We start from the raw sequence: 47,854 nt of genomic DNA, 5'->3' as shown, positions 1-47,854 counted from the left end.
GCAGGGGGCAGGGCAGGGAGGGAGTCAGGTGGTGGCGAGGACCGCCTTGGCCGAGGTGGTGCGTCGCAGCGTCACGGCGAGCGTGGTGGCCACGAGTGACAGCACGCCCCAGACGACCAGCGCGGCGACGGCCGAACCACTGGCCGAGATGAGCCCTGCGAAGGCCGGGGCCGTCGGAAGTGCCGCACCGATGCCGGCGAGCCAGTCCGGCACGGTCGAGATCAGGCCCGTCGCTACGGCGAGCACTCCCACCAGGGCCGAGATCCAGCGACCGACGCCGCCGAACACCGCGACGAGAGCCTGGTTGACGGCGGCGAACACCACTCCGGCGAGGACCGCTGTGCCCGCGAAGGCCCACCAGGTGCCCGCGTCGTAGCTCGCCACGATCTGCACGATCAACGACACGAGCAGACCCTGACCGGCACCGATCAGCGCCGCCGGAGCGAACGCGCGCAGAGTCAGACCCGCCGAAGACCGTCGAGAGGTGAGCGTGCGAGCGGTGTGGGCGCGCATCACGACGAACGTCGCGAGTCCACCGAACCAGAGCACGACCGCGGCGAGCAGCGGGATCGCGGTGGGGCCGAAGATCGTGTCCACCGACGAGTTCGACGACACCGGGTCGGCGATCACCGAGGCGAGCGACTTCGACTCGGTGTCGCTGAACGAGGGGAGCGAGTCGGATGCCGTGCGCAGCCCGCCCGCGAGGTCGCCCGTGCCGGTCGCCAGCGTGTCGAGTCCGGTCGTGAGCTCGGTCGCGCCGTCGGCTAGAGCGGTCGCGCCGCCGGAGAGCTGGGTCGCACCGGATGCGAGGCTGCGCGCGCCAGAGGCGGATGCCCCGATACCCTGGTCGGCGAGCTGGGTGAGGCCGGAGGACAGCTGCGTGGCGCCAGCGCCGGCCTGGGACATGCTGGACGCCAGAGTGCTGAAGGTGCCAGGGAGGGCTGCGACACCACCGGCGACTTCGTCGTTGGTGAGGATGCCCGATGCCGTGCCGGCGTCTTTCGCGACAGCTCCGGCGTCTGTTGCAAGCGACGAGTACAGATCGCACTGCGCTTGGTCGGTGACCGGAGGTGTGCATGCCTGCTGAGCCAGGCCGCCCAGACGCTGCGCGAGCGCTACCGAGCCGGTCGCTGCCGATTGCGCCGATGCGGAAGCGCCTTGCACGGCCCCGACCAGCTTCTGAACCCCGCCGACGTTCTGCTGCAGCTCCGCACCACCAGCCGCCAGCCCGGACCCGATCTGTCCCGCACCCGCCGCAGCTTCACGGGTCTTGCCCGCGATCGTGTCGAGCCCCGAGGCGAGTGAGGACGCACCCGTGCTGAGCTCACCCGCGCCGGAGGCGAGTTTCGCCGCACCGTCCGGGATCGCCGCGGCTCCGGTGGCGGCGTCGCGTGCTCCGTTCGCGAGCTTGACGGCACCATCTGCGGCCTCGCCGATCTGGTCGCCGATCGTGGTGAAGCCGACCAGGATGTTCTCGGTCGTCGCCTCGGAGAGCATCGTGCCCATGGTCGAAGCGGCGACGTCGGCGATCTGGCCCGTGATGAGGTCGTCGGCGACGAGTCCGTCCTTCGGGGTCGTCACCTCGATGGTGGCCTTCTCCGCCTTCCCTCCGCCGTCGGAGATCGCGGTCCCGGCCGAGGTGGCGGCGGACGAGAAGTCCTCGGGAATCGTGATGACGGCCTGATAAGAGCCGTCGGCGAGTCCGTCAGCGGCGTCGTCCTTGTTCGAGATCACCCACGTGAGGTTCGAATCGAGGTCGTCCGATCCCTCGACGAGGCCCGAGGCGAGCTGACGTCCGAGCGGGGTCATCTGGCCGTCGATGGTCACGGGCTCGTCGAGATTGACGATCGCCGCGGTCATCGAGTCCAGCCGCTCGGTCGGGTTCTGCAGTGCCGCGACCAGGATGCCGCCGACCGCCGCCGGCAGCAGCAGCACGCCGAGGATGGTCAGCCACGTGATGGGCTTGCGGGAGCGCGCGCGCTCGATGGGGAGGGTCATGCGGTCACCTCGGTGGATTCTGCGGCGCTCCGGCGAGGGGCGCGCGTGTCGAGTGTCTGGGCGTCTGGCCATCCGGCCTCGGCGAGAGTCGTCCGTGCCGAGTCGGCATCGGATGCGGTGGTGAAGACCGCGATCGTGCGGGTCGCTGCAGCATCGCGGAGCATCGCCGTCGCCTGGTCGCGCTGCCCGCCGCTCAGCCGGTCGATCCCGTCGATCACGACGATGGATGACTTTCCGCGCAGGGCTTCTGCGAGATCGTCGAGCCCTGTGTCGGCATCGTCGATCAGCACGCAACCGACATGTGCGCGCACCCAGGCGGCGCGGCCGGGGAGGAGGTGCCCCGCAACCCTGAGTCGTCCCTCCGTCGGGGTCAGACGTCCCGCGATCGTCAGAGCCAGTGCGCGGCGGCTGCGGTGGTCGCCACCGGTCGCGAAGAGGGCACCGCCCTCCGGGATCCGCATCGACAGGTTCTCGATCAGCGGCGCATCCGCGCTGATCTCGAGGTCGTCGGCGGCGACGACCGATCCGTCGCCCGGCCACGCGGCCAAGTGGCGTTCCCGTTCGACGGCCTCGCCCTCGACGTCGATGCGGGGGAGGATCTTCTCCAGCCAGCGCGGGAGCTCCCAGGCGCGCTCGCCCAGGATGGCCATGAGGGCGGGGATCAGCGTCATCCGCACCAGGAAGGCATCGAACGCGATGCCGGCGGCGAGGCCGAGTGCGATGGGCTTGAGCGACGAGTCGCCCTCAGGGACGAAGGCCACGAACACCGCGAACATGATGAGTCCTGCCGCCGTGACGACCTTCGCCGAGCCGGTGAAGCCGCTGCGCACGGCGCGGAGGGCAGCGGCCCTGCGGGTGGCGCGGTCGGGACTCTTCGCGTCCTTGTCGTGCACGAAGTCCTCGCGCATGCGGGAGACGAGGAACACCTGGTAGTCCATGGCGAGGCCGAACAGCACGCCCATCAGGATGATCGGCATGAAGCTGATGATCGGTCCCACCTTGGCGACATGCAGCAGATCGGCGAACCAGCCCCACTCGAACACGGCGCCGACCACACCGAAAGCGGCCACGATCGACAACAGATAGCCGATGGCGGCGGTGATCGGCACCCAGAGGGATCGGAACACGATGGTCAGCAGGATGAGCGAGAGGCCGATCACGAAGATGCCGAAGGGCAGCAGCGCGTTGCCGAGCTGGTCGGAGATGTCGATGCCGACGGCCGTGAAGCCGGTGACTTTGAGGTCGATGCCGAACTCGTCGAGCCATTCATCGTGGTGGCTGCGCAGCTCGCGCACGAGGTCGGCGGTCGCGGGGTCGTCGGGCGCGGTCTCCGGCACGATCTGCACGATCCCGGTGTCTGCGGTCTCGTTCGGGGTCGCGAGGGCGACCTCCTTGACGCCGGGGACCTTCGCGACCGCGTCGCCGAGGTCCTCCATCAGCGTCAGCGGATCGGTGGAGGTGACGATCGTGCCCGTCAGGATCATCGGACCGTTGAAGCCGGGGCCGAACTCCTCGCCGACGAGGTCGTAGGTCTGCCGTGCCTCGTTGTCCTTGGGTAGCACGCCGGCGTTCGGCAGAGCGAGGTCGAGGCTGAGCGCGGGGACGGCGACGATCCCGAGTCCGAGCACCACTGCGATCGACACCAGCACGGGGTGCTTCATGACGCCGCCGACCCACCGGGCGCTGCCCTTCACCGGGACGACCGGCTTCGAGGGCACGGAATCGTCCGCCTGACCGGCGGCGGTCTTGTTCGTCTTCGGGGTCCTGACCTTCTTCGGGCGCCCGACGACCCTGCCCTTCATGAAGCCGAGCAGGGCGGGAGTGAGGGTGACGGCGATAGCGACGGCGACGGCCACGGCGGCGGAGGCGGCGATACCCATGGTCGTCAGGAACGGGATGCCGGCGAAGCCGAGGCCGATCAGGGCGATGAGCACGGTGACACCGGCGAACACGACGGCGGATCCGGCGGTGCCGACAGCGCGGGAGGCCGACTCCTCCGGGTCGACGCCGTCGCGCACCTGGTCCTGATGTCTCGCCATGATGAACAGTGCGTAGTCGATACCCACCGCGAGCCCGAGCATGAGAGCCAGCAGCGGGGTGGTGGACGATACGGTGGCGAACGCGGTCGCGGTGAAGATGCCGGCCATCGAGATGCCGACACCGAGGATCGCGGTGAGCAGGGGGAGGCCGGCCACGACGAATGAGCGGAACGTGACGATCAGCACCAGCAGGGCGATGAGCAGTCCGACGGCTTCGGTGAGCGTGACGCCAGGGATCGAGATCGCGAACAGATCTCCGCCGAGCGAGGTCTGGGACCCTGTCGGGAGTTCGGCTCCCAGGTCGCTCACGACCGTGCGCAGCGCATCCTTCGTCTCCTCGGAGACGTCAGTGGATTCGCCGTCGAACTGCACGCGCACGATGGCGGCGGTGTCGTCGTCGTTGATCATGCCCTTGACCATCTCGTCGTACGGCGAGGTGGCAGCGAGCACGCCGTCGAGGTCGCCGAGCTCATCGACCGCGCCCTCGATGTCGTCCTGGTACTCGGCGTCCGTGATCTTGTCGCCGTCGGCGGCGACCACGATGAACTGCGCATTGGTGCCGCTCACCTGCGGGAACGAGCGCGAGAGCTGCTCGAGCCCCGCCTGCGACTCGGTACCGGGGATGGAGAACGTGTTGTCGGTTCCCGCTCCCAGCACGAGTGCTCCGGCGCCGGCGATGCCGAGTGCAAGCAGCCAGGACACGAGGACTCGCCACGGGTGCCGGAACGACCAGCGTCCGAGCGAGGACAGGAGTGTGGACACGCGTTCCTCCGAGGGGTGCGGGGTGGATACACAGGTGTATCCAATACATAGATGTATCGTAAGGTGACCCGCCCGGCCAAGCCTGTGTGCGGGGTGTGAATCATGCGAGAGTGAAGGGCTAGGAGGTTTCGATGTCGACACCCGCAACCCGCAGCCGCGAGAACACGCGCGCTCGCCTGCTGGAAGCCGCGGCGCAGGTCTTCGCCGAGGTCGGGCTCGATGGAGCGTCGGTCGAGGCGGTGTGCGAACGCGCCGGATTCACGCGCGGCGCGTTCTACTCGAACTTCGAGTCCAAGGATGAGCTGTTCCTCATGCTCGCCGCCAGCGTCTCCGAGGTGCGCGTGAACGCCGTGCGCACCCGTGTGGAGGAGCTGACGGCCGCCGGTGCCCTGGTGGAAGGCTGCGATCCGATCGAGCTCGTGCAGCAGATCATGGAGCTCGGCGGCGACGACAGGCTCGGCGTCATGCTGCTCAGCGAGATCCGTATCCGTGCGCTGCGCGACGCGAAGTTCGGCGAGGCGTACCTCGCGCAGGAGCGGGAGATGGTCGCCAGCATCGCCCAGATCGTCGACGACATCGTCGCGGCCGGTCTGCTGCGTCTGCGACTGCCCCCGGTGGTCGCCGCCCGCATGCTCATGATCATCTGGGAGGGCATGACCGTGCGCGGGGCGATGGCCGGACAGGACGATGCCCAGCTCCGGCACTCCGGTGGCGAAGAACTCGGGCGCCTGGTGCAGCTGCTCATCGAGTCGTAGGCCGGGCTTTGGTTCCGCGGATTCAGCCCGGCGTGGACAGCTCGCCGTAACAGCGGGCGAGCCGGGCGAGCCACCATTCGCGACGCTCGTCGGGCGCCGCCAGCCGGCTGAGCGACTCCGCGTCCGGCGTCACGCGGCCGACGGGGATCGAGCCGTCGACCGGGCGAAGATCTGCCACGTCGTCCAGGAACAGGGAAGCCGTTCCGAGCCCGCAGTCGTAGTCGAGCGTCGGGAGCGCGGCGGCGAGGGCGGCACCCTGGGACAGGCCGATGGCCGTGTCCAGCGCGCTCGAGACCACGACGGGAAGGCCGGCGGCGGTGACGATCTGCAGGGCGTGCGTGATCCCGCCGAGGGGCTGCGCCTTGATCACGAGCAGGTCGGCGGCTCCGGCGCGGGCGACCGCGAGGGGGTCGGACGACTTGCGGACGCTCTCGTCGGCGGCGACGGGGATGCCCATGTACTTCACGCGTCTTCGGAGCTCCGCCAGTTCGGGAACCGTCGCGCACGGCTGCTCCACGTACTCGAGGTCGCACTCGCCGAGGGCGTGCACCGCGTGCTCGGCCTCGTCGACGTTCCAGGCGCCGTTCGCGTCGATGCGGATGCGGCCCTCCGGACCCATCGTCTCCCGCGCCGCCCGGACTCTCGCGACATCGTCGGCGAGCGTCTGCCCTGGTTCGGCGACCTTCACCTTGGCCGTGCGGCAGCCGGCGAAGCGCGCCAGCAGCTCGGGCACCAGTGACGCCTCGATGGCCGGAACCGTGGCGTTGACGCCGATGCGATCCCGCAGCGTGGTCGGCTGACGATTCCAGGCGAAGTCGATCGCGGCAGCCAGCCAGGTCGCCGCCTCCACGTCGTCGTACTCCACGAACGGGGAGAACTCCGCCCAGCCTTCCGGCCCCTCGAAGAGCAGTGCCTCCCGTGTGTCGACGCCACGGAAGCGGCTGTGCATGGGGAGGGCGACGACCCTGGCCGAGTCGAGCAGGTCTGCGAGCGGCGGGATCATGTGCCCATTCTGCTCCGAGTCGCCCTGCGGGCGTGGCCCGTGGAGGGGTGAGTCTCATTTCGGTGTGCGGTTGACGATAGTGTGCGACACACAGTAATGTGACGGGCATGAACGAAACGCTCGACATCCACCTGCAGGAACTGCGGCGCGGCACCGTGGTGCTCGCCTGCCTGCAGCTGCTGCGCTCGCCGGGATACGGCTACGCGCTGTTGGAGATGCTCGAGCAGCGCGGTTTCGCCACCGATGCGAACACCCTGTACCCGCTGCTGCGCCGTCTGGAGAAGCAGGAGTACCTCACGAGCGAGTGGAACACCGACGAGGCGCGTCCCCGCAAGTTCTACCGGACCTCGGAAGCCGGCGTCCGCCTCGCCGACGCCCTCACCGACGAATGGCGGTCGCTCACGGCGGCGATCGCGTCCCTCACCTCAGAGGAGAACTGACATGACCACCACTCTCACCGAACGCTACGTCAGCGCCACGATCCGCAGTCTGCCGCCGGAAGCGCAGGCGGATGTCCGTGCCGAGCTCGAAGCCTCCATCGCCGACGCGGTCGAGGCGCGCGTGGAGCAGGGAGAAGCGCCCGAGGATGCCGAACGCGCGGTACTCACCGAGCTCGGCGATCCCGGCGCTCTCGCGGCAGGCTATGCCGACCGCCCCCTGTACCTGATCGGGCCCCGTTACTACCTCACCTGGTGGCGTCTGCTGATCCTGCTGCTCAAGTTCGTCCCTGTCAGCGTTTTCGCCGCCGTCGCGCTGGGCCTGACGATCTCCGCGGCCCCGATCGGGGAGATCATGTCCACGTCGCTCCTCGCGACCGGCGGCACGATTCTCCACCTGTGCTTCTGGACCACCCTGGTCTTCGTGATCCTGGAGCGAGCCGGTACCGACACCGGGGTGAGATGGGATGTCGATCAGCTTCCCGAGCCGACCGACGACGGGGTGGGCCGCAGCGAGCTGATCGCCTCGCTGGTGTTCCTCGGCATCAGTGTCGGAGCGCTGTTCTGGGACCGCTTCCGCGGTTTCGTCCAGGTGGACGGTGAGGCGCTGCCGATCCTGAACCCCCAGCTGTGGCCGTGGGGGATCGGCGTTCTATTCGTGCTGATCGCGGCGGAGGTCGTGTTCGCCTTGGTGCTCCACCGGCGGCGGCGATGGAGCATCGGTCTCGCCGTGGCGAACACGGTGCTGGCCCTGGCCTTCCTCGCCTGGGTCGTGATCCTGCTGCTGACGGATCAGGTCGTGAACCCCGAGTTCCTCGCACAGATCGCGACGGCCGGTGGCGAGGGTTTCGCCGCCGGTCAGGCGGAATCGGCCGACGAAGGCGGGGTGTTCAGGATCCTCGCCGTGCTGCTCGGATTCGGCGTCGCGATCGGGGTCGGGTGGGACATCGTCGACGGCTGGCTCAAGACCGCCCGCGCGAACAGACGACCGGAGCAACAGGAATAGGGTGGATGCCGTGACCGATGCCTTCGTCTCCGACCTGTTCGACCCGGCCGAATGGGTGCTCGCGCCCGGCGCCGAGGACTACACCGACATCACCGCGCATGTCTCGCGGGACGGCGGAGTCGCGCGCATCGCCTTCAACCGGCCGGAGGTGCGCAACGCCTTCCGTCCGCACACGGTCGACGAGCTCTACCGTGCCCTCGACATCGCCCGACAGGATGCGCGCATCGGTGCGGTGCTGCTCACGGGAAACGGACCGAGCCCGAAGGACGGCGGCTGGGCGTTCTGCTCCGGTGGCGACCAGCGCATCCGCGGTCGCGATGGATACAAGTACTCCGACGCCGAGACGGCGATCGTCGACGGGGCGAGCCGCGCGGCGGTCGGTCGACTCCACATCCTCGAGGTGCAGCGGCTCATCCGCTTCATGCCGAAGGTCGTCATCGCGGTGGTGCCGGGGTGGGCGGCCGGCGGCGGCCACTCCCTGCATGTGGTGTGCGACCTCACGATCGCCTCGGCGGAAGAGGCGCGTTTCAAGCAGACGGATGCGGACGTCGGCAGCTTCGACGCCGGATACGGCTCTGCATACATGGCGCGTCAGACCGGACAGAAGTTCGCCAGAGAGGTGTTCTTCCTGGCGGAGGAGTACTCCGCACAGCGCGCGTACGAGGCCGGTGCGGTCAACCGCGTCGTGCCGCACGTCGACCTCGAACGCGAGGCGCTGAAGATGGCGCGCACCGTGTTGACCAAGTCCCCGACCGCCATCCGGATGCTGAAGTTCGCCTTCAACGCGGTCGATGACGGTCTCGTCGGCCAGCAGGTCTTCGCCGGCGAGGCCACTCGCCTCGCCTACGGCACCGACGAGGCCGTCGAGGGGCGCGACTCCTTCCTCGAGAAGCGCGACCCCGACTGGTCGTCCTTCCCCTGGCACTACTGAGTCCGCCGGTCCCACAGAGTCGGAGACACGCATGACCGCCCTGATCCCCACAGATGCCGAAGACCCGCTTCTGCTGCGGGAGGCCCTGCAGCGGGCGCTCGACGGCGGCCCCGCTCTGGGGCTGGGGATGGTGGCCGATGCCCCGGAGAACGTGGCGGACGGACTCGCGGCGGTGATCGCGACGTCGGGATCGAGCGGCATCCCGAAGCGCGTCGCCCTGAGCGGTGAGGCGCTGAGGGCGAGCGCAGAGGCGACGGCGGCACGGATCGGCAGCGGCCGCTGGCTGCTCGCACTGCCCGCCGGCTACGTCGCCGGGCTCCAGGTGCTCGTGCGGTCGATCCTCGCGGGTACGCAGCCCACACGGATCGAGGGGCGATTCTCGCCGCAGGTCTTCGCCGAGGCGACGTACGAGATGATGCGGCCGTCGTCGAGCACGGGGATGCCCGACCTGTACACCTCGCTCGTGCCCGCCCAGGTCTCGACGCTGCTCGACGCCGCGGACGAGACGTCGGTCCGTGCGGCCTTGACGGCGTATCGTGCGATCCTCGTGGGCGGCCAGTCTCTTCCCGAGCCGCTGCGCCAGCGAGCAGCCGACCTCGGGGTGCGACTGGTGCGCACGTACGGTTCGACCGAGACCAGCGGGGGATGCGTCTACGACGGCGTACCGCTCGACACGGTCGGCGTCCGCACGGTGGACGGAGAGCTGCGCATCGCCGGGCCCATGCTCGCCGAAGGATACCTGGGAGATGCGGCACTGACCGCGCGCACCTTCGTGCGTGATGAGCACGGCATCCGCTGGTACCGCACCGGCGACCTCGGCCTCGTCGAAGACGGCACCGTGCGCGTGCACGGCCGGGCCGACAACGTGATCGTCTCCGGCGGCATCAACATCTCCCTCGACCGTGTGGAGCGGGTCGTCCGCCGCGTCCCCGGTCTCCACGAGGCCGTGGTGGTCGGCGTGGAGGATGAGCGGTGGGGCGAGGCATCCGTGATCGTGGCGGCGCGGGGAGAGGTGCTCCGGCGCAGCGAGTCCGAGCAGCTCGCGCACGCCCGGGACGCGGTCGAGGAAGAGCTCGGCAAGCATGCCAGGCCCGCACGGTTGATCGTGGTCGACGAGATCGCCGTGCTGTCCTCGGGCAAGCCCGACCGCGAGTCCCTCCGACGGATGGTCGCCGAGCTGCGCTGAGGCGTGCCACGACCGGTCTCGAAGCGCTCTGCCAGACTGACCCCATGGCCTCGTACACGCATGGACACCACGAAACCGTCCTCCGCTCGCACAACGTCCGCGACATCGCGAACTCCGCCGAGTACCTCCGTCCGCACCTCGGGGCCAGCACACGACTTCTCGACGTGGGCGCAGGTCCTGGGAGCATCACGGTCGACTTCGCCGGCATCGTGGCGCACGTGACAGCGACGGAGATCGACGAGAACGCCCTGTCCCTCTCGGAGCGGCTCGCCGCCGATCGCGGCCTCACGAACCTGTCGTTCTCCGTCGAAGACGTGCACGCGCTGAGCTTTCCCGACGAATCCTTCGACGTCGTGCACGCGCACCAGGTGCTCCAGCACGTCGGCGACCCCGTGCAGGCTCTGCGCGAGATGCGCCGCGTCACGGTTCCGGGCGGTGTCGTCGCCGCACGCGATGCCGACTACGCGGGCTTCGTGTGGTTCCCCGTACTGCCGGAGCTCGACCGGTGGCTCGCGCTGTATCGCGCCGCGGCCAGGGCCAACGGCGGAGAGCCGGATGCGGGACGACGGCTGTTGGCCTGGGCACGCGCTGCGGGCTTCACCGACATCTCGGCGACGGCGTCGACCTGGTGCTACGCGTCTCCGGAAGAGCGGGCTTGGTGGGGCGGCATGTGGGCCGACCGCATCCTCGAATCCGCGCTCGCACGGCAGCTCGTCGACAGCGACATGGCGACGCCCGCTGATCTACAGGAGATCAGCGACGCCTGGAAGCGCTGGGCCGATGACGGCGACGGCTGGTACCTGGTGCCGCACGGCGAGATCGTCGCACGCGCCTGACCCGGCACGGATACATCCCTCGACGGATGCCCACGCGCAGACGCTCGCGTAGCGTGGGGGAGTGATCCGCCCGCTCTCCCGCACCGCGCTGATCCTCGACATCGTCGGGGCGGCGTTGCTCTTCCTCGTGCTCGCACCGATGTCGCTGGTGTTCTACGGGCCCGTCACGGACAACCCGGCCGTCGGCGGCGCGGCGATCGTGATCCTCGTCTTCGCGAGCGTGCTCATGTCCGGCGCCGTCGCCATCGGACGGCTCGCGCCCGGATGGGCGTTGGCCGCTGCCTGGGCCGGCGCCGTGCTGCAGATGATCGCCGGTTTCGGGCCGCTGCCGATCGACGTCGCGATCCTGCTGGTGCTGTACGCGACCTCCGCCTGGGGGACGCGCCGGGTGCTCTGGTGGGGATTCGGTTCAGCGCTCTTCGGCGGTCTCGTGGCCGCCGTGTTCATGGTGATCGTCAACGGTGTGGCGTTCGGAACCGGCGACGGATGGCAGAAGATCACCACGGGGACGCTGCTCCTCGTGCTCTCGGTCATGGCGCTCGGCTTCGCCTGGGTGTGCGGCCTGCTGTGGCGTGTCGTGCTGCGCGCGCGCCGAACGAGGTCGGCCCAGCTGCAGGCCGAGTCCCTCGCCGCCGAGGAGCAGGAACGGGTGCGCATCGCGCGCGACATGCATGACGTCGTCGCGCATTCGCTGGCCGTGGTGATCGCCCAGGCGGACGGTGCCAGGTACGCGGCCGCGGTGCAGCCCGAAGTGGCGACCGAGGCTCTCGGCACCATCGCCCAGACCGCGCGCGGAGCTCTGAGCGACGTACGGATGCTGCTCACGCAGTTGCGGCATCGACAGGGCGACGGTCCGCAGCCGACGCTCGCCGACCTCGAGGCGCTGTTCGCGCAGGTGCGGCAGGCCGGGATCGAGCCGCGCGTCACCGTGGATCCGATGCCGCCGGGGGAGCCGCCCGCCGCGATCCAGCTCGCCGTGTACCGCATCCTCCAGGAGGCGCTCACGAACGCGATCCGCCACGGAGACGGCGCGGTCGACGTGCACATCGCCTGGCTTCCCGACCGCGTCGACGTCGATGTGCGGAACACGGTCGCGAGCGAGGCGACCTCCGTCCCCGGCGGACACGGGCTCATCGGCATGCGTGAGCGTGCGCAGCTCGTCGGCGGTAGTCTGCAAGCCGAGCGCAGAGGGGCACAGTTCGTCGTCCACGCCACGCTCCCGATCGGAGTCTCCGAATGATCAGAGTCGTGCTCGTCGACGACCAGGCGCTCTTCCGTGCCGGAATTCGGATGCTCATCGCGTCACAGCCCGACCTCGAGGTGGTCGGCGAAGCCGGCAACGGCCAGGAGGCGATCGACGTCGTCCGCACGACCCGCCCCGACGTGGTGATGATGGACATCCGGATGCCGGTGATGGACGGGCTCACGGCGACTGCGGAGATCCTGGCCCGCCCTGATGCCCCGCGCGTCGTCATGCTCACCACGTTCGATCTGGATGAGGCAGCGGCGAGGGCGATCCGGCAGGGCGCGAGCGGATTCCTCCTCAAGGACGCCGACCCCGAGTTCCTGCTCGCGGCGATCCGCACGGTGCACTCCGGGTCGAGCGTGATCGCTGCTTCGGCGACCCGCGATCTCTTCGAGCACTTCGCCGAGGCTCCCAAACCCGTTCCGCCGCAGTATGCCGACCTGACGGACCGGGAGAGGGAGATCTTCGCGCTCGCGGCCCGAGGGCTGTCGAATGCCGAGATCGCGAGCCGGGAGTACCTGAGCGAGGCGACGGTGAAGACGCACATCAGCAGGATCCTCAGCAAGCTGGCGCTGCGCGACCGGGTGCAGCTCGTGGTGTTCGCCTTCGAGCACGGCCTCGCCTGACGCAGACATCCCCTGACGCACGTCTCGCCTGACGCACGTCTGGCCTGACGCACGCCTGGGTGTGACGGGATCATCCTTGCGATGTATGCCGATGCGCCCCGCGGGCGATGACCAGCCACGGGCGGCGGAAATAGCGTCGGAGACATGGAGATCACGACCACCGACCTGGGGCTCGCCGCCCGCGTCCAGCACCTGAAGAAGACCTACGGCTCCGGCGAGGGCACCGTCCACGCACTGGACGACGTCAGCGTGGGCATCCGCCGCGGGCAGTTCACCGCCATCATGGGGCCTTCGGGTTCCGGCAAGTCGACCCTGATGCACATCATGGCGGGACTCGACAGCCCGACCGAGGGACGCGCGTGGATCGGCGACACCGAGATCACCGGCCTGGGCGACATCGACCTCACCATCCTGCGGCGTCGCCGGGTCGGCTTCATCTTCCAGGCCTTCAACCTCGTCCCGACGCTCGACACCCTCGGCAACATCATGCTCCCGTTCGAGCTCGACGGTCGCCGTCCGAGTGCGATCGAGCGCGCGCGCATCGACGGGCTCGTCGAGACGCTCGGCCTGGGCTCGCGGCTCTCCCACCGTCCGCACCAGTTGTCCGGCGGTCAGCAGCAGCGTGTCGCCATCGCCCGCGCCCTCGCCACGGCACCCGACCTCGTGTTCGCCGATGAGCCCACCGGCAACCTCGACTCGAAGACCGGCCGTGAGGTGCTGCGCCTGCTCGCCACCGCGAGCCGCGAGCACGGGCAGTCGATCGCGATGGTCACGCACGACGCGATCGCCGCCAGCCACGCCGACCGCGTGCTCTACCTCGGCGACGGACGCATCGTCGCCGACCACCCCCGTCAGACCGCTGAGGAGATCTCGGCCTACATGCTCGCCGCGGAGGTGGCCGCATGAGCGCCGTCGCCACGGTCGTCCCCGAGACTCGGGCGACCGGACCCCGACTCGCGTGGTTGCGCGACCGCGGGATGGGGGCCAGCATCCTGGTCGCGGCACTGTCCGCGGCGTTCGGCGTGCTCCTCGTGGAGATCACCGCCTACATCGGCGCCGTGCTGCAGAACGATCCGTTCATCGGCGACAGCGAGACTCTCGCCTTCGTCGTCGCCCTGCTCTCCGTCCTGTTGACCGTCGTCGCGATGTACGTCGCGGCCATCGTCACCGCCAACACCTTCTCGACGATCATCGCCGGTCGTACGCGGCAGATCGCGCTCATGCGCCTGATCGGTGCGACCGCGCGCTCCCAGCGCGCCGAGGTCGGCAGGCAGGGACTCGTCGTCGGACTCCTCGGAGCGGCGATCGGTCTGCTGGTCGGGATCGGGCTCGCGGCCGTCGGAGTGCAGATCGGCGGGCAGCTGATCACCAATGCCCCGTCCGATTTCTCCCTCGCTCAGCCCTTCGTGGCGCTTCCGGCGATCGGCGTGGCCCTCACGACATGGGCGGCGGCCTGGGCCGGTTCCCGACGCGTGCTCGCGGTGACCCCGCTGCAGTCGCTGGGCGGTTCGGTCGAGCGCACCCTCGACGAGGTCTCCGGCAAGCCGGGCCGGCACATCGGCGCCTGGGTGCTGCTCATCGCCGGTGCGCTGCTCCTGGTCGGCGGGATTCTGGTGGGGCTCATGACGCCGCTCGGCGTCGTCGTGGCGTTCGTCGGCGGTGTGCTCTCGTTCACCGGCCTCGCTCTCGGATCCGTGCTGTTCATGCCGCCCGTGCTGCGTCTGGTCGGCCGGATGTTCGGGTCGAGCGCCACCGCTCGCCTCGCCGCCGAGAACGCGCTGCGCTACCCCGAGCGTTCGTCGCGGATGGCGATCGGCGTGGTGATGGGTGTGACCCTGGTGACGATGTTCGCCGTGGCCCTGGAATCGGCCAAGGCGCTGATGATGAGCCAGTCGACGGGAGAGGTCCCTCCGGAGTTCTTCGCCCCGATGGACGCTTTCGCGGCGGTGATGATGGTGCTGGTCGCCGTCTCCGCGGTGATCGCCGCTGTCGGCCTCGTGAACCTCCTCACGATCGGAGTGGTGCAGCGACGCAGGGAGCTCGGACTGCTGCGATCGATCGGTCTGTCGAATCGCCAGGTGCGACGGATGGTGCTGCTCGAAGCCACGCACATCACGGTCGCGGCGACTCTGACGGGCCTCGTGCTCGGGGTCGTGTACGGCTGGATCGCCGCGCAGTCGCTGCTCGGTTCGGTGCCGACGTTGCCGGACTTCACGCCGGCGGGGCTCGTCGCGCCCCAGATCCCGTGGGTTCCCGTGGTCATCATCGTCGTCGCGACGGCGGTGCTCACGCTGGTGGCGGCCGCGACGCCGACGCGACTGGCGACCAGGGTGGCCCCGGTCGAGGCTCTCGCAGCCGACTGACGCCTCTAGGCTGGTCGGGTGCCGTCGCCGTTCGATCAGTCCACGTATCAGGTCCGCCTCGACTGGGGGACAGCAGGTCTCGACCGGCTCGCCGGCGCCGACGTCGTCGTGGTCGTCGATGTGCTGAGGTTCTCCTCGATCGTCGTCGACGCCGTCGCGTCCGGCGCCGAGGTCGGTGTGGCCGAGGCGGAGACCTGGTCGCGCAACGGCGCGGCGGTCGCGGTCGCGGCCTCCCGCGGATCGACGGTGCTCGTGGGAAGCATCCGCAACGCCGGCGCCGTCGCTCGCGCGGTGCAGACCATCCAGGAGCGTCGGCAGGCACGCACCTCCGTCGCCGTCATCGCGGCCGGCGAGCTCGACGAGAACGATCTTCTCCGGTTCGCCGTGGAAGACCAGCTCGGTGCGGGCGCGGTCATCGCCGCGCTCTCGGCTCGGGGCATCGATCACACGGCCCCGGACGCCGCGGTCGCCGCCGAGGGGTTCCACGCACTCCGCGCCGCCGTGCGGCATATGGTCGGGGCGAGCGGTTCCGGGCGGGAGATCGCGGGCGGCGTCGCGGCGACGGCCCGCATCGAAGCAGCAGGACTGACACCCACCACGGTCGCCGACGCGGCGGTGCTCGACGCGGTCGACGTCGTCCCCGTGCTGCGTGATGGGGTGTTCACCCGCTTCGAGTGATGTCGCCTGGCCCGTCCGGCGCGATCCTGCCGGCACGCAGATGTGTGCCGGATGCCGCGGGGCAGGCGCCGGTGTGGGCGAGGACACGTAGGGTCGTGTCATGAGGTACCTTCCCGCTGTCGTCGTCGACGTCGTGCTCGTGCTGATCTTCGCGGCGATCGGTCGCGCCTCCCATGACGAGAACCCCGCAGGGTTCCTCCTCACGGCATGGCCGTTCCTGATCGCCCTCCTGGTGGGGCACGCCCTCGCGGCCCTGTTGCCTGGTCGACCCCGCCGCCCCTGGTCATTGCTGTGGGGCGCGGTGGTCTGGATCGTGACGGTCGCCGGTGGCATGCTCATCCGCGTGCTGAGCGGTGATACGGCGGAGGTGCCCTTCATCATCGTCGCGACGCTCGTGCTGGGGGTGTTCCTGGTCGGCTGGCGCGCGATCGCGGCGCTGGTGCGTCGTCGGCGCAGCTCGGCGGAGAGCATCGACGGATCCGCACCGGTCGAGACGGAGGGCGTCGACGACTCCGACAGGTGAGTCGCGGTCAGCGCGGGAGCTGCGCGGCGAGCCGCACGTCGCTCGTGATCTCACGTCGGGTCCAGGCGAACAGGTGCCGGGAGTCGAATGTGCGCGAGCAGCGTGCACACGACGTCGGCCTCGTGGGCCGGCGGTGCCGGTACGTGACGTGCCCGGCGGGGCAGCTGCCCACCCAGGGCGCGAGCTCCACCGCCGTCTCGCCGTGATGGGTGGTGCCGCCGACGTAGCCGAGGTCGCGGGCGACGCGCTTCCAGATCGGTCCGTGGGCGGCTTCGTGGCCGGCGAGGGCGTGCGCGACCTCATGCAGCAGCACCTGGTGGATGTCGTCATCGTCGAAGCGCGCGGCGAGGTAGCGAGACACGGTGATCCGCTTCTTCGTGTAGTCGCACTGACCGGCCCGACGCTTGGCATTGTCGAAGCCGAACGACCAGCTGTCGTCGAGATGCAGCGTGATCAGTGCCTCGCCCCAGACGCGCACACGGTCAAGTTCCGCCATGCGATCAGGCTAAGCCATGCCGGTGACATCGCGGCCGCGCCGGGCCTCAGCCGGGGATGAGCTGCGGCGGGCGCCGACGCTCGACCGCTTCGATCGCCAGGAGCGCGGTCTCGAGCTCGCTGTCTTCGGCCCCGGACTCGCGACGCAGGAACAGCGACTGCTTGAAGCTCTCGCGCGCGGTCTCGTAGTCGCCGGCGTCGTAGGCGTTCTTGCCATGGTGCTGGTACGCGAAGGCCGCGATCGACAGCCACCGCTGGCCCTCGGCCTCGGCGGCGCAGGTCGCGAGCTCCTGTTCCGCTGCGGCGTGCGCACCCCGATACTGCAGGATCGTCGCATGCAGCACTCGTGCGCGAAGCACGTCCTTGCGAGTCCCCGCCATGCGCGCCTGGCGCACCGTCTCGTCCGCCAGCGCGAGCGCCTCATCGAGGCGGTCGAGCACCTTCAGCAGCCACACGCGCTCCAGCAGAGCGGGCAGGCTGCGCTGCGAATCGATCTCCGCGAGACGGGCCTCGCACTCATCGAGATCGACCTTTTCGCGGAGGGTCTCCTGGTCGTATCCCCGGATGAAACTCATTGCTCTCCTTCCGCAGCGTCCCCACCCAGTCTGCCTTCCGTGCGCGGGGTCCACTCGACGGCGCGCCCTGGTCTGCCGCATCCTGATTTCGACACGCCGCCATCGCTTTCCGGGGGCGCCGTCCGAGCCGCTCGCGCGCGGGGAGCGGGCGGTGCGTCAGCGCAGGAACAGCGAGGCGTCCGGCCGCGGTGAGGCGACGGCGTCGGCATCTGTCACGATCCGCGCCCCCTGGATGAAGGCGTCGACTTCGGCGCCCTGAGCGATCTTGGCGGGATGGGGGCCCGCGGCCAGGATGCGCGGCAGCCACTCCGTCGGCAGGGGAGCGGCGGAGGCGGCGATGACGAGATTCCCGAAGCGCCGGCCCTTGAGCACCTGGGTGTCGGCCAGGATGCCGACCTCCGGAAGCACGTCCGCGATCGTCGCGGCCTGGCGGCGGGCGAAAGCGAGTCCCGGCCCGTCGGCGACGTTGACGAGGAGCACCCCGCCCGGGGCCAACAGCTCTGCGAGTTCCCGGTAGAACTCGACGCTGGTGAGATGCGCGGGTGTCTGCGCACCCGAGTAGACATCGGAGACGACGAGGTCGCAGCTCGCGCGGAGCGCGCTCGGCAGCTTGGCGACTCCTTCGCGGGCATCGCCGATCCTGATCCGGATCGGCGCTCCCTTCGGCAACGGGAGGTGTTCGCGCACCAGCTGCGCGAGCGGAGCCTCGAGCTCGATCACCTGTTGACGTGAGCCGGGCCGCGTCGCGTCGATGTAGCGCGGTACGGTCAGCGCGCCGGCCCCGAGGTGCACGGCGGTCAGGGGGCCGGGGGCGAGCTGATCGATGACCGCGCCCATGCGGACGATGTACTCGAAGTGCAGGTGCGTCGGGTCGTCGAGGTCGACATGGGACTGCGGGGTGCCGTCGACGATGAGCTCGAAGCCGCTCGTGAACTCCGAGGGCACGATGCCGGCGATGCCGCCGTGGTCCAGCCGGACCTGGGGATGCTCGATGTCGCGCGATCTCGTCCGGCCCATGGGCACGAGCCTACGCGCTGCTCAGCGTCTCAGCGGCTCAGCGCTGCTTGCCGTTCGCACACGTCTCCTGATCGACCGTCTGACCGGAGATCGCCGAGTCGAGCGTCGCACGGGGAGACGGCGCGTCCGTGGCAGGAGCATCCGTCGCCGGCGGATCCGTCACCGGAGCCTCGCCTTCCGTGCCCGGCGCAGGTTCGACGAGTTCGACGCCCCCGTTGTTGCTGACGTCGCCGGTGAGCTGCACGGGCTGACCCGCTTTCAGAGCGTCCCAGATGGTCGCGGCGGCCTGCTCGTTCGGGATCACGCGGTCGGAGTCGTCGGGGTCGGCGAAGACCGGGTACTGGAGGAACACGAACTCGGAGAACGGCACGTCCTTGATCGACAGGGCCAGCTGGGCGAGCCGGATGGGGTTTCCCAGCTCGACGCTCGGATCGATGTTGTCCACGATGGTGTCGGCGAGCCCCAGCACCTTGCCGGGGTCGGACAGCACCTCGTCGCTCATGATCTTCTTCACGAGGCGGGACATGTACTGCTGCTGGTTCGACACGCGCGCCATGTCGCTCTCATCGCCGACGCCGTGCCGCGTGCGGATGAATTGCAGGGCCTCGTAGCCCGACACGGTGCGCAGACCCGGCTCCCAGTCGAGCGCGGTGTGCCGGTCGCGGATGCCGTCGCCGCCGATGCACACCTCGACGCCGCCGATCGCGTCGGTCACCTCCATCACGCCGTCGAAGTCGATCTTGGCGGCGAAGGGGATCTCGATCCCGGTGAGCTCGGTGACGGTCTTCGCGACGCAAGACATCCCGGCGTTCTGATAGATCGAGTTGATCTGCGTCTTGCGGGTCTCCGAGGCGATCGATCCGTCTTCTCTGGTGCACTCCGGCGTCGGGATCATGAGGTCGCGGGGAAGCGAGACGACGGTGACGTTGCGCGGCTCCGCCGAGACGTGGACCAGGAGGTTCACGTCGTTGAGGATCCTACCGTCGGCCTTCGAGCAGCGCTCGCCCAGCAGACCCGTCGACACGGCACCGCATTCGTCGGTGCCGAGGACGAGGATGCTGAACTCCCCGGGGTAGGCGCTGATGGACGGCGGCTCCACCTCGGGGGCATCCTCCAACGCGACGGCGCCCTCGTTGAAGCGGTTGAAGTAGTCGGTGACGACGAACGCGGCGACCGCGATCGCGGCGACGAGGATGACACCGACGGAGATCCCGGCGATCTTCAGGAATCCTCTGGCGGGCTTCTGAGCGGGGCGTGTCGCGTGGCGAGCGACCGTCGAGCGGTCGTTGTCAGGAGTGCGGCGAGCCATCCGGGGAGCCTACCGGGGGAACCTGATGTTACGGCCACATGACGATTGTGAGAGGAACTTGCAGGTAATTAGTTAGTCGTGGATACTTTTTCCTAACCCCCGGTGAGTACCCGATGCTTGCCAGGACTTTTCAAAGAGGAGATCCCCGCAATGCACAAGCGCATTCTCTCGGCTGTGGCGCTCGGCGCCGTGGCCACGCTCGCCCTCGCCGGTTGCGCCGGCGGCAGCGACACCGGCTCCACCGACGGCAAGGGCCAGGAGCTCACCGTCTGGATCATGAAGGGCACCAACCCCGACGCCTCCGCCTTCTACGACAAGGTGTCCGACGCCTTCGAGAAGGAGACCGGCGCGACGGTCAAGATCGAGGAGATCCAGTGGGCCGACGCCCACGACCGCTTCGTGACCTCCATCGCCGGTGGCACGACCCCCGACATCGCCGAGACCGGCACCACCTGGACCGCGGAGTTCGCCGACGCCGGCGCGCTCGAGCCGCTCGATGAGTACGTCGACGCCGAGAAGGGCCTCCGCGACGACCTCGTCGAGGGCCTCGAAGTCGCCGGCACCTACGACGGCGAGCTGTACGGCATGCCGTGGTACGCGGGCGTCCGCTCGCTGGTCTACCGCGCCGACGTGTTCGAGGAGCTCGGTCTCGAGGCTCCGAAGACGTGGGACGACATCGTCGCCGCGGGTGACGCCATCAAGGCGGCCAAGCCCGACATGCTCCCCTTCCCGGTTCCCGGTGACGCCGAGTTCCAGGTCTACCCCTGGGTCTGGGGCGCCGGCGGCGAGATCGCCACGAAGGACGGCAAGACCTGGACCAGCGAGCTCGACAGCAAGGAGTCGCAGGCGGGCATCGAGTTCTACACGGGCCTCGCCACCGAGCACGGCTTCTCCTCCGCAGGTGCCACCACCTGGAAGGAGACCGACCTCCGTGACGCGTTCACGCAGGGCAACGTCGCCATGATGCTCTCGGGCTCGTGGACGCCGAAGTCGCTCATCGAGGCGAACCCCGACCTCGAGGGCAAGATCGGCGCAGCCGTCATCCCGGGTGAGGACGGCGGTATCGCTCCGTCCGTGCTCGGCGGATCACACCTCTCCGTGTTCAACACGACCAAGAACGCCGACCTCGCGTGGGAGTTCGTCAAGCTCATGACCACCGGCGAGTTCGCCGAGCAGTGGTCGAACGAGACCGGCTACTTCCCGGGCGTCCAGTCCGCGATGGAAGAGGCGCTGGCCTCGACCGACCCGCTGGTCGCACCGTTCGCCGAGCAGATGGTCGACGGTGGCGCATCCGTCCCGGTCACCCCGAACTTCGGCGCCGTGCAGGCGAAGAAGACGACCAACTCCATGATCCAGGCCATCCTCAGCGGGCAGAAGGACGTCGCGACCGCGACGAAGGACGCCGCCGCCGAGATGACCGAACTCCTCAACCAGAAGTAAGGAAGCATTCCTTCCATGTCGATGGTGCAAGCGCCACTGCCGGCCACGGAAGCGGAGTCCCCCTCCGCTCCCGTGGCCGGCGGCCGGAAGCGACGCGGTCTCTCGATCGTCGCGGCCCGCCCCTGGCTCCTTCTCGCGCCCGGGCTGGCCATCCTCGCGGTGCTCATGCTCTGGCCGCTCATCCAGGTGTTCATCTACTCGCTGCAGGACTACGGTCTGCGCGAGATCAACACCGGGGAGAACAACTGGATCGGTCTCGACAACTACGTCGAGGCGCTCACCAACCCGACTCTCTGGACGGTGGTGCTGCCGAACACCGTCGGGTTCGCCGCCGTGGCCGTGTTCGTCACGGTCGCCGTCGGCACGCTCGTGGCGCTGCTGCTCGCGCGGCTGGGCACCACCTGGCGCGTCATCGTCTCCAGCTGCATCATGGTCGCGTGGGCGATGCCCGCGGTGACCGGCACGTATGTCTGGACCTTCATCTTCGATGCCGACCGCGGCATCTTCAACACCGTCCTGCGCGACCTCGGCCTGATGGACGATCCCGTGAACTGGTTCACGAACCAGTGGTCGTTCTACGCCATCGTGCTCCTCAACGTCGTGCACCACGGCTTCCCGTTCGTCGCCATCACGGTGCTCGCCGGCCTGCTGGGCGTCTCGAAGGAGATGCTCGAAGCCGCAGCGCTCGACGGCGCGGGCGCCTGGCGCCGGTTCTGGAAGATCATCTTCCCCACGCTCAAGCCCGTGTTCTCGGTCGTGATCATCCTCTCCACCATCTGGGACTTCAAGGTCTTCGCGCAGGTGTACCTCATGCCCGGTGGTGGCGGTGGCAACCGTCAGGTGCTGAACCTCGGCGTCTGGTCGTACGTGGAGTCCTTCGGCCAGAACCGGTACGGCTTCGGTGCGGCTCTCGCCGTGCTGCTCACGCTGGTGCTGATCGGCATCACGATCGTCTACATCCGCTCCCTCATGAAGGAGGACGAGCTGTGAACCCGCGCCCGAGGCTCCGCTCCCGCATCGGAATCGGAATCGCGGTCGCCGCGGTCCTGATCTTCACGCTGTTCCCCGTCTACTGGATGGTCTCCAGCGCGTTCGACGGCAAGGCCTCCAGCGGTGGGCAGTCGCTGCTCCCGCAGGAGTTCACGTGGGACAACTTCGCCTTCGTGCTCACCGACGGTGGCTTCGGCACATACCTGCGCAACTCGGCGATCGTGGCCCTCGTCACGGTGCTCGTGAGCGCTCTGGTGTGCCTGCTCGCCGCGGTCGCGGTCGCGCGCTTCAAGTTCAAGTTCCGCACCACGATCCTGATGATGATCCTGATCGTGCAGATGGTGCCGCTCGAAGCGCTCGTCATCCCGCTGTTCCTGCAGGTCAAGAGCCTCGGTCTGCTCAACAGCATCCTCGGCCTGATGGTCGTCTACGTCGCGCTCTCCCTCGCCTTCGGCATCTGGATGCTCCGCGGCTTCGTCGCCGCCGTTCCCGTCGAGCTCGAAGAGGCCGCCTACATCGACGGTGCGAGCTGGTGGCGGATGTTCCGCTCGGTGCTGCTGCCGCTGGTCATGCCGGGCCTCGTCGCCACGAGCATCTTCAGCTTCATCACCGCATGGAACGAGTTCATCTTCGCGATGACCATCCTGGGTGCGCAGACCGACCAGTACACGGTCTCGATCGGTCTGAAGTCGTTCTTCGGCCTGCACTCCAACGACTGGGGCAGCATCATGGCCGCGTCGACCATCATCACGGTGCCCGTCATGATCTTCTTCGTGCTGGTGCAGCGCAAGCTCGCCTCCGGCATGGTGGCAGGAGCGGTGAAGGGATGACCGACGAACTCGAACGTCTCGCGAACGGCGTGCTGTGGCCGGGCTTCTTCGGCACCGAGGCGCCCGCGTGGCTGCGCGACGAACTGCGTGAAGGGCTGGCCGGAGTCGTGTACTTCGGGCAGAACGTCGGAGAGGGCCTGCCTGCGCTGAGCGCCCAGATCCTCGACGCGAACCCGAATGCCCTGATCGGCATCGACGAGGAGGGCGGCAGCGTCACCCGGCTCGAGTCCGCCACCGGGTCGACGGTTCCCGGTGCCGCGCAGCTCGGCCTGCTCGACGATCTCGTCGCCTCGGAGGAGACCGGAGCGGAGTTGGCACGTCGTGTGCGTGCGGTCGGCGCCAACGTCGTGCTCGGTCCGGTCGCCGACGTGAACACCGACCCCCGCAACCCGGTCATCGGCGTTCGCGCGTTCGGTGACGACGAGGCGCTCGTCGCCCGGCACGTGGTCGCGACGATCGACGGCATCCAGGACGGCGCGGTCGCGGCGTGCGTGAAGCACTTCCCGGGTCACGGCGACACCCACATGGACTCGCACCACTCGCTTCCCGAGATTACGCTCGACCTCGAGGAGTTCGAGCGTGTGCATCTGGAGCCGTTCCGCGCGGCGATCGATGCGGGCGTCGATGCCGTCATGACCGCCCACATCGTGGTCCCGGCTTGGGGCGAGCAGCCGGCCACCCTCAATCCGCGTGTGCTCGGCATGCTGCGCGACTGGGGCTACGACGGCGTCATCATCACCGATGCTCTCGACATGGCGGCCATCCGCGAGACGGTCGGACTCGGCGGGGGAGCGGCCATGGCCCTCGCCGCCGGAGCCGACCTCCTTTGCATCGGAAACCCGACCAACCCGGGCGATGCGGCTCTGCCCGACCAGGACGAGCAGGACTTCCGCGCGGCGAGAGACGGGATCGTCGCGGCTCTCCGCGACGGCTCGCTCCCGCGTGAGCGCGTCGAGGAGGCAGCAGCCAGGGTCGCTGCGCTCGCGACCAAGCTCCGCTCCGCCGCGGCCGCGGCAGAAGCCACGCAGGAGCCCACAGGCGACTTCGACGCCGCCGGGATCCTGCGCCGAATGGTGACGATCTCCGGAGGTACTCCCGAGGTGTCGACGGAGCTCGCGGTCATCGATGCGCGTCGCCGATCGACACTGGCGGTCGACAGCGCGGGTTCGTACGTCGCGAGTGCGCTCGCGGAGGAGGGCCTGCGCGTGCGTCTCGACGTGGCGTCCGCGCCGCTGTCCGAGCAGGACCGGGTGCTCGACGAGATGGCGGCCGCGGCGGCCACAGCCTCCGCGACGACCGTGCTCCTGATCGACCGGCCGGACACCGACGCCGCGCAGCGGGCACTCGTCGAACGCGCTGCCGTGCGCGATCCGCACGCTGTGGTCGTCAACGTGGGGCTTCCGACGGCGCAGCCGTTGCCCCTGCCGACCGTGGAGGTCGCCGCAGCCAGTAGGCTCGGTGCCCAGACGGCGCGTGAAGCACTCCTCGGACGCTTCACGGCGCAGCAGAGGATGACCAGCGCCGGCTGAGACAGGACCCTCCATGGACGATGACGTTCTCGCTCTGGTGCGGCGCTCCCTTCCCAAGGTGAGCGCCGCAGAGGCGCGCGTCGCGGAGAAGATCCTGGGCGACCCGACCCTGGTCGTCGACCTGGCGATCAACGACCTCGCCCAGCTCTGTCAGACCTCGCTCTCGACGGTCGCCCGCTACGCCCAGTCCCTCGGATACAGCGGCTACCGCGAACTCAGGGTCGCGGTCGCGCGCGCGATCACCCTGGAGCAGGCGCAGCAGGCACGGTTCGGTCTGGACACCACCGCGATCGACCCCGACGACGGTCCGAGCGCGATCGCCGCCAAGCTCGCCGCCCAGGAGATCGACGCGATCGAGAAGACCGCGCTCGCCCTCGACGCGGCCGCGCTCGACAGGGTCGCCCGTGCGGTCGTCGATGCCCGGCACATCGATCTCTTCGGCCAGGCCGCGTCATCGCTGACGGCGCAGGACCTGCAGCTGAAGCTGTCGCGCATCGGCTGCTCCGTCTCGCACTCGGCCGACCCGCACCTCGCGGTCACGACGGCTTCGCTGCGCAGTGCCGCCGACGTGGCGATCGCCTTCTCCCATGGCGGCGAGACCACCGAGACACTGCGTGCCCTCGAGGTCGCGCGCGACGCCGGTGCGCTCGCGGTCGCGGTCACCAGCGCTGCGGACTCGCCTGTGGCACTGGCGGCCGATGTCGTGCTGCTCACGCACGCGCACGAATCCCCCTTCCGGATGGCCGCGATGTCGAGCCGCATCGCACAGCTCGCGCTCGTCGATGTGCTCTTCGTGCGGGTCGTGCAGCACCGCGGGGAGCCGGTCGCCGTCTCGCTGCAGCGCACTCACGACGCGGTCCCGGCCCGGCGTCGCAGCTGAGGCCCGGCGTCGCAGTTGAGGCCCGGCGAGAAGCACCGGTGCGAGAAGGCAGGCTCGAGAAGGCTCAGTCGACGTGGTCGCGGGTGCTGACCAGGGCGCGGGTCGCGATGCGATGTCCGCGCGCGAGGCTCCCCGTCAGCGAGAGGCCGGTGAGCACCCCGGCGAGGAAGCCGGCCGCGAAGGCATCGCCTGCGCCGATGGTCTCCACCACGGGCGCGTCGAGCGCGTCGCTCTCGGCGGTCTCGGTGCCGTCGAACGCCACGGCACCGCTCGCGTCGGTGATGAGCAGATGGCGCGGGTGGGGGAACAGGGCGCGGATCCGCTGCGGCTCGCTCGTGCCGAACACGGCCTCCGCGTCGGGTCGGGTGCAGAACACGATGTCGGCGCGGGATGCGAAGTCCGCGACGATCCTGCGGCCCTCGGCCTCGCGTCCGAGCCAGAGCGCGGGTCGCCAGTTCACATCGAAGCTGAGCAGGCGGCCGGGGCGTCGCTCCGTGAACAGCGCTTCCTGGGCGGCGAGGGCTGAGGCCGACAACGCGGGTGTGATCCCCGAGGTGTGCACGAGCGCCGCATCGCCGAGGAGTGCGGATGCCACCGGCGTCGTGAGCGTCCGGGGCGACAGGGACGCGGCGGCCGACCCGGCGCGGTAGTAGTGCATGGTGCCGTCGACGGCACCGTCCTCCCGTGCCGACAGCTCCTTCACGTAAAGCCCGGTGGGTGCGTCGCCGTCGACCTCGACCGCGGAGTCGTCGACGCCGTGGGCGCGCAGCTCAGCGGTGAGGAAGCGCCCGAAGCCGTCGTCACCGACGCGGGAGAGGACCGACGTGCGCACACCTGCCGACGCCAGAGCGATCGCGGTGTTCCACTCCGCCCCGGCGAGGGAGCGGTGGAAGGTCCGGCAGTCCTCGAGCGGACCCGCGGTGGCGGCGACGAGGGCGACCATGCCCTCTCCGAAGCAGACGGCGAGCGGAGTGGTGTCTGGCACGATCTGGACACTACCGGATCGATGCCGGTCCCGCCGATATCGGATTGCAACCTGGATGCGTTTGGTATCTGAGGATCTGCTGGGTACCGTCGAGTCATCACCGTCACCGAGGCGAGGAAGCCTCGGGACGCGCAAAGAAGCGCCCGACAGGGAAGGTCACACAATGCACCAATCAGTCAAGCGTCGGCGAGGACTCGTCGCCGTAACCGGAGCCGCGATCGCAGCGCTCGCGCTCGCCGGCTGCGTCGCCAGTGAGCGTGGCGACGAGGGCTCGGAAGGATCGGGCGACGTCGACGGGACGTTCGTGTTCGCTGCGTCCTCGGACCCGGCGAGCCTCGACCCCGCCTTCGCGCAGGACGGCGAGAGCTTCCGCGTCTCGCGCCAGATCTTCGAGGGTCTCGTCGGCACCGAGCCCGGCACCGCCGACCCGGCACCGCTGCTCGCCGAGTCGTGGGATTCGTCGGAGGACGGCATGTCGCACACCTTCGAGCTGAAGAAGGACGTCACGTTCCAGGACGGCACGCCGTTCAACGCCGAGGCCGTCTGTGTGAACTTCGACCGCTGGTTCAACTGGACCGGTCTCGCGGCTTCCGAAGCCTTCGGGTACTACTACAACAAGCTCTTCAAGGGGTACGCCTCCAACGCGGCCGACGCCGTCTACAAGTCCTGCACCCCCGACGGCGAGAACTCGGTGACGATCGAGCTCAACAAGCCGTTCGCCGGCTTCGTCGCCTCGCTCTCGCTCCCGGCCTTCGCCATGCAGAGCCCCTCGGCGATGCAGGAGTTCGGTGCGGATGAGGTCAGCGGTTCCGCCGAGGCCCCGCAGCTGTCCGAGTACGCCATGGGCCACCCGGTCGGCACCGGCCCCTACGCCTTCGACGAGTGGGCGCCGGGCGAGCAGGTCACGCTCAAGTCCTACGACGGGTACTGGGGCGAGAAGGGGCAGATCGACGAGATCATCTTCCGCACGATCGACGACCCGACCGCACGCCGCCAGGCGCTCGAATCCGGCTCGATCGACGGCTACGACCTCGTCGGACCGGCCGACACCAAGGCTCTCGAGGACGACGGCTTCACGATGGTGTCGCGCCCGCCGTTCACGATCCTGTACCTCGCCTTCAACCAGGCGGTGCCGGAGCTGCAGGACCCGAAGGTGCGTGAGGCGCTCTCGTACGCGGTCGATAAGGACGCGCTGATCAGCCAGGTGCTGCCGGAGGGCACGCAGAAGGCCATCGAGTTCGTCCCCGAGGTCGTCAACGGCTACAACCCCGATGTCACGACCTACGACTACGACCCCGAGAAGGCGAAGTCGCTGCTGGCCGAGGCGGGCTACACCGAGGCGAACCCGCTGAAGCTCACCTTCAACTACCCGGTCAACGTGTCGCGTCCGTACATGCCGGACCCCGAGCAGATCTTCACCGTGCTGTCGTCGCAGCTGTCAGAGGTCGGCGTCGAGACCACCCCGGTCTCGGAGGAGTGGGTCGAATACCTCGACCGCACCACCGGCACCTCGGACCATGGCATCCACCTGCTCGGCTGGACCGGTGACTACAACGACACCGACAACTTCGTCGGCGTCTTCTTCGGCCAGCAGAGCTCCGAGTGGGGCTTCGACAACCCCGAGCTGTTCCAGAAGCTGAACGAGGCGCGCGGCGTCTCGAACCTCGAGGACCAGACGGCGCTGTACGAGGAGATCAACGAGATGGTCGCCCAGTTCATCCCCGGTGTTCCGCTCGCGCACCCGGCGCCGACCCTGGCGTTCGACCCGCGCGTGAAGAGCTACCCCGCCAGCCCGGTGAACGACGAGGTCTTCACGGACATCGTCCTCACCAAGTAGGCCTGACCACTTGATACGTCGTTCCCCGGTCCCACCCCTTCGGCGGGACCGGGGAACGACGTACCTTCTGATCGACGGAGATCTTCGTGCTGCGCACCATCGGCAGGCGACTGCTGTTCCTCATCCCCACCCTGTTCGGGCTCAGCATCCTGCTGTTCGCCTGGGTCAGGGCCCTTCCCGGCGGCCCCGCGGTCGCCCTGCTCGGCGAGAAGGCCACACCCGAGGCCGTCGCCAGAGTCAACGAGCTCTACGGCTTCGACAAGCCGCTCATCGAGCAGTACTTCATCTGGATCGGGCGGCTCCTCCAAGGAGACTTCGGAACCTCCATCCAGACCAACCGTCCGGTGACCGAGGAGTTCATGCGGCGCTTCCCCGCGACGCTCGAACTCAGCGTGATGGCGCTCATCTTCGCGGTCGGCATCGGCATCCCGCTCGGATACTGGGCCGCCCGCCGCCACGGCAAGTTCACCGACCACGCATCCGTGGTGCTGAGCCTGATCGGCATCACCATCCCGGTGTTCTTCCTCGCCTTCATCCTGAAGTACGTCTTCGCGGTGCAGCTGGGCTGGCTGCCGTCGGACGGACGACAGAATCCACGAATAGACGCGACCCATCCCACCGGGTTCTATGTGTGGGACGGCATCATCACCGGAGAGTTCGATGCCGCATGGGATGCGATCCTGCACCTGATCCTCCCGGCGCTCGCGCTGGGTACGATCCCGCTCGCGATCATCGTCCGCATCACCAGGGCCAGTGTCCTGGAGGTGCAGAACGCGGACTACGTGCGCACCGGTCGGGCCAAGGGCGTCGGTGCGCCGACGCTGCGCAACCGCTTCATCCTGCGCAACGCCATGCTCCCGGTGATCACCACGATCGGCCTGCAGACCGGGCTGCTGATATCCGGGGCGGTGCTCACCGAGACGGTGTTCGCCTTCCCGGGCATCGGCTCGTTCCTGGCGAGGGCGATCTTCACCAGGGACTTCCCCGTCCTCCAGGGGTTCATCATCTTCATCGCGATCGCGTATGCGCTGATCAACCTGGCGGTCGACGTCTCCTACAGCTTCATCGACCCGAGAGTGAGGGTCCAGTGATGTCCCTCTCCATCGTCCGAAAGGAGGCGGTCGCATGACCATCGCACTCCCGCCCGCCCAAGGTCCCTCGGCGGAGAGCGGCGGCAGCATCGACACCGTCGCCATCGCCCAGGCCGACCTGAAGAACGGCTCCGGCGGCTTCTGGCGGGATGTGTTCCGCCGCCTCCGCCGCAATCCGACGGCATGGATCGGCGCGGCCATCGTGGTGGCGTTCCTGCTCATCGCCGCTCTCGCACCTCTGATCGCTCCCTACCCGGAGACGGCGCTGCCCGGCGCGAAGTACATCACGCCGACCTACATCCCGGGGCCGGGGGAGCTGCCGCAGTTCCCGCTGGGCCTCGACCGCTTCGGCGGCGACGTGCTGTCCAAGCTCATCTGGGGTGCGCAGGCGTCGCTCATGATCGGTGTCATCTCCACCGCGATGGGCCTGGTCGGCGGCATGATCCTCGGGTTGCTCGCCGGCACGTTCGGCGGATGGGTGGACACGCTCATCATGCGCATCGTCGACATCATCCTGTCGGTGCCGAACCTGCTGTTGGCCGTCTCGATCGCCGCGATCCTCGGGCAGACGCCCTTCGCGATCATGATCGCGATCGGGGCGTCGCAGGTGCCGATCTTCGCCCGGCTGCTGCGCGCATCCATGCTGCAGCAGCGCTCCAGCGACTACGTGCTCTCGGCGCAGACGCTCGGTCTCGGCCGCGGCAAGATCACCATGTCGCACGTGCTGCCCAACGCCATCGGCCCCGTGATCGTGCAGGGGACCCTGACGCTCGCCACCGCCGTGATCGATGCGGCGGCGCTGTCGTTCCTCGGCCTCGGCGGAGGCCGCCCGGAGACGGCCGAGTGGGGGCGCATGCTCACCTACGCACAGGCCGAGCTCGCCATCGCACCCTGGCTCGCCTTCCTGCCCGGCATCTGCATCGCCGTCACGGCGCTCGGCTTCACCCTGCTGGGTGAGGCGCTGCGCGAGGCGATGGACCCACGGACGAGGGCGCGATGAGCGCCGCGAAGGAGAAGCAGATGTCGACCGAGCCGTTGCTGTCGGTCCAGGGCCTCGCCGTGGACTTCGCCACCATGGACGGTGTCGTGCACGCGGTCGAGGGCGTCGACCTCGAGATCCGTCCCGGTGAGACGGTCGCGATCGTGGGAGAGTCCGGTTCGGGCAAATCCACCACCGCGATGGCCATCATCGGGTTGCTCGCCGGGGGAGGCCGGATCGCCTCCGGCAGCATCCGCCTCGATGGCAAGGAGATCTCCCGAGCGCCGGAGAACGAACTGCGCACGATCCGCGGCCGCGACATCGGCCTCGTGCCGCAGGACCCGATGTCGAACCTGAACCCGGTGGCGAAGATCGGCACACAGGTGGCGGAGACGCTGCTCGCGCACGGCCTCGCCACGCGGCAGAACGTGCAGGCGAAGGTGGTCGAGGCCCTGACCGCCGCCGGGCTCCCTGATCCGGCGCGGCGCGCGAAGCAGTACCCGCACGAGTTCTCCGGCGGCATGCGCCAGCGGGCGCTCATCGCGATCGGTCTGGCCTGCAAGCCGCGCCTGCTGATCGCCGACGAGCCCACCAGCGCCCTCGACGTCACCGTGCAGCAGACCATCCTCGATCAGATCGGGCAGATGACGCGCGAGCTGGGAACGGCGGTGCTGCTCATCACCCACGACCTGGGACTCGCTGCCGAGCGCGCGGAACGGGTGATCGTGATGCACCGCGGCAAGGTCGTGGAGCAGGGCGACGCCCGGCAGATCCTGGAGGATCCGCAACATCCGTACACGCAGTCGCTCGTGAAGGCGGCACCCTCGGTGGCGGCGGCCCGTCTGCGGCCGGAGGCGTTCCGGGTGCAGGAGCCGGTGGACTCGGCGACGGACGCTTCGACAGGATCAGCGACCCCCGGGGTTCCCGGCTCCCAGGGCTCGTCGAAGGGCAACATCGTCGAGATCGAGAACCTCACCAAGGTCTACCCGGTACGCGGCCGCGGGGAGGACTTCGTCGCGGTCGACGACGTGTCGCTGGTGATCCCGCGCGGGGAGACGGTCGCGATCGTGGGGGAGTCCGGTTCGGGCAAGACCACGACCGCGCGGATGCTGCTCAAGGTGATCGAGCCCACGAGCGGGCTGATCCGCTACGAGGGCAAGGACATCGCGTCGCTGAGCCGGGCGGAGACGAAGGACTTCCGCCAGCGGGTGCAGCCCATCTTCCAGGACCCGTACTCGAGCCTGAACCCGATGTTCACGATCGAGCGGCTGATCGCCGAACCGTTGGAGTTCTACAAGCGGGGGAGCACTGCGGATCGTCGCAAGCGCGTGCGGCAACTGCTCGACGACGTGGCGCTGCCGCAGTCCATGCTGCGTCGCTACCCGTCCGAGCTCTCGGGCGGTCAGCGGCAGCGCGTCGCGATCGCCCGTGCGCTCGCGCTCTCGCCCGATCTGATCGTGTGCGACGAGCCCGTGTCGGCGCTCGACGTGCTCGTGCAGGATCAGATCCTGAAGCTGCTCGGCGACCTGCAGAGCGAGTACGGCCTGAGCTACCTGTTCATCTCGCACGACCTCGCGGTGGTGCGCCTGATCAGCGACTACGTGTGCGTCATGAAGGACGGGAAGCTGGTGGAGGCCGCGACCTCGGAGGAGATCTTCACGAACCCGCGCGACCCCTACACGAGGCGTCTGCTGGCGTCGATCCCGGGCAACGAGCTGAACATCGCCTCCTGAGGCCCCGTTCGCCGACACCCATCCCGCCCGCCGAGACCCATCGCCGCAGACGTCTGCGGCGATGGGTCTCGGCGCTGACGGTGGGTGTGGACGACTCCGGCGGGGTGCCAATACCGCAGGTTCGAAGATTGGTCAAGGATTGCGCTTGCCATGTCGCAGAATCGTGCGTATAGTTGGTAGTTGCGCTCGCTTCTCCCTGCCCTCATATGGTGGTCGGCATCTGTTGAGTTCCCGGGCGCACACTCCACCTGACGACAAAGGAATCGAGAAGCCCTGCGGGGCTCACGGAGGTTATTCCCTTGGCTGCTGCTCGCAACGCATCCACATCCACCACCACCAAGAACGGACGCGGAGCTTCCCGTCTTTCGTTCGCCAAGATCTCCGACACGCTGACGGTCCCTGACCTTCTCGCCCTGCAGACCGAGTCCTTCGGTTGGCTGGTCGGCAACGACGCCTGGAAGGCGCGCGTGGCCGAGGCCAAGGCCGCCGGTCGTACCGACGTGAACGAGAACAGCGGCCTCGGCGAGATCTTCGAGGAGATCTCTCCGATCGAGGACCTCGGCGAGACGATGCAGCTGTCGTTCACGAACCCGTACCTCGAGCCGGAGAAGTACTCGATCGAGGAGTGCAAGGAGCGTGGCAAGACCTACGCCGCTCCGCTGTACGTCGAGGCCGAGTTCATGAACCACCTCACGGGTGAGATCAAGACCCAGACGGTCTTCATGGGCGACTTCCCGCTCCAGACCGACAAGGGCACGTTCATCATCAACGGCTCCGAGCGCGTCGTCGTCTCGCAGCTCGTGCGCTCGCCGGGTGTCTACTTCGACAAGACCCCCGACAAGACGAGTGACAAGGACATCGTCTCGGCGCGCGTCATCCCGAGCCGTGGTGCATGGCTCGAGTTCGAGATCGACAAGCGCGACCAGGTCGGCGTGCGTGTCGACCGCAAGCGCAAGCAGTCCGTCACGGTCTTCCTCAAGGCGCTGGGCATGACCAGCGAGGAGATCCTGGCCGAGTTCGCCGGCTACACCTCGATCGAGGAGACGCTCGCGAAGGACACGATCGTCACGAAGGAAGATGCTCTCCGCGACATCTACCGCAAGCTCCGTCCGGGCGAGCAGGTCGCAGCCGAAGCCGCGCGTGCGCTTCTCGACAACTTCTACTTCAACCCGAAGCGCTACGACCTCGCCAAGGTCGGTCGCTACAAGATCAACCACAAGCTGGGCCTCGACCAGCCGCTGACCTCGTCGGTGCTCACCGTCGAGGACATCGTGGCCACGATCAAGTACCTCGTGCGTCTGCACGCAGGCACCGAGGAGACCTTCACCGGTATCCGCGGCGGCAAGAAGGCCGAGATCCGTCTCGCGACCGACGACATCGACAACTTCGGCAACCGTCGCATCCGCGCGGTCGGCGAGCTCATCCAGAACCAGGTCCGCACGGGTCTGTCCCGCATGGAGCGCGTCGTCCGCGAGCGCATGACCACGCAGGACATCGAGGCCATCACGCCGCAGACCCTGATCAACGTGCGCCCCGTCGTCGCCGCGATCAAGGAGTTCTTCGGAACCTCGCAGCTGTCGCAGTTCATGGACCAGAACAACCCGCTCGCGGGTCTGACGAACAAGCGTCGTCTCTCCGCGCTCGGCCCCGGTGGTCTCTCGCGTGACCGCGCCGGTGTCGAGGTCCGTGACGTCCACCCGTCGCACTACGGCCGCATGTGCCCGATCGAGACTCCTGAAGGCCCGAACATCGGTCTGATCGGTGCGCTCGCGACCTTCGCGCGCATCAACTCGTTCGGCTTCATCGAGACCCCGTACCGCAAGGTCGTCGACGGTGTCGTCACCGAGCAGATCGACTACCTGACGGCTTCCGAAGAGGTCGACTTCAACATCGCGCAGGCCAACGCCCCGCTCGATGCCAAGGGTCGCTTCGTCGAGAGCCACGTCCTGGCACGCCCGAAGGGCGGCAGCGGCGAGGTCGACATGTTCCTCCCCGAGGACATCGGCTACATCGACGTCTCGCCGCGCCAGATGGTGTCCGTCGCGACCTCGCTCGTCCCCTTCCTCGAGCACGACGATGCACAGCGCGCCCTCATGGGTGCCAACATGCAGCGTCAGGCCGTGCCGCTGCTGCGCAGCGACTCGCCGCTCGTCGGAACCGGTATGGAGGGCTACACGGCCATCGACGCCGGTGACGTGATCACCGCCGAGAAGGCCGGTGTCGTCTCCGAGGTCTCCGCGGACCGCGTCGTGGTCATGCTCGACGAGGGCGGAACGCAGGAGTACCACCTGCGCAAGTTCGACCGCTCGAACCAGGGCACGTCCTACAACCAGAAGGTCGTCGTCAACGCCGGTGAGCGCGTCGAGGTCGGAGAGGTCATCGCCGATGGCCCCGCCACCGAGAACGGCGAGCTGGCCCTCGGGAAGAACCTCCTCGTCGCGTTCATGACGTGGGAGGGCTACAACTTCGAGGACGCGATCATCCTGAGCCAGGACCTGGTGAAGGACGACACCCTCTCCTCGATCCACATCGAGGAGTACGAGGTCGACGCCCGCGACACCAAGCTCGGCAAGGAGGAGATCACCCGTGACCTCCCCAACGTCAGCCCGGAGCTGCTGAAGGACCTCGACGAGCGCGGCATCATCCGCATCGGTGCCGAGGTCCGCCCCGGCGACATCCTCGTCGGCAAGGTCACGCCGAAGGGTGAGACCGAGCTGTCGGCCGAGGAGCGTCTGCTCCGCGCGATCTTCAACGAGAAGAGCCGCGAGGTCCGCGACACGTCCCTGAAGGTGCCTCACGGCGAGCAGGGCACGATCATCGCGGTCAAGGAGTTCAACGCCGAGGACGGCGACGACGAGCTCGGCTCCGGCGTCAACCGCCGCGTCGTGGTCTACATCGCCCAGAAGCGCAAGATCACCGAGGGTGACAAGCTCGCCGGCCGTCACGGCAACAAGGGTGTCATCGCGAAGATCCTCCCGATCGAGGACATGCCGTTCATGGCGGACGGCACCCCGGTCGACATCGTCCTGAACCCGCTCGGCATCCCGGGTCGAATGAACTTCGGCCAGGTGCTCGAGACCCACCTCGGGTGGATCGCGAAGCAGGGCTGGAAGGTCGAGGGCACACCGGAGTGGGCAGTGCGTCTGCCGGAGCAGGCCTTCGAGGCAGCCCCCGGCACGAAGGTCGCGACCCCGGTGTTCGACGGTGCGAGCGAGGAGGAGATCGCAGGTCTCCTCGACGCGACCATCCCGACCCGCGACGGTGTCCGTCTGATCGACTCCACCGGAAAGGCCCAGATGTTCGACGGCCGCTCCGGCGAGCCGTTCCCGGCCCCGATCTCGGTCGGCTACATGTACATCCTGAAGCTGCACCACCTGGTCGACGACAAGATCCACGCACGTTCCACGGGTCCCTACTCGATGATCACCCAGCAGCCGCTCGGTGGTAAGGCGCAGTTCGGTGGACAGCGCTTCGGTGAGATGGAGGTGTGGGCCCTCGAGGCCTACGGCGCCGCGTACGCGCTCCAGGAGCTCCTCACGATCAAGTCCGACGACATCCTCGGCCGCGTCAAGGTGTACGAGGCGATCGTCAAGGGCGAGAACATCCAGGAGCCGGGCATCCCCGAGTCCTTCAAGGTGCTCATGAAGGAGATGCAGTCGCTCTGCCTGAACGTCGAGGTCCTCTCGGCCGACGGCACGCTGGTCAACCTCCGCGACACCGACGATGAGGCGTTCCGCGCCGCAGAGGAACTCGGTATCAACATCTCCAGCCGCTTCGAGGCCGCCTCGATCGACGAGATCTAATCCTTCGGAGGGCCCGGGACCCACGTCTCGGGCCCACCGAAGCAGACTTCTCAAAAAGAATTTCCGACACAGGAGAACTAGTGCTCGAGTCCACAACTTTCGATGAGCTTCGCATCGGCCTGGCGACCGCAGACCACATCCGCGCGTGGTCCTACGGCGAGGTCAAGAAGCCCGAAACCATCAACTACCGCACCCTCAAGCCGGAGAAGGACGGTCTCTTCGGAGAGCAGATCTTCGGCCCGTCTCGCGACTGGGAGTGCGCCTGCGGCAAGTACAAGCGCGTCCGCTTCAAGGGCATCGTCTGCGAGCGCTGCGGCGTGGAGGTCACCAAGAGCTCCGTCCGTCGTGAGCGCATGGGTCACATCGAGCTCGCCGCTCCCGTCACCCACATCTGGTACTTCAAGGGCGTGCCCTCGCGCCTGGGCTACCTGCTCGACATGGCACCGAAGGACCTCGAGAAGGTCATCTACTTCGCCGCCTACATGGTCATCTCGGTCGATGAGGAAGCTCGTCACCGCGACCTGGGCACGCAGGAGAACAACATCCGTCTCGAGCTGAAGACGCTCGGCGACCGCCGCGACGCCAAGATCGCGGAGCGCCTGGCCAAGCTGGAGGAGGAGCTCGCTGCTCTCGAGGCGGAGGGTGCCAAGGCCGACGCCAAGAAGAAGGTCAAGGACGCCGCCGAGAAGGAGATGTCGCTCATCCGCAAGGGTGCCGACGAGGCGATCCTGAAGCTGGAGCGCGTGTGGGAGGACTTCCGCACGCTCGAGGTCGGCGCACTCCGTCCGGAGGACGACGTCTTCCACGAGCTGCAGGACCGCTTCGGTCAGTACTTCGAGGCCTACATGGGTGCCGAGTCGATCCAGCGTCGTCTCGCGGCCTTCGACCTCGAGGCCGAGGCGGAGAACCTGCGTCTGCAGATCTCCGAGGGCAAGGGCCAGCGCAAGATCCGTGCGATCAAGCGCCTGAAGGTCGTCAGCTCGTTCCTCGAGACCGGGATGAGCCCGGCGTCGATGGTCCTGGACGTCGTCCCGGTCATCCCGCCGGAGCTGCGCCCGATGGTCCAGCTCGACGGTGGCCGCTTCGCGACCTCCGACCTGAACGACCTGTACCGCCGCGTGATCAACCGCAACAACCGTCTTCGTCGTCTGATCGACCTCGGTGCCCCCGAGATCATCGTCAACAACGAGAAGCGCATGCTGCAGGAGGCCGTGGACGCACTGTTCGACAACGGTCGCCGTGGTCGCCCCGTCACCGGTACCGGCAACCGTGCCCTGAAGTCGCTCAGCGACATGCTGAAGGGTAAGCAGGGTCGTTTCCGTCAGAACCTGCTCGGAAAGCGTGTCGACTACTCCGGCCGTTCGGTCATCATCGTCGGCCCGCAGCTCAAGCTGCACCAGTGCGGTCTGCCCAAGCAGATGGCTCTGGAGCTCTTCAAGCCGTTCGTCATCAAGCGTCTGATCGACCTCGGCCACTCGCAGAACATCAAGGCCGCCAAGCGTGCCGTCGAGCGCACCCGTCCCGAGGTCTGGGACGTGCTCGAGGAGATCATCCGCGAGCGTCCGGTGCTGCTCAACCGTGCACCCACCCTGCACCGTCTGGGCATCCAGGCGTTCGAGCCCCAGCTCGTCGAGGGCAAGGCCATCCAGCTGCACCCGCTCGTCTGCGCGGCGTTCAACGCCGACTTCGACGGTGACCAGATGGCTGTCCACCTGCCCCTGTCGGTCGAGGCTCAGGCCGAGGCCCGCGTGCTGATGCTCGCGTCGAACAACATCCTGAAGCCGTCGGACGGCCGTCCGGTCACCCTGCCTTCGCAGGACATGATCATCGGTCTGCACCACCTGACCACGGTCAAGGAAGGCGCGACCGGCGAGGGCCGTGCATTCGGTTCGGTGGGCGAGGCGATCCTGGCCAAGGACGAGGGCTCCCTCGACCTGCAGGCGAAGATCCGCATCCGCATCCCCGGCCTGACGTTCCTCGAGGGCGAAGCTCCCGAGGGCTACGAGCGTCACGGTCTCGTCGACGCCTCGCTGGGTCAGGCGATCTTCAACGACACGCTGCCGAAGGGCTACCCGTTCGTCCGCGAGCAGGCTGACAAGAACAAGCTGTCGCAGATCGTCAACAAGCTGGCCGAGGAGTACCCCAAGGTCGAGACGGCTGCGTCGCTGGACCGCATCAAGGACGCCGGCTTCTACTGGGCAACGCGCTCCGGTGTGACCGTCGCCCTGAGCGACATCCTCACGCCGCCGAACAAGGCGGAGATCGTCGCGGGCTACGAGAAGCAGGCCGCGAAGGTCCAGTCGCAGTACGAGAAGGGTCTGACGACCGACTCTGAGCGTCGCCAGGAGCTCATCAAGATCTGGACCGAGGCCACCGACGAGGTTCAGGCCGCCATGAAGGCGAACTTCCCCGAGGACAACACCATCAACCGCATGGTGTCGTCGGGTGCTCGTGGTAACTGGCTGCAGATCCGGAACATCGCCGGTATGCGTGGTCTGGTGAACAACCCCAAGGGTGAGATCATCCCGCGTCCGATCATCTCCTCGTACCGCGAGGGTCTGTCGGTTGCGGAGTACTTCATCGCGACGCACGGTACCCGTAAGGGTCTCGCCGACACCGCTCTGCGTACCGCCGACTCGGGTTACCTGACCCGTCGTCTGGTGGACGTCTCGCAGGACGTCATCATCCGCGAAGAGGACTGCGGCACGTCGAAGGGCCTCGAGCTCCCGATCGCCGCTCCGAACTCGCAGGGTGAGCTGGTGCGCGACGCGAACGTCGAGAACTCGGTGTTCGCCCGTACGCTGGCCTCGGCCGTGGTCGACAGCAAGGGCGAGGTTCTCGCCGAAGCCGGTGAGGACGTCGGTGACGTGCTGATCGACAAGCTCGTCGCTCTGGGTGTCGAGACCATCAAGGTGCGCTCGGTCCTGACCTGCGACTCCGCCGTCGGTGTGTGTGCACAGTGCTACGGCCGTTCGCTCGCGACCGGAAAGACCGTCGACATCGGCGAGGCCGTCGGCATCATCGCGGCCCAGTCGATCGGTGAGCCCGGTACCCAGCTGACGATGCGTACCTTCCACACGGGTGGTTCGGCATCGGCGGATGACATCACGCAGGGTCTGCCCCGCGTGCAGGAGCTCTTCGAGGCGCGTACCCCCAAGGGCGCGTCGCCGATCGCCGAGGCCGACGGCCGCATCGCGATCGACGAGACCGACAAGGGCAAGAAGGTCATCCTCACGCCCGACAGCGGCGACGAGCCCGTCATCTACCCGGTGCTGAAGCGTGCCACGCTTCTCGTCGAGGACGGGCAGCACGTCACGGTCGGTCAGCCGATCCTGGTGGGCACGCTCGACCCCAAGGAGATCATGCGCGTCATGGGTGCTCGCGAGGTGCAGCGTTACCTCGTCGGCGGCGTCCAGGGCGTGTACCGCTCGCAGGGTGTGCCGATCCACGACAAGCACATCGAGGTCATCGTCCGTCAGATGCTCCGCAAGGTCACCGTCGTCGATCACGCCGACACGACCCTGCTCCCGGGTGAGATGGTCGACCTCAAGCGCTACCAGTCGATCAACCGCGAGGCTGTGGCAGAGGGCAAGCGCCCCGCGTCCGGCCGTCCGGAGCTGATGGGTATCACGAAGGCGTCGCTCGCGACCGAATCGTGGCTGTCGGCCGCCTCCTTCCAGGAGACGACCCGCGTGCTCACCGAGGCTGCGATGCAGGGCAAGCGCGACCCGCTGGTCGGTCTCAAGGAGAACGTCATCATCGGTAAGCTCATCCCCGCCGGAACCGGTCTCTCTAAGTACCGCGACGTCACGGTCGAGGCCACAGAGGAAGCCAAGAGCGAGCGCTACCCGAACCGGATCTTCGCATCCGACGGTGCGTACGCCGATGGTGACTTCGGCTACGTCGACTTCGACGCGTTCTCGACGGACGACATCACCCCCGGCACCTACAACTGATTGAGGTTGTCGAGCGACGAAGTCGCGACACAACTGAGTGCTGAGTGACGAAGAAGGCCCCAGGGTTCGCCCTGGGGCCTTCTCCGTGCCCGGGTTTCACGCCATGCCGTCGACGCGGCTCCGGGCGCGGCGGGTCAGTGGAAGATGTTCTCGATGATGCTCGAGGTGTAGCCGGTCGGTGCCAGGTTCGAGTAGCGGGTGTCGATCATGACGTCGTCACGCCAGAACAGGGTGCGGCCGTCCGTCACGGGGTACTGCTCGTTGGGCCAGGTCTTCTCGCATCGGGTGCCGCCGTCCGGCGTGAAGCAGGAGAAGCCCTCGTCGTCGGCGAGTGCATTGAGCATGTCGAGCGCGGGACCGCGGTTCATCCGCGAGATGGTGGTCGTGAGCCTCGTGGTGTCTGCGCGCGGGTCGGCCCAATTGCAGGTGAGGGCGCCGTCTGCACCCACGCCCGAGGGTCCGAAGGCGGCGTCGTTGAGCGGGATGTCTCCGAGCTCGGCGAGCACGGATTCCGACAGGATCGCGCGGCAGTCGGTCGGGAGCGTGACGGGCTTGGCGGTGGGCGTGGGGGAGGGCGTTCCGGGCCCCTCCGTGCTGGTCACGTCCGGGCTGGGCGCGTCGCTCGCTGTCGGTCGTGCCGAGGACCCTCCTCCGGCGTCGGCCTGCGGAGTGCACGCCGTGAGGGCGACGAGGAGTGAGAGGGCCACGGCGGCGCCGGCGAGGCGGGGGTTCATGGCCACACCGTACTGCCCTCCGGCGTCGGGACGCGAGAGGATCGCGGTGTTGTCAGGGCGTCCCGGCACCGCGATAGTGTCAGCGGGTGAGCAACGTGACTTCTGCTGCCGGTTCCGTGGTCGTGATCGGCGATGCCCTGATCGATGAGATCCGTGATGATGCGGGGGTGCGCGAGCTCGTCGGCGGCGCTGCGCTGAACGTGGCCGTCGGCCTTCGTCGGCTGGGGGTCGACACCACGCTGGTCGCGATGGTCGGTGACGATGAAGCGGGCGCCCACATCCGCGAGTACCTCGGGGATCACGGGGTGCGCCTGATCTCGAGCGAGGCCCCGCACGGCTCCTCTCGTGCCGTCGTACAGCGCGCGTCGAACGGCGAGCCGCAGTACGTGTTCAATGAGGCGGCGCAGAAGCGCAGCATCCGATACTCCGATGAGGCGCGTCAGGCGATCTCCGACGCCGCGCTCGTCGCCATCAGCTGCTTCCCCTTCGATGTGCCGGCAGAGGTCGATGCCCTGGTCGATGCCCTGGGCGATGCGAGGGTCGCCGTCGACCCGAACCCGCGCACCGGGATGCTCAGCGATCGCGAGGAGTTCGTCCGCGGGTTCGAGCGGCTGGCGACGTCGGCGTCCGTCGTCAAGGTCGGCGCGGATGATGCAGCGATCCTCTACGACGGCGACCTGGACGCACTGCGGGGGCGCCTGCGAGGCCTCGGAGCCGCTGCCGTACTGGCGACCGCGGGAGCGGAAGGTGCCACGATCGATGCGGACGCCGGTGTCGTCTCCGCGCCCATCGCCCAGCTTCCCGGTGCGGTGATCGACACCGTCGGGGCGGGGGACGCGACACTCGCGGCGGTCTCCGAGGGCCTGGTCTCGGCGTCGCCGTCCGACCTGGCGCAGTGGCGCGTGCTCCTGCTGCGAGCCATGGACATCGCCGCTGCGACCTGCCGCGCAGAGGGCGGCCTGCTGCGGACTCCGGAGTCTCTGGCCGACTCGGGGCGGGGCGTGAACGGCAGCTGACGTTTCGATTTCTTGCACCCGCCTCGGACAGGTATGCTTGTCTCTCGTGCCCCCGGTTGGCTGTTCAAGTCGGACGGGTGCGCTCTGGCGAGTTACCCAAGCGGCCAAAGGGATCTGACTGTAAATCAGACTGCACTGCATTCGGGGGTTCGAATCCCTCACTCGCCACCAGAATCAAGGCCCCGAGATCCGCGGATACACGCGAGATTCGGGGCCTTAGCTGTTCCTCGAACCAGCCGCGCGACCTCCACGTGACACGGCCGGTCAGGGCGAGCCCGATCCCGGGCACCCGCGACAGCGTTCCGAGCATCCACACGGGTCGGCGTGCGTATCCGACGTCACCGCTGTCGTCGCCTGGCCACGTCCGCTGCACGGCCCTCGACGGAGCGGACCGTGTGAATGGGGGACCGGACCTGCATCGCGCGTCGACGGGCTCGACGAAGTCTCCCTGTTACGCGTCGTGAAGCCGGATATCCATCGACGACGAACGGTGACTGCGGACGGGTTGCAGGTGCGGGCGAGCCCATAGATTTCGGGCAGAAGTCGACCCGAGGAGTCCCGTGCACACCGTCAGCATCCCAGCCGTCGCGCCATCGGCGCAGACGAGCATCACCCTGGCCGGGCGACCAGTCTCCCGGCTCGGCTTCGGCGCCGCCCGGCTCACCGCAGGTGACGGATGGGGGCGCGCCTCCGACGAGGGCGAGCCACGTCGGCTCCTGCGTGCGGCGATCGACGAGGGATACGACTACGTCGACTCCGCCGATGCGCTCGGTCCCGGCATCAGCGACGAGATCATCGGAGACGTCGTCCGTCCCTCTGAGAACGTGCTCGTCGCGTCTAAAGTCGGGATGCTGCGCACCGGTCCGCACGGGTGGGGTGTGCTCGGCCGACCGGACTATCTTCGTCAGCAGGTGCACGCCACGCTGCTCCGACTGCGCCGGGATCAGATCCCCCTGCTGTACCTGCACCGCATCGACCCTGCCGTCCCGCTCTCCGATCAGTGGGGAACGCTGCGCGAGCTCCGCGACGACGGGCTGATCGGTCACCTCGGTGTGTGCGAGCCGGACCTCACCCAGCTCGACGAACTGGTCGAAATCGAGGTGCCGGCGGCCGTGCAGAGCCTGTACAACATCGCGGCGCCGGCGAACGCGGTGGTCGCCGACAGAGCCGCGGAGCTGGGCGTGCCCTTCGTCGCCTACTGGGCGCTGATCGGTCGTGGGCTGGCGCGCAGCGAGTACGACCGGGTCTTCCGGGTGCTCGGCGCGGGGGGAGCACCGTTCGGATTGTCGGCAGCGCAGACCGCCCTCGCCTGGGCGCTGAGCACGCGTCCGAACGGACTCGCCCTCGTCGGGTCGCGCTCCCTCCGACACCTCGCCGAGAATCGACGTGCCCTGGAGGTGCGACTGCCGGATGATGTGACGAGTCGGCTGGCAACCGAGGTCGCCGATGCGCTCGGCGGCGTCGCCTTCGACCCGCGTCGCACGGCGGAGGACGAGAGATGAGCCTCGACATCCGACCCGGCACAGACCCGCTCGACGCGTATCTGGCCTTCGACACCGCCGCACCGCAGCGGGGGAGCATCCCCGCCGACGCCTCGATCGAGAGTGCCTTCGACGGTGCCGCGGACGGCACGCACGACCGCATCGCCGCGTCGGTGAGGGGTCTGCGCCCCGAGCTCGTCGCGCTCGCCACCGATCTCTACGAAAACCCCGAGATCGGCTTCCAGGAGGTCTACTCCTCCGGACGCATCGCCGACCTCCTCGACGCACACGGCATCGACGTCCAACGCGGGGCCTTCGGACTCGACACCGCTTTCCGGGCCACGGTGGGCGAGGGCGACGCGCACTTCGCGATCATCGCGGAGTACGACGCGCTGCCGGAGGTCGGTCATGCGTGCGGGCACAACATCATCGCCGGTCAGGCAGTCGGAGCCTTCCTGGCGGCACGGGATCATCTCGCGCCGGGCGGAGGGCGCCTGTCGATCATCGGTACCCCGGCCGAGGAAGGCGGGGCGGGCAAGGAGCTCATCATCCGCGCCGGCGGTTTCGACGACGTGGATGCCGCGGCGATGGTGCACCCGGGCGGAGGTACCAGTGTCTCCCCGGTGTATGGAGGCGGCACGAGCGGCGTGCGCCGCGTGCGGGTGACCTACCGCGGTCGCGCGGCCCACGCCGCGCTCAGTCCGTACCTCGGTCTCAACTCGCTCGACGCCGTGGTCACCGCCTACCAGGGCATGGCGCAGCTGCGTCAGCACATCCTGCCCGTCGACCGGATCCACGGCATCATCACCGACGGCGGCGCGGCGGCCAACGTCGTGCCGGAGCGCGCCGCTGCGGAGTTCCTCATCCGCTCGACCGAGGTGGCGACGCTGAACGCCTTGACGCAGCGAGTGGTCGACATCCTCGAAGCGGCGGCGCTCAGCACCGGCACCACGGCGGAGCTGGACGTCGACTTCGAGCCGCCCTACCTCCCGCTGCGCCCGAACGTCGAGTTGAACAAGCGCTGGGCCACCGCCCTCACCCGGCAGGGCAGATCCGTCCCCGTACGGCCGGCTGTCGTGCGGCAGGGCGGCCCATCGACAGACATGGGCAACGTCAGTCAGTTCATCCCGGCGATACACCCGGCGCTCGGTCTGGGCGCGGCCTCCGACGTGCTGCCCCACAACGCCGCCTTCGCGGATGCCACCGTGCGTCCTCCTGCGTTCGACGCGCTGGTCGACGGTGCGATCGGTCTCGCAGCGACAGCACTCGACTACCTCGCCGACGAGGCGCTGCAGGCGGCGGTCTCCGCCGAGTTCGTCGCGACCGGTGGACGGTACCGCTGGGGGGACGGATGACGGCGACAGCAGCGCTCGCACCGGCCACCCGGGTGCGCGGCGTCCGTTTCGGGGGGTGGCTGCCGTTCACCCTGCACCGGCTGCTCGACGCGGTGATCGTGCTCTGGGCAGCGGCGACCCTCGCTTTCGTGGCGCTCAAGCTGATTCCCGGCGATCCGCTCGACAGCCTGCTCGCCGGGGTGCTCGATGCGCCGCCGGAGCTGCGCCAACAGGTCGCCGCGTACTACGGCCTCGACCAACCCGTGTTCGTGCAGTACCTCACGTTCCTCGCGAACCTGGTGCAGGGGGATCTGGGGATCAGTTACCAACGCTCCGCCCCCGTCACACAGATCATCTTCTCCGAGCTCGGTGCGACGGTCGAGCTCACGGTGACCGCCATGGCGATCGCCGGCATCGTCGCGGTGGGACTCGCGCTCGCCACTTCCGGACGTCGCCGCTCGGCGCGTCTGGCTGCGCAGGCGATCGAGCTGGTCGCGATCTCGGTGCCGTCGTTCTGGCTCGGCATCCTGCTGATGAACCTGCTCTCGTTCACGTTCCCGATCTTCCCGGCCTTCGGCGCCAATGGTCCCGCCTCCCTCGTGCTCCCTGCCGTCACCCTCTCGGTGCCGCTCATCGGGGTGCTCGCCCAGGTGCTCCGCGAGCGCATGGAGTACACGCTGCACGAGCCCTTCGTGACGACCGTCCTCGCCCGTGGTGTCTCGGAGAGTCGGCTGCGCTCGCACCACGTGCTGCGCCATGCCGCGATTCCGGCACTCACGCTGAGCACCCTGATCTTCGGCTCGCTGCTCAGCGGCGCAGCAGTGCTCGAGACCCTGTTCGCCCGTCCGGGCCTCGGCCGCATCGCCGTCTCCGCGGTCGCCGACCGCGACATCCCGGTGGTGCTGGGCACCGTGGTCTTCGCGGCCCTGGTGTTCGTGGTCGTGAACATCGTGGTCGACCTCGTGTACCCGCTGTTCGACCCGAGATTGAAGGAGGCGCGCTCATGACCGCTTCGGCCGTCCTGCAACCGGCCCCCGCCGACGGCCTCGTGCGCCGACGGGTGCATCCGCCGGTCGGCGTGCTCCTGGCGATGGCGGTGCTCGCCGCCCTGCTCGTGATCGGCCTCGCTCCTGGGGCCTTCACCTCATATGACCCGTTGCAGGGTGATCCGCTCTCCTCACTCCAGGCGCCGAGTGCGGCGCACCCCTTCGGTACCGATCAGCTCGGTCGCGACGTGCTCTCACGCGTTCTGCACGGCGCCCAGTACTCGCTCTCTCTGGGCCTGCTCGCGACGGCGATCGGCCTCGTCGGCGGCATCGTGCTCGGGGTCGCCGCCGGATACTCCCGCGGCTTGGCCGACCGGCTGATCAGCCGGTTCCTCGACATCCTGCTCGCCTTTCCCGAGGTGCTGCTCGCGCTGATCCTGATCACCGTGCTCGGCCCGGGGATGTCGAGCGTCATCTGGGCCGTCGGTATCGGCCGTATCCCCGGTGCGGCTCGCCTCGTGCGGTCTCAAGTGCTGCAGGTGCGCCGATCCTCCTACGTCTCGTCGGCCGTGGGGCTCGGGCTGCCGTCGCTCACGGTGGTCGCGCGGCACGTGGTTCCCAACAGTCTCGGCCCCGTGCTCGTCAACTCGGTGCTCGGCGTCGGGGTGTGCATCATCTTCGGCGCGTCGCTGAGCTTCCTCGGACTCGGTGCCGTGCCGCCCACCCCGGAATGGGGGCTGATGCTGTCGGAGGCCAGACAGTACCTCTCGCTCGCTCCGTGGGTCAGCGTCTGGCCCGGAGTCTTCATCACCCTGACCGTGGTCTCGGTCACGGTGACCGGCCGTTGGTGGCAGCAGAGCGTCGTCTCGCGGAGGAGGTCGCTGTGACCGTCGTCGATTCCCACCCCCTGGTGTCGACCGTCGACGAGGAAGCCCACGAGACGGCGATCGTCTCGGTGCGCGACCTGCGTGTGCGCTTCCCCGGGGCCGTTGCCCCTGCGGTCGACGGCGTGTCGTTCGCCGTCGCTGCCGGACGCTGCGTGGCCCTGGTCGGTGAATCGGGGTCGGGCAAGAGTGTCACCGCGCGCAGTCTTCTCGGACTGTCCGGCCGCGGCGCGCAGATCACATCGACCGAGCTCCGCTACGGCGCGATCGACCTGAGGGGGCTGCGTGGTCGCGGATGGCGTGCCGTGCGGGGGAGTGGGATCGGCCTCGTGCATCAGGACGCGCTGGTCTCGCTCGATCCGCTGCGTCGGGTCGGAGCCGAGGTCGCCGAAGGTCTCGATGGCATCGGCTCCCGGCGGGCACGTGCGGCCAACGTCGAGGAGCTGCTCGGTCGCGTCGGTGTCCCCGAGCCTCGGATGCGCGCGCAGCAGCGTCCGCATGAGCTCTCGGGTGGATTGCGACAGCGTGCTCTGATCGCGTCGGCCATCGCGGGTGGGCCGCGCGTGCTCATCGCGGATGAACCGACGACGGCGCTCGATGTCACGGTGCAGGCGCAGATCATCGATCTGCTGATCGAACTCAAGACCACCGGCACCGGCATCCTCCTGGTCAGCCACGACCTCGCCGTCGTGAGCCGCATCGCCGACGAGATCCTGGTGATGAACCAGGGCGTGGTCGTCGAGCGGGGAGCTCCACGCACGATCTTCGCCGACCCGCAGCATCCGTACACGCGTCGGCTCATCGACGCGATTCCGGCCGAGCATCGTCGCGGCACGCGTCTTTCGACCGCCCCGCTGCCGGTGCTGCAGGAGCGGCGGTCATCGGAGGCCACCCTGCAGAGCGCGACCCCCGTGATCGAAGCCCGCGGCCTCCACAAGACGTACCGCGTGCCCGGTGGTGTCCTCACGGCTCTCGACGACGTCTCCTTCGCCCTCCGCCGCGGCACCACCCTGGGCGTGGTCGGGGAGTCGGGCTCCGGCAAGTCCACGGCCGCGCAGATCGTCCTCGGCACCCTCGCCCCCGATCGCGGCGAGGTGGTGTTCGACGCGAAGCCATGGTCGGGGATCCCCGAGCGGGAGCGACGAATCCGGCGTCCGCGCATCCAGTCGATCTCCCAGGATCCGCTCAGCTCGTTCGACCCGCGCTATGACGTGGCCGCGGTGCTCGGTGAAGCGATCGCCGCGGGTGCTGTTCCTCGCGAGCGGCGTCGGGAGCGCGCCGAGGAGCTGCTGACCCAGGTCGGACTGACCGGTGCCGTGCTCGCACGCCGTCCCCTCGACCTCTCCGGTGGGCAGCGCCAGCGGGTCGCGATCGCGAAGGCGCTCGCGACGAACCCCGACGTGCTGGTGTGCGACGAGCCGGTGTCAGCGCTCGACGTCTCGGTGCAGGCACAGGTTCTCGACCTGCTGCAGGCGCTGCAGGAGCAGCTCGGCGTCTCGCTCCTCTTCATCAGTCATGACCTCGGCGTCGTCCGCCATCTGGCGCACGACATCGTCGTGATGCGGCACGGACGTGTCGTCG

Annotated in this window: 38 protein-coding genes and 1 tRNA gene; 30 read left to right on the top strand and 9 right to left on the bottom strand. The window is 68.6% G+C overall.

What is annotated here, in order from left to right; genetic code table 11:
• Positions 1–24: 24 nt before the first annotated feature.
• On the bottom strand, positions 25–1,998 hold the full coding sequence (locus tag AX744_RS12425) for a YhgE/Pip domain-containing protein (RefSeq protein WP_061017182.1): 1,974 nt from the start codon (positions 1,996–1,998) through the stop codon (positions 25–27).
• Positions 1,995–4,799, bottom strand: a complete 2,805-nt coding sequence (locus AX744_RS12420; RefSeq protein ID WP_061017180.1) for an MMPL family transporter — start codon at positions 4,797–4,799, stop codon at positions 1,995–1,997. The genes AX744_RS12425 and AX744_RS12420 overlap by 4 nt, the downstream gene beginning before the upstream one ends.
• A gap of 131 nt (positions 4,800–4,930) precedes the next feature.
• Between AX744_RS12420 and AX744_RS12415 the strand changes: the two genes are divergently transcribed.
• Positions 4,931–5,554 carry a TetR/AcrR family transcriptional regulator gene (locus AX744_RS12415; RefSeq protein WP_061017178.1) on the top strand — a complete coding sequence of 208 codons (624 nt, stop codon included), beginning with the start codon at positions 4,931–4,933 and terminating at the stop codon, positions 5,552–5,554.
• A 22-nt stretch (positions 5,555–5,576) separates the two neighbouring features.
• Here AX744_RS12415 and AX744_RS12410 read toward each other — a convergent pair whose 3' ends face one another.
• Positions 5,577–6,557, bottom strand: a complete 981-nt coding sequence (locus AX744_RS12410) for an o-succinylbenzoate synthase (protein ID WP_061017176.1) — start codon at positions 6,555–6,557, stop codon at positions 5,577–5,579.
• Positions 6,558–6,664: 107 nt separating this feature from the next.
• On the opposite strand from AX744_RS12410, the gene AX744_RS12405 reads away from it, so the two are divergent.
• The 11 genes from AX744_RS12405 (at position 6,665) to AX744_RS12355 (ending at position 16,389) form a co-directional block, all read left to right on the top strand.
• A complete protein-coding gene (locus tag AX744_RS12405) occupies positions 6,665–6,997 on the top strand; it encodes a PadR family transcriptional regulator (protein ID WP_046747325.1) in 333 nt (110 codons plus the stop codon).
• A 1-nt stretch (position 6,998) separates the two neighbouring features.
• On the top strand, positions 6,999–8,000 hold the full coding sequence (locus AX744_RS12400; RefSeq protein ID WP_061017174.1) for a permease prefix domain 1-containing protein: 1,002 nt from the start codon (positions 6,999–7,001) through the stop codon (positions 7,998–8,000).
• Positions 8,001–8,010: 10 nt separating this feature from the next.
• The gene (locus AX744_RS12395) at positions 8,011–8,931 is read left to right on the top strand and encodes a 1,4-dihydroxy-2-naphthoyl-CoA synthase (RefSeq protein WP_046747434.1); all 921 of its coding nucleotides are present in this window, start codon (positions 8,011–8,013) and stop codon (positions 8,929–8,931) included.
• Between the two features lie 31 nt (positions 8,932–8,962).
• Positions 8,963–10,117 carry an AMP-binding protein gene (locus tag AX744_RS12390; protein WP_082738516.1) on the top strand — a complete coding sequence of 385 codons (1,155 nt, stop codon included), beginning with the start codon at positions 8,963–8,965 and terminating at the stop codon, positions 10,115–10,117.
• 44 nt (positions 10,118–10,161) lie between these two features.
• Entirely contained in the window at positions 10,162–10,953 is a 792-nt protein-coding gene (locus AX744_RS12385; RefSeq protein WP_046747327.1) for a class I SAM-dependent methyltransferase, read from the top strand.
• Positions 10,954–11,014: 61 nt separating this feature from the next.
• The gene (locus AX744_RS12380) at positions 11,015–12,193 is read left to right on the top strand and encodes a sensor histidine kinase (RefSeq protein WP_058630478.1); all 1,179 of its coding nucleotides are present in this window, start codon (positions 11,015–11,017) and stop codon (positions 12,191–12,193) included.
• On the top strand, positions 12,190–12,825 hold the full coding sequence (locus AX744_RS12375) for a response regulator (RefSeq protein ID WP_061017172.1): 636 nt from the start codon (positions 12,190–12,192) through the stop codon (positions 12,823–12,825). The genes AX744_RS12380 and AX744_RS12375 overlap by 4 nt, the downstream gene beginning before the upstream one ends.
• Positions 12,826–12,969: 144 nt before the next feature.
• Positions 12,970–13,731 (top strand): ABC transporter ATP-binding protein, encoded by a 762-nt coding sequence (locus AX744_RS12370; RefSeq protein ID WP_046747330.1) that lies wholly within the window; start codon positions 12,970–12,972, stop codon positions 13,729–13,731.
• A complete protein-coding gene (locus AX744_RS12365; RefSeq protein ID WP_061017170.1) occupies positions 13,728–15,188 on the top strand; it encodes an ABC transporter permease in 1,461 nt (486 codons plus the stop codon). Before AX744_RS12370 ends, AX744_RS12365 begins: the two co-directional genes overlap by 4 nt.
• Positions 15,189–15,206: 18 nt before the next feature.
• On the top strand, positions 15,207–15,866 hold the full coding sequence (locus AX744_RS12360) for a 2-phosphosulfolactate phosphatase (protein WP_058630481.1): 660 nt from the start codon (positions 15,207–15,209) through the stop codon (positions 15,864–15,866).
• 100 nt (positions 15,867–15,966) lie between these two features.
• Positions 15,967–16,389, top strand: a complete 423-nt coding sequence (locus tag AX744_RS12355; protein ID WP_046747333.1) for a DUF3054 domain-containing protein — start codon at positions 15,967–15,969, stop codon at positions 16,387–16,389.
• 7 nt (positions 16,390–16,396) lie between these two features.
• Here the strand turns inward: AX744_RS12355 and AX744_RS12350 are convergent, their stop codons facing one another.
• From AX744_RS12350 to AX744_RS12335, 4 genes are all read right to left on the bottom strand, one after another.
• Positions 16,397–16,885, bottom strand: coding sequence for a SprT-like domain-containing protein (locus AX744_RS12350; protein WP_061017169.1), 489 nt, complete (start codon positions 16,883–16,885; stop codon positions 16,397–16,399).
• Positions 16,886–16,931: 46 nt separating this feature from the next.
• On the bottom strand, positions 16,932–17,459 hold the full coding sequence (locus AX744_RS12345; protein WP_046747335.1) for a hypothetical protein: 528 nt from the start codon (positions 17,457–17,459) through the stop codon (positions 16,932–16,934).
• A gap of 156 nt (positions 17,460–17,615) precedes the next feature.
• On the bottom strand, positions 17,616–18,476 hold the full coding sequence (locus AX744_RS12340) for a spermidine synthase (protein ID WP_061017167.1): 861 nt from the start codon (positions 18,474–18,476) through the stop codon (positions 17,616–17,618).
• 37 nt (positions 18,477–18,513) lie between these two features.
• Positions 18,514–19,785: an LCP family protein gene (locus AX744_RS12335; RefSeq protein WP_061017165.1), complete on the bottom strand. Its 1,272-nt coding sequence runs from the start codon at positions 19,783–19,785 to the stop codon at positions 18,514–18,516.
• 150 nt (positions 19,786–19,935) lie between these two features.
• Between AX744_RS12335 and AX744_RS12330 the strand changes: the two genes are divergently transcribed.
• Genes AX744_RS12330 through AX744_RS12310 form a run of 5 tightly spaced genes read left to right on the top strand, consistent with a single transcriptional unit; the run spans position 19,936 to position 25,454 of the window.
• On the top strand, positions 19,936–21,225 hold the full coding sequence (locus AX744_RS12330; protein WP_061017163.1) for a sugar ABC transporter substrate-binding protein: 1,290 nt from the start codon (positions 19,936–19,938) through the stop codon (positions 21,223–21,225).
• 15 nt (positions 21,226–21,240) lie between these two features.
• The gene (locus AX744_RS12325; protein WP_058630487.1) at positions 21,241–22,215 is read left to right on the top strand and encodes a carbohydrate ABC transporter permease; all 975 of its coding nucleotides are present in this window, start codon (positions 21,241–21,243) and stop codon (positions 22,213–22,215) included.
• Positions 22,212–23,045: a carbohydrate ABC transporter permease gene (locus AX744_RS12320; RefSeq protein WP_017828171.1), complete on the top strand. Its 834-nt coding sequence runs from the start codon at positions 22,212–22,214 to the stop codon at positions 23,043–23,045. Before AX744_RS12325 ends, AX744_RS12320 begins: the two co-directional genes overlap by 4 nt.
• Positions 23,042–24,574 carry a glycoside hydrolase family 3 N-terminal domain-containing protein gene (locus tag AX744_RS12315; RefSeq protein ID WP_061017161.1) on the top strand — a complete coding sequence of 511 codons (1,533 nt, stop codon included), beginning with the start codon at positions 23,042–23,044 and terminating at the stop codon, positions 24,572–24,574. Before AX744_RS12320 ends, AX744_RS12315 begins: the two co-directional genes overlap by 4 nt.
• Before the next feature lie 13 nt (positions 24,575–24,587).
• Positions 24,588–25,454, top strand: coding sequence for a MurR/RpiR family transcriptional regulator (locus AX744_RS12310; RefSeq protein ID WP_046747341.1), 867 nt, complete (start codon positions 24,588–24,590; stop codon positions 25,452–25,454).
• 64 nt (positions 25,455–25,518) lie between these two features.
• Here AX744_RS12310 and AX744_RS12305 read toward each other — a convergent pair whose 3' ends face one another.
• On the bottom strand, positions 25,519–26,439 hold the full coding sequence (locus tag AX744_RS12305; RefSeq protein ID WP_052748658.1) for a sugar kinase: 921 nt from the start codon (positions 26,437–26,439) through the stop codon (positions 25,519–25,521).
• 163 nt (positions 26,440–26,602) lie between these two features.
• Between AX744_RS12305 and AX744_RS12300 the strand changes: the two genes are divergently transcribed.
• The 6 genes from AX744_RS12300 (at position 26,603) to rpoC (ending at position 39,838) form a co-directional block, all read left to right on the top strand.
• A complete protein-coding gene (locus AX744_RS12300; RefSeq protein ID WP_061017160.1) occupies positions 26,603–28,276 on the top strand; it encodes an ABC transporter substrate-binding protein in 1,674 nt (557 codons plus the stop codon).
• Positions 28,277–28,362: 86 nt separating this feature from the next.
• Positions 28,363–29,367, top strand: a complete 1,005-nt coding sequence (locus AX744_RS12295) for an ABC transporter permease (protein WP_058630491.1) — start codon at positions 28,363–28,365, stop codon at positions 29,365–29,367.
• Positions 29,368–29,401: 34 nt separating this feature from the next.
• Positions 29,402–30,367: an ABC transporter permease gene (locus AX744_RS12290; RefSeq protein ID WP_021199008.1), complete on the top strand. Its 966-nt coding sequence runs from the start codon at positions 29,402–29,404 to the stop codon at positions 30,365–30,367.
• Complete coding sequence (locus AX744_RS12285) at positions 30,364–32,079, top strand: ABC transporter ATP-binding protein (RefSeq protein WP_231728803.1); 1,716 nt, start codon at positions 30,364–30,366, stop codon at positions 32,077–32,079. Before AX744_RS12290 ends, AX744_RS12285 begins: the two co-directional genes overlap by 4 nt.
• A gap of 299 nt (positions 32,080–32,378) precedes the next feature.
• A complete protein-coding gene (gene rpoB, locus AX744_RS12280) occupies positions 32,379–35,882 on the top strand; it encodes a DNA-directed RNA polymerase subunit beta (RefSeq protein ID WP_061017158.1) in 3,504 nt (1,167 codons plus the stop codon).
• 80 nt (positions 35,883–35,962) lie between these two features.
• Positions 35,963–39,838 (top strand): DNA-directed RNA polymerase subunit beta', encoded by a 3,876-nt coding sequence (rpoC, locus tag AX744_RS12275; protein ID WP_061017157.1) that lies wholly within the window; start codon positions 35,963–35,965, stop codon positions 39,836–39,838.
• 134 nt (positions 39,839–39,972) lie between these two features.
• Here rpoC and AX744_RS12270 read toward each other — a convergent pair whose 3' ends face one another.
• Positions 39,973–40,641 (bottom strand): hypothetical protein, encoded by a 669-nt coding sequence (locus tag AX744_RS12270; RefSeq protein ID WP_231728802.1) that lies wholly within the window; start codon positions 40,639–40,641, stop codon positions 39,973–39,975.
• A 17-nt stretch (positions 40,642–40,658) separates the two neighbouring features.
• Between AX744_RS12270 and AX744_RS12265 the strand changes: the two genes are divergently transcribed.
• From AX744_RS12265 to AX744_RS12235, 7 genes are all read left to right on the top strand, one after another.
• Positions 40,659–41,588: a PfkB family carbohydrate kinase gene (locus AX744_RS12265; protein WP_061017155.1), complete on the top strand. Its 930-nt coding sequence runs from the start codon at positions 40,659–40,661 to the stop codon at positions 41,586–41,588.
• A gap of 86 nt (positions 41,589–41,674) precedes the next feature.
• Positions 41,675–41,759, top strand: a tRNA-Tyr gene (locus tag AX744_RS12260).
• A 389-nt stretch (positions 41,760–42,148) separates the two neighbouring features.
• Positions 42,149–43,090: an aldo/keto reductase gene (locus AX744_RS12255; protein ID WP_061017154.1), complete on the top strand. Its 942-nt coding sequence runs from the start codon at positions 42,149–42,151 to the stop codon at positions 43,088–43,090.
• A complete protein-coding gene (locus AX744_RS12250) occupies positions 43,087–44,424 on the top strand; it encodes a M20 family metallopeptidase (protein ID WP_082738514.1) in 1,338 nt (445 codons plus the stop codon). Before AX744_RS12255 ends, AX744_RS12250 begins: the two co-directional genes overlap by 4 nt.
• Positions 44,421–45,410, top strand: coding sequence for an ABC transporter permease (locus AX744_RS12245; protein ID WP_082738513.1), 990 nt, complete (start codon positions 44,421–44,423; stop codon positions 45,408–45,410). The genes AX744_RS12250 and AX744_RS12245 overlap by 4 nt, the downstream gene beginning before the upstream one ends.
• Complete coding sequence (locus AX744_RS12240) at positions 45,407–46,276, top strand: ABC transporter permease (RefSeq protein ID WP_061017152.1); 870 nt, start codon at positions 45,407–45,409, stop codon at positions 46,274–46,276. Before AX744_RS12245 ends, AX744_RS12240 begins: the two co-directional genes overlap by 4 nt.
• Positions 46,273–47,854: dipeptide ABC transporter ATP-binding protein (locus AX744_RS12235; RefSeq protein ID WP_061017150.1), on the top strand; the 1,582-nt coding region annotated here is incomplete at its 3' end. The genes AX744_RS12240 and AX744_RS12235, both read left to right, overlap by 4 nt.

Source organism: Microbacterium sp. CCH5-D1 (assembly GCF_001557335.1).
Taxonomy (GTDB): domain Bacteria; phylum Actinomycetota; class Actinomycetes; order Actinomycetales; family Microbacteriaceae; genus Microbacterium; species Microbacterium oxydans.
The sequence above is the reverse complement of the archived record's forward strand: the minus strand, read 5'-3'. Positions and strand labels throughout refer to the sequence as shown.

What these genes read in the sequence shown, in the direction of transcription:
- AX744_RS12400 (WP_061017174.1), top strand. Translation starts at nt 6,999, where the DNA reads ATGACCACCACTCTCACCGAACGCTACGTCAGCGCCACGATCCGCAGT.
- AX744_RS12245 (WP_082738513.1), top strand. Translation starts at nt 44,421, where the DNA reads ATGACGGCGACAGCAGCGCTCGCACCGGCCACCCGGGTGCGCGGCGTC.
- AX744_RS12425 (WP_061017182.1), bottom strand. Translation starts at nt 1,998, where the DNA reads ATGACCCTCCCCATCGAGCGCGCGCGCTCCCGCAAGCCCATCACGTGG.
- AX744_RS12285 (WP_231728803.1), top strand. Translation starts at nt 30,364, where the DNA reads ATGAGCGCCGCGAAGGAGAAGCAGATGTCGACCGAGCCGTTGCTGTCG.
- AX744_RS12335 (WP_061017165.1), bottom strand. Translation starts at nt 19,785, where the DNA reads ATGGCTCGCCGCACTCCTGACAACGACCGCTCGACGGTCGCTCGCCAC.
- AX744_RS12325 (WP_058630487.1), top strand. Translation starts at nt 21,241, where the DNA reads ATGTCGATGGTGCAAGCGCCACTGCCGGCCACGGAAGCGGAGTCCCCC.
- AX744_RS12415 (WP_061017178.1), top strand. Translation starts at nt 4,931, where the DNA reads ATGTCGACACCCGCAACCCGCAGCCGCGAGAACACGCGCGCTCGCCTG.
- AX744_RS12340 (WP_061017167.1), bottom strand. Translation starts at nt 18,476, where the DNA reads ATGGGCCGGACGAGATCGCGCGACATCGAGCATCCCCAGGTCCGGCTG.
- AX744_RS12410 (WP_061017176.1), bottom strand. Translation starts at nt 6,557, where the DNA reads ATGATCCCGCCGCTCGCAGACCTGCTCGACTCGGCCAGGGTCGTCGCC.
- AX744_RS12375 (WP_061017172.1), top strand. Translation starts at nt 12,190, where the DNA reads ATGATCAGAGTCGTGCTCGTCGACGACCAGGCGCTCTTCCGTGCCGGA.
- AX744_RS12240 (WP_061017152.1), top strand. Translation starts at nt 45,407, where the DNA reads ATGACCGCTTCGGCCGTCCTGCAACCGGCCCCCGCCGACGGCCTCGTG.
- AX744_RS12310 (WP_046747341.1), top strand. Translation starts at nt 24,588, where the DNA reads ATGGACGATGACGTTCTCGCTCTGGTGCGGCGCTCCCTTCCCAAGGTG.
- AX744_RS12345 (WP_046747335.1), bottom strand. Translation starts at nt 17,459, where the DNA reads ATGAGTTTCATCCGGGGATACGACCAGGAGACCCTCCGCGAAAAGGTC.
- AX744_RS12405 (WP_046747325.1), top strand. Translation starts at nt 6,665, where the DNA reads ATGAACGAAACGCTCGACATCCACCTGCAGGAACTGCGGCGCGGCACC.
- AX744_RS12355 (WP_046747333.1), top strand. Translation starts at nt 15,967, where the DNA reads ATGAGGTACCTTCCCGCTGTCGTCGTCGACGTCGTGCTCGTGCTGATC.
- AX744_RS12365 (WP_061017170.1), top strand. Translation starts at nt 13,728, where the DNA reads ATGAGCGCCGTCGCCACGGTCGTCCCCGAGACTCGGGCGACCGGACCC.
- AX744_RS12330 (WP_061017163.1), top strand. Translation starts at nt 19,936, where the DNA reads ATGCACAAGCGCATTCTCTCGGCTGTGGCGCTCGGCGCCGTGGCCACG.
- AX744_RS12370 (WP_046747330.1), top strand. Translation starts at nt 12,970, where the DNA reads ATGGAGATCACGACCACCGACCTGGGGCTCGCCGCCCGCGTCCAGCAC.
- AX744_RS12290 (WP_021199008.1), top strand. Translation starts at nt 29,402, where the DNA reads ATGACCATCGCACTCCCGCCCGCCCAAGGTCCCTCGGCGGAGAGCGGC.
- AX744_RS12385 (WP_046747327.1), top strand. Translation starts at nt 10,162, where the DNA reads ATGGCCTCGTACACGCATGGACACCACGAAACCGTCCTCCGCTCGCAC.
- AX744_RS12390 (WP_082738516.1), top strand. Translation starts at nt 8,963, where the DNA reads ATGACCGCCCTGATCCCCACAGATGCCGAAGACCCGCTTCTGCTGCGG.
- AX744_RS12250 (WP_082738514.1), top strand. Translation starts at nt 43,087, where the DNA reads ATGAGCCTCGACATCCGACCCGGCACAGACCCGCTCGACGCGTATCTG.
- AX744_RS12300 (WP_061017160.1), top strand. Translation starts at nt 26,603, where the DNA reads ATGCACCAATCAGTCAAGCGTCGGCGAGGACTCGTCGCCGTAACCGGA.
- AX744_RS12350 (WP_061017169.1), bottom strand. Translation starts at nt 16,885, where the DNA reads ATGGCGGAACTTGACCGTGTGCGCGTCTGGGGCGAGGCACTGATCACG.
- AX744_RS12315 (WP_061017161.1), top strand. Translation starts at nt 23,042, where the DNA reads ATGACCGACGAACTCGAACGTCTCGCGAACGGCGTGCTGTGGCCGGGC.